Origin of the sequence: Natronobiforma cellulositropha, from assembly GCF_025629245.1 — an archaeon.
Taxonomy (GTDB): Archaea; Halobacteriota; Halobacteria; order Halobacteriales; family Natrialbaceae; genus Natronobiforma; species Natronobiforma cellulositropha.
This window is the reverse complement of record NZ_JANZXN010000025.1, coordinates 1-40,941: the sequence shown is the minus strand read 5'-3', so window position 1 is coordinate 40,941 and position 40,941 is coordinate 1. Positions and strand designations below refer to the sequence as shown.

Annotated in this window: 37 protein-coding genes; 19 read left to right on the top strand and 18 right to left on the bottom strand. The window is 65.7% G+C overall.

From position 1 onward, the window contains the following. Nucleotides 1–1,081 precede the first annotated feature (1,081 nt). Nucleotides 1,082–2,854, top strand: coding sequence for an asparagine synthase-related protein (locus tag N0B15_RS12005; RefSeq protein ID WP_263019952.1), 1,773 nt, complete (start codon nucleotides 1,082–1,084; stop codon nucleotides 2,852–2,854). A gap of 55 nt (nucleotides 2,855–2,909) precedes the next feature. After that, on the top strand, nucleotides 2,910–3,995 hold the full coding sequence (locus tag N0B15_RS12000; RefSeq protein ID WP_263019951.1) for a thiamine ABC transporter substrate-binding protein: 1,086 nt from the start codon (nucleotides 2,910–2,912) through the stop codon (nucleotides 3,993–3,995). Between the two features lie 66 nt (nucleotides 3,996–4,061). Here N0B15_RS12000 and N0B15_RS11995 read toward each other — a convergent pair whose 3' ends face one another. Continuing rightward, nucleotides 4,062–4,385, bottom strand: a complete 324-nt coding sequence (locus N0B15_RS11995) for a thiamine-binding protein (RefSeq protein WP_263019950.1) — start codon at nucleotides 4,383–4,385, stop codon at nucleotides 4,062–4,064. A gap of 138 nt (nucleotides 4,386–4,523) precedes the next feature. Between N0B15_RS11995 and N0B15_RS11990 the strand changes: the two genes are divergently transcribed. Together N0B15_RS11990 and N0B15_RS11985 are read left to right on the top strand one after the other, a co-directional pair. Beyond that, nucleotides 4,524–6,368 (top strand): ABC transporter permease, encoded by a 1,845-nt coding sequence (locus N0B15_RS11990; RefSeq protein WP_263019949.1) that lies wholly within the window; start codon nucleotides 4,524–4,526, stop codon nucleotides 6,366–6,368. Continuing rightward, nucleotides 6,358–7,443, top strand: a complete 1,086-nt coding sequence (locus N0B15_RS11985; protein ID WP_263019948.1) for an ABC transporter ATP-binding protein — start codon at nucleotides 6,358–6,360, stop codon at nucleotides 7,441–7,443. The genes N0B15_RS11990 and N0B15_RS11985 overlap by 11 nt, the downstream gene beginning before the upstream one ends. 80 nt (nucleotides 7,444–7,523) lie before the next feature. Here the strand turns inward: N0B15_RS11985 and N0B15_RS11980 are convergent, their stop codons facing one another. From N0B15_RS11980 to N0B15_RS11970, 3 genes are all read right to left on the bottom strand, one after another. Next, entirely contained in the window at nucleotides 7,524–8,387 is an 864-nt protein-coding gene (locus N0B15_RS11980) for a DUF6159 family protein (RefSeq protein WP_263019947.1), read from the bottom strand. Between the two features lie 72 nt (nucleotides 8,388–8,459). Next, entirely contained in the window at nucleotides 8,460–9,497 is a 1,038-nt protein-coding gene (locus N0B15_RS11975; protein ID WP_263019946.1) for a DUF7972 family membrane protein, read from the bottom strand. Nucleotides 9,498–9,554: 57 nt separating this feature from the next. After that, nucleotides 9,555–10,637, bottom strand: a complete 1,083-nt coding sequence (locus tag N0B15_RS11970; RefSeq protein WP_263019945.1) for a DUF7972 family membrane protein — start codon at nucleotides 10,635–10,637, stop codon at nucleotides 9,555–9,557. A 120-nt stretch (nucleotides 10,638–10,757) separates the two neighbouring features. Between N0B15_RS11970 and N0B15_RS11965 the strand changes: the two genes are divergently transcribed. Beyond that, nucleotides 10,758–11,273 carry an FxLYD domain-containing protein gene (locus N0B15_RS11965; protein ID WP_263019944.1) on the top strand — a complete coding sequence of 172 codons (516 nt, stop codon included), beginning with the start codon at nucleotides 10,758–10,760 and terminating at the stop codon, nucleotides 11,271–11,273. 29 nt (nucleotides 11,274–11,302) lie between these two features. On the opposite strand, the gene N0B15_RS11960 is transcribed toward N0B15_RS11965, so the two are convergent. Then, the gene (locus N0B15_RS11960) at nucleotides 11,303–11,854 is read right to left on the bottom strand and encodes an HPP family protein (RefSeq protein WP_263019943.1); all 552 of its coding nucleotides are present in this window, start codon (nucleotides 11,852–11,854) and stop codon (nucleotides 11,303–11,305) included. A 54-nt stretch (nucleotides 11,855–11,908) separates the two neighbouring features. Further along, complete coding sequence (locus tag N0B15_RS11955; protein WP_263019942.1) at nucleotides 11,909–12,730, bottom strand: PspA/IM30 family protein; 822 nt, start codon at nucleotides 12,728–12,730, stop codon at nucleotides 11,909–11,911. Between the two features lie 250 nt (nucleotides 12,731–12,980). Between N0B15_RS11955 and N0B15_RS11950 the strand changes: the two genes are divergently transcribed. Continuing rightward, nucleotides 12,981–13,355: a hypothetical protein gene (locus tag N0B15_RS11950; protein ID WP_263019941.1), complete on the top strand. Its 375-nt coding sequence runs from the start codon at nucleotides 12,981–12,983 to the stop codon at nucleotides 13,353–13,355. 4 nt (nucleotides 13,356–13,359) lie between these two features. On the opposite strand, the gene N0B15_RS11945 is transcribed toward N0B15_RS11950, so the two are convergent. After that, entirely contained in the window at nucleotides 13,360–13,758 is a 399-nt protein-coding gene (locus N0B15_RS11945) for a cyclophilin-like family protein (protein ID WP_263019940.1), read from the bottom strand. 212 nt (nucleotides 13,759–13,970) lie between these two features. Here N0B15_RS11945 and pyrG point away from each other — a divergent pair, with 212 nt between their 5' ends. The 10 genes from pyrG (at nucleotide 13,971) to N0B15_RS11895 (ending at nucleotide 24,244) form a co-directional block, all read left to right on the top strand. Next, entirely contained in the window at nucleotides 13,971–15,623 is a 1,653-nt protein-coding gene (gene pyrG / locus N0B15_RS11940; protein ID WP_263019939.1) for a glutamine hydrolyzing CTP synthase, read from the top strand. A gap of 155 nt (nucleotides 15,624–15,778) precedes the next feature. Further along, the gene (locus N0B15_RS11935; RefSeq protein ID WP_263019938.1) at nucleotides 15,779–17,572 is read left to right on the top strand and encodes a family 43 glycosylhydrolase; all 1,794 of its coding nucleotides are present in this window, start codon (nucleotides 15,779–15,781) and stop codon (nucleotides 17,570–17,572) included. A 276-nt stretch (nucleotides 17,573–17,848) separates the two neighbouring features. Next, nucleotides 17,849–18,715, top strand: a complete 867-nt coding sequence (locus N0B15_RS11930) for a DUF726 domain-containing protein (RefSeq protein WP_263019937.1) — start codon at nucleotides 17,849–17,851, stop codon at nucleotides 18,713–18,715. Between the two features lie 259 nt (nucleotides 18,716–18,974). Next, a complete protein-coding gene (guaA, locus tag N0B15_RS11925) occupies nucleotides 18,975–19,892 on the top strand; it encodes a glutamine-hydrolyzing GMP synthase (RefSeq protein WP_263019936.1) in 918 nt (305 codons plus the stop codon). A gap of 4 nt (nucleotides 19,893–19,896) precedes the next feature. Then, nucleotides 19,897–20,253, top strand: coding sequence for a DUF7126 family protein (locus N0B15_RS11920; protein WP_263019935.1), 357 nt, complete (start codon nucleotides 19,897–19,899; stop codon nucleotides 20,251–20,253). A 446-nt stretch (nucleotides 20,254–20,699) separates the two neighbouring features. Further along, nucleotides 20,700–21,101, top strand: a complete 402-nt coding sequence (locus N0B15_RS11915) for a hypothetical protein (protein WP_317618603.1) — start codon at nucleotides 20,700–20,702, stop codon at nucleotides 21,099–21,101. Nucleotides 21,102–21,269: 168 nt separating this feature from the next. Then, complete coding sequence (locus N0B15_RS11910; RefSeq protein WP_263019934.1) at nucleotides 21,270–22,133, top strand: class I SAM-dependent methyltransferase; 864 nt, start codon at nucleotides 21,270–21,272, stop codon at nucleotides 22,131–22,133. 63 nt (nucleotides 22,134–22,196) lie between these two features. After that, nucleotides 22,197–23,237, top strand: a complete 1,041-nt coding sequence (locus N0B15_RS11905) for a zinc-binding dehydrogenase (protein WP_263019933.1) — start codon at nucleotides 22,197–22,199, stop codon at nucleotides 23,235–23,237. Nucleotides 23,238–23,291: 54 nt separating this feature from the next. Continuing rightward, nucleotides 23,292–23,609, top strand: coding sequence for a DUF7977 family protein (locus N0B15_RS11900; RefSeq protein WP_263019932.1), 318 nt, complete (start codon nucleotides 23,292–23,294; stop codon nucleotides 23,607–23,609). A gap of 221 nt (nucleotides 23,610–23,830) precedes the next feature. Further along, complete coding sequence (locus tag N0B15_RS11895) at nucleotides 23,831–24,244, top strand: DoxX family protein (RefSeq protein WP_263019931.1); 414 nt, start codon at nucleotides 23,831–23,833, stop codon at nucleotides 24,242–24,244. Between the two features lie 26 nt (nucleotides 24,245–24,270). Here the strand turns inward: N0B15_RS11895 and N0B15_RS11890 are convergent, their stop codons facing one another. From N0B15_RS11890 to N0B15_RS11880, 3 genes are all read right to left on the bottom strand, one after another. Next, nucleotides 24,271–24,579, bottom strand: coding sequence for a DUF7853 family protein (locus tag N0B15_RS11890; protein ID WP_263019930.1), 309 nt, complete (start codon nucleotides 24,577–24,579; stop codon nucleotides 24,271–24,273). 157 nt (nucleotides 24,580–24,736) lie between these two features. Then, entirely contained in the window at nucleotides 24,737–25,300 is a 564-nt protein-coding gene (locus N0B15_RS11885) for an NUDIX hydrolase (RefSeq protein WP_263019929.1), read from the bottom strand. A gap of 66 nt (nucleotides 25,301–25,366) precedes the next feature. Continuing rightward, nucleotides 25,367–25,780 (bottom strand): Lrp/AsnC family transcriptional regulator, encoded by a 414-nt coding sequence (locus tag N0B15_RS11880; RefSeq protein ID WP_263019928.1) that lies wholly within the window; start codon nucleotides 25,778–25,780, stop codon nucleotides 25,367–25,369. A 102-nt stretch (nucleotides 25,781–25,882) separates the two neighbouring features. Here N0B15_RS11880 and carA point away from each other — a divergent pair, with 102 nt between their 5' ends. Beyond that, complete coding sequence (gene carA, locus N0B15_RS11875; protein ID WP_263019927.1) at nucleotides 25,883–26,956, top strand: glutamine-hydrolyzing carbamoyl-phosphate synthase small subunit; 1,074 nt, start codon at nucleotides 25,883–25,885, stop codon at nucleotides 26,954–26,956. An 82-nt stretch (nucleotides 26,957–27,038) separates the two neighbouring features. Here the strand turns inward: carA and N0B15_RS11870 are convergent, their stop codons facing one another. The 5 genes from N0B15_RS11870 to purH form a co-directional block, all read right to left on the bottom strand. Then, complete coding sequence (locus N0B15_RS11870; protein ID WP_263019926.1) at nucleotides 27,039–27,854, bottom strand: DUF4097 domain-containing protein; 816 nt, start codon at nucleotides 27,852–27,854, stop codon at nucleotides 27,039–27,041. 104 nt (nucleotides 27,855–27,958) lie between these two features. After that, nucleotides 27,959–28,696, bottom strand: a complete 738-nt coding sequence (locus N0B15_RS11865) for an SIMPL domain-containing protein (RefSeq protein WP_263019925.1) — start codon at nucleotides 28,694–28,696, stop codon at nucleotides 27,959–27,961. A 90-nt stretch (nucleotides 28,697–28,786) separates the two neighbouring features. Next, a complete protein-coding gene (locus tag N0B15_RS11860) occupies nucleotides 28,787–30,646 on the bottom strand; it encodes an ABC transporter ATP-binding protein (RefSeq protein ID WP_425494235.1) in 1,860 nt (619 codons plus the stop codon). Nucleotides 30,647–30,820: 174 nt separating this feature from the next. Beyond that, a complete protein-coding gene (locus tag N0B15_RS11855) occupies nucleotides 30,821–32,551 on the bottom strand; it encodes a gamma-glutamyltransferase family protein (RefSeq protein WP_263019923.1) in 1,731 nt (576 codons plus the stop codon). A 387-nt stretch (nucleotides 32,552–32,938) separates the two neighbouring features. Next, on the bottom strand, nucleotides 32,939–34,564 hold the full coding sequence (gene purH / locus N0B15_RS11850) for a bifunctional phosphoribosylaminoimidazolecarboxamide formyltransferase/IMP cyclohydrolase (protein ID WP_263019922.1): 1,626 nt from the start codon (nucleotides 34,562–34,564) through the stop codon (nucleotides 32,939–32,941). Nucleotides 34,565–34,731: 167 nt separating this feature from the next. Between purH and purB the strand changes: the two genes are divergently transcribed. After that, on the top strand, nucleotides 34,732–36,126 hold the full coding sequence (purB, locus tag N0B15_RS11845; RefSeq protein WP_263019921.1) for an adenylosuccinate lyase: 1,395 nt from the start codon (nucleotides 34,732–34,734) through the stop codon (nucleotides 36,124–36,126). Nucleotides 36,127–36,172: 46 nt separating this feature from the next. Then, nucleotides 36,173–37,267, top strand: a complete 1,095-nt coding sequence (locus N0B15_RS11840; RefSeq protein ID WP_263019920.1) for an archaeosine biosynthesis radical SAM protein RaSEA — start codon at nucleotides 36,173–36,175, stop codon at nucleotides 37,265–37,267. A gap of 56 nt (nucleotides 37,268–37,323) precedes the next feature. Here the strand turns inward: N0B15_RS11840 and N0B15_RS11835 are convergent, their stop codons facing one another. The 3 genes from N0B15_RS11835 to N0B15_RS11825 all read right to left on the bottom strand — a co-directional run bounded on the left by N0B15_RS11835 (nucleotide 37,324) and on the right by N0B15_RS11825 (nucleotide 40,769). Beyond that, nucleotides 37,324–38,280, bottom strand: coding sequence for a DUF7958 family protein (locus N0B15_RS11835; protein ID WP_263019919.1), 957 nt, complete (start codon nucleotides 38,278–38,280; stop codon nucleotides 37,324–37,326). A 5-nt stretch (nucleotides 38,281–38,285) separates the two neighbouring features. Further along, nucleotides 38,286–39,698: an eCIS core domain-containing protein gene (locus N0B15_RS11830; RefSeq protein ID WP_263019918.1), complete on the bottom strand. Its 1,413-nt coding sequence runs from the start codon at nucleotides 39,696–39,698 to the stop codon at nucleotides 38,286–38,288. A gap of 123 nt (nucleotides 39,699–39,821) precedes the next feature. Then, nucleotides 39,822–40,769, bottom strand: a complete 948-nt coding sequence (locus N0B15_RS11825) for a DUF7958 family protein (protein ID WP_464502973.1) — start codon at nucleotides 40,767–40,769, stop codon at nucleotides 39,822–39,824. Nucleotides 40,770–40,941 lie beyond the last annotated feature (172 nt).

Sequence of the window (40,941 nt, the reverse complement as noted above, 5' to 3'; positions counted from 1 at the left end):
CCGCTTCACTTCCTAGTAACCTCGACAAGTAGCAGCTCTTGCTAGAACCCTAGAACTTACTAGCCAGGGGCTCAGGAGGCCAATTTCGAACGTCTAAACAAGGCCCTCATCTATGTATTGACTATTCATTCATGGAGAAAAGAATTTAAGGTGGAAATCCTGATAGAAAAGTATCGGCTGGAAGAATTTTTTGGGGGCGGTGGCTGCGGGTTGAGTATCCAGCAGCGCTGGTGGGGGATCGAGGGCAGGATAAGATCGGAGGATAACCCGTTTCCGCGGAGTGACAACCTCAGACTTGAAAATCGGACTCCGCTTTTGGGCGATCAATCTTCGAGAAGGGTGGCAATTATATACTTCGACAACCAATTCAGATTCTATACTAATTGTGAAAATCCTGACTTATATGCTCCGTAACTATACCAAATGTTTATATAATTGCTATTGGTGTTTCACCTATGGTTATGAGCCATATAACCCGTCGCCACCTCCTCGCTGTGATCGGTATCACGCCCGCAGCAGGGTGTATAGATTCACTTCCAGTCGGTTCAACAGGAGTCCCTCTTGGGAGTATCCTTATTAGCAATGCAACTGACGAGCCACAGTCTGTAAGACTACAGTTACAACGAGCGGATGAGTCAGTCTATGACGATACTATCGAAGTCAGTGAAAATGAGTACGAAATAATCGACCCTACGTGGTCGTCAGAACCTTCGAGATACAGACTCGAGTGCACTACAGACGATGAGTCGAGAGAATTATCGCTTCCAGAGGATACGGAGGTAGAAAATTGTAATTACGTTGTAATCTATTTTGATTCGTATATTGATTTTGATATTCAAGTGTACGATACTCCACCGAATAACGAAATGGTGTGTTAGATACCTGATAGAACGCATGTGATAACCCTGCATTCGGCTCCGACGAATAACCAGACTGCACCGGGCTGTGGCCTCTCACCGTCTTCCAAAGGGCCGTCAGCCAGTGTCAACGGGTTCCTCGAGCGTACAGTCACTCCGGTGTGACGCCTCGAGCGGCCACCCCAACTCGTCGAACCTTTAGTTGCGGGCGCAGACGAGCGGGTATGGACGCGGTGGTGTGCGCGCCGGGGTGGACTCGAGCGGGCGACGTGGCGGTCCGGGGGCGGGCGTTCGACGGCGAGGTGCTGCTCGAGGGCGACTCGCTCGCCGCACGGTTCGAAGACGCGCTCGAGGGCGATCCAACCAGGCGTCTCGAGCGGGTCGCCGAGGTCGCGAGCGGACTCGAGGGGTTCTACGGGGCGGTGCTCACGCACGGGGCGACGGCGGTGTTGGTGGCCGACGGCGCGCGGTCGGTGCCGCTGTACTACGACGCGGCGGGGCGGGTGGTGAGCGACCGCGGCGGGGTGGTTCGCGAGGCGGTCGACGCCGAGTGTGACCCCCTGACCGAGCGTGAGTTCCTGCTCACCCGGTACGTGACCGGGCCGGAGACGGTCTGGGAGGGAGTGTACGCCACCCAGCCGGGTGAGGTGGTGCAAGTCGGCGAGGGCGGCCTCGAGCGCCGGACCTACCGCGAGTACTGGCCGTCGGGAGCGGGAGCCGCCGACCCGCTCGAGGCGCTCCGTGCAGGTCTCGAGTGTGCACTCGAGCGGCTCGAGTGTGTCGCCGAGGGGCGACCGGTCGTCGTCCCGCTCTCGGGGGGCTACGACTCGCGGCTGCTCGCCTCGGCACTCGTCGAGCGCGGACTCGAGGTGGTCGCGTTCACCTTCGGCCGGGCGGGCCACCCCGACGTGGAAGTGAGCCGCGAGGTGGCTGCCAGACTCGGGATTCGCTGGGAGTTCCTCGAGTACTCGGCGCGCGAGTGGGCGGAGTGGTACCACGGCGAGGCGTGTACCCGCTATCGCGCGTGGGCCTTCGGCGGGGACGCCCTGCCGTTTCTCGCGGAGTGGCCCGCGGTCCGGGGGCTGCTCGAGGGGGGACGGCTCCCTCGGGATGGCCTCTACTGTCCGGGCCACACCGTCGCGACGCCGAGCGAGCGCCTGCCGCGGTTCGTCGGCGAATCCGGAGACGGCCACGAGACGAACCTCGGCTGTGGCCCCGCCGTCGACGCCGACGTCGACCCCGGCGAGACGGCCACCATCGAGCCGTCGCTCGAGGCGCTCTGTGAGTACGTCCTCGACACTCACTACACGCTCTGGGAGTGGGAGGACGACCGCCTCCGCGAGCGCTTCGCCGCACGGATTCGGCGGGGACTGCTCGGCGGGCGCGAGCGGGAGGCAGTTTCGAGTCCCGAGCGTGCCGCCGCGGCGTACGAACGCTGGGAGTGGCGCGGCCGGATGGCGACGTTCACCAACGGCGACCTGCGCGTCTACGAGGACGCGGGTCTCGAGTGGTGGCTGCCGCTGTGGGATCCGGCGTACGTCCGCGCGTGGGAGCGCGTGCCGGTCGCGAGTCGGCGGGGAAAGGCCGCCCACGCGGCGCTGGCGCTCGAGTGCTACGAGCGGGCGGCCGACGTCCCGGCGAACCGTGTCTCGCTCACCGACCGCTCACTCGAGCCAGCCGACCGGCTGCTCGCGCTCCTGCGGTACACCCCCGAACGCCAGTTCACCGAGCACGGTGGCGAGTGGGAACCGCCGTTTCTCACGCCCCGCTCGCGCTGGGGCGACCGCGGCGAGCACCCGCTCGCGTGGGATGGCGTGGTCCACTCGGACGCGGACGGCCGCCTGCCGCCGTTTCGGACCCTCTACTCGCTGCGGACGCTCGCGGAGACGGGCCACCTCGACCTCGACGCCTCGGGGGGACTGCTCCGGAGTGGTCTCCGATTCGAGCGCTCGAGCGCAGCGGGGACGCGCCTCGTCTTCGACCACTCCCGGCGGTGACACGGCTCACGGCCGATCGCTACGCTTACCAATCACCCGGTACGACCACCGGGTAATGGACCGACGTACGTTTCTCGCGGTCGGGGGGACTGCCACGGCGACGGCACTGGCTGGCTGTTCGGTGACGAGTACGGGAACCGACGACGACTCGACGAGCACCGACGAGGAGACGCTCGTCGTCGCGACCTACAGCAACTTCGTCGACGCGCCGAGTGACAGCCCCGGCGTGTGGATGAAAGAGGAGTTCGAGGCCCGCCACGAGGGCGTCACGCTCGAGTGGAGCACGCCATCCCAGGAGGTGAACTACTTCATCGAGCGCCACAACGAGGGCGTCGGCATCGACGCCGAGGTCTACCTCGGACTCAGGCCACACGACCTGGTTCGGATCGACGAGAACACCGACGGCGGGTTGCTCACCGAAACCGACGAGAGCGCGCTGAGTCACATCGACGATGTCGGCGAGCAGTACTACTTCGACCCGCAGGGTCGGGTGATCCCGACCTACCTCAGCCACGCTGCGATGGTCTACGACGGGCGTGAAGTCGAGAGTCCGGGTTCGTTCGACGCGCTGGTGAGCGAGGAGTATACCGGCAAGTTCGCCCTCTCGAACCCACAGGAGGGAACCACCGGCTTGCTCTTCTTGCTCTGGACGATCCACGAGTTCGGCGAGGACGGCTACCTCGAGTTCTGGCGCGACCTCGTGGACAACGACGCGCGCATCCTCGACTCCTGGGGCGACGTCTACACCCAGTTCCAGAACGACGAGGTGCCGGTCGTCCTCTCGTACTCGAACGACCGCGTCTACGCCAAACGCGCCGAGAACGACCTGGACAAACACCAGGTCGGCTTCCTCGACGGTCAGGGCTACGCCAACATGCTCGGCATGGCCCGCTTCGCCGACGGCACGAACGACGACCTCGCCCACGCGTTCATGGACTTCGTCCTCGAGCCGGAGGTCCAGGCGGTGATCGCCGAACGGAACGTCACCGGCCCGGTCAACGAGCGGACGGAACTCCCCGAGGTCTACGCCGAGTACGCACAGGAACCCGACGAGATCGTCTTCTTCGACTACGACGAACTCCGCGGGAACCTCTCCGGATGGGTCGACGAGTGGGGGCGTGAGATCGCCGGTGGCCGCTGAGAGACGGGGGGTTCGGCAGGTCGCCGACTCACTCGAGCGACGACGGCAGGCGCACCCGGAGACGGCTCACTCGTCGCGCTCGCGCGTCCCCGTCGCCTCCCGGCCGAGTTCGCGCTCGACGGCGTCGACCTTCTCGCTCGCGGCGAACGACGCCCCGCGTTTCTCGTCTAACTGGACGAGCGTCTGGACGTTCTCGGCGTCGACCGCCTCGTGGGCGGCCGCACACGCCGCGAGTAACTCGTGGACGTCGTCGGCCTCGAGCGTCGTCGCCATCGGCGTCGTCTCGTACGAGACGTCGAACGCCTCGAGCGCGTCGATGGCGGCGGCAACGTCCGCCGTAATATCTCCCTCTGTGATCGGCGTCACTCGCAACAGCGCGAAGACGGTCATGGCCGGGCGTTCTCGCGAGCGGGCATTAGCGATTTCGCTCGAGCGCCGGGCGCGAGGGCTGTGCCGACCGGGAGAGACGCGTCACACGAGAGGGAACTGCTGGCCGAGGCGAGTACGCGCTCAGTGGAGAGTGGCGAGATGAGTCGGCCCGTCGGATCCCAGCGCGAAGGCGTGAAGGGGAACGCGGGTGACGCGACCGCGAACGGGCGCGCGAGGCGGGTTCGCGACGGACTCGAGCGGCGACTGCTCGGGCTCTCGGCGGTCGGGACGGCGCTGATCTTGCTGGTGTTGTTCTACTACCCGGTCTGGACGGTGTTTCGCGAGTCCGTCGTCGTCGACGGGACGGCCACCCTCTCGGTGTTTCTCGACCTGCTTCGGGACCCGTTTTACTTCGGTGACCTCGCGCGGGTGTTCGCGGGCGAGTCGCCGCTCGCTGTCGGGCGGGAGTTCCTCTTCGGCGAGCGTCGCCTCGGCATCGTCGGCTTCACCGCCTACCAGGCCGCACTCTCGACGCTGCTGAGCGTCGCACTCGGCTTACCCGCCGCCTACGTGCTCGCGCGCTACGAGTTCTACGGGCGGCGGACGCTGCGCTCGCTCACCATCCTCCCGTTCGTCCTCCCCTCGATCATGGTCGCCGTCGGCTTCGCCGCCACCTTCGGACGCACCGGCACGCTCAACGGCGCGCTCGGTGTGGTCGGTCTCGGCCCCGTCGACCTCATGTTCACACTCGAGGTCGTCCTCCTCGCTCACGCCTTCTACAACGCGCCGCTGGTCGCTCGCGTGACGGTCGCCGCCTGGGAGTCGGTCGACGCGAGCGCCGTCGAAACGGCCAGAAGTCTGGGAGCCAGCCCGTTCCGGGCGTTTCGCGACGTGATTGCCCCACAACTGTACCCGGCAGTCCTGATGGGCGCGGCGCTCACGTTCATCTTCACCTTCGGGACCTTCCCCATCGTCCTCGCCCTCGGCGGCTTTCAGCTTGCGACCGTCGAGGTGTTCGTCTACCAGCTGGTTCGCGACCTCAACTACGCCGAGGCCGCCGCCCTCGCCATCGTCGAACTGGTCATCACGCTCGGCGTCCTCTACGCCTACCTGCGCTACGAGGCGAGACACGCCGTCCGCTCGAGCGGGGCACGGCCGCTCCCGAGAAAACGACTCGTCCCGACGACGCGTTCGGTCCGCGACCTCCTCCCGCGTGCGGGCATCGCCGGCTACGCCGTGATCGCCGTCTTCGTCTTCGTCGCACCGATCGTGAGCATGGTCTACGCGAGCGTCGCGGGACCGAACGGGCCCACGCTCGCCCACTACGAGTTCCTCGTAGAGCGCCAGGCGACCGGCGCGGCGTTCCAGGTCCAGCCCTGGCCAGCGATCAGGAACTCGATCCTCTTCGCCGTCGGCGCGCTCGCCATCTCGCTGCCGATGGGCGTCGCCATCTCGGTGCTGACCACCCGCCGCTACCGCGGGCGGAAACTCGTCGACGTCGTCGCGATGGCCCCGCTCGCCGTCTCGGGGATCATCGTCGGCATCGGCCTGCTCCGGGGACCCGTCTTCGGCTTCGAGATCGGGAGCTACCGGCTGGCGGTCGGCGGCGCGCTCGCCATCGTCGCCGCCCACGCCGTCTCCTGTTACCCGTTCGTCGTCCGGACGGTGGCTCCGGGTCTCGAGCGGACCGACCAGTCGCTGCTCGAGTCGGCACGGGCGCTCGGTGCGTCGCGCACGCGGGCGCTGCTCGACGTGGAGCTACCGTTGATCTGGCCGGGCGTCGTCGCCGGGGCGGCGTTCGCCTTCGCCATCTCGATGGGTGAGTTCTCCTCGACGATCGTCCTCGCGACGGGCACCGACCAGTACACGATGCCGATCGCGATCGAACGCTTCATCGGGCGTCGCCTCGGACCGGCAACCGCAATGGGCGTGGTCTTGCTCGTGGTCACCAGTGTGAGTTTCGTCGTCATCGACCGCCTCGGCGGGGAGAGCTATGGGATCTGAGGGGGTCACGGGCGGCGGACGCGAGCCACCAGTCGCACTCGAACTCGAGGGCGTGAGCAAGCTCTACGCCGAGACGACCGCCGTCGACGACCTCTCGCTCTCGGTGCGAGAGGGCGAGTTCTTCACGCTCGTCGGTCCCTCCGGCTGTGGGAAGACGACCACGCTCCGGCTGATCGCGGGCTTCGAGTCGCCGACGGCGGGGACGGTTCGCTTCCGTGGCGTCGACGTCTCCGGGACGCCGCCGGAGGCGCGGGACGTCGGCGTCGTCTTCCAGAACTACGCGCTGTTTCCACACATGAGCGTCGGCGAGAACGTCGGCTACGGACTCAACTTCGCCGACCCACCCGGCGGCGTCTCCCGCGAGCGTCGCGTCGCCGAACTGCTCGAGTTAGTCGACCTCGCGGGGTTCGAAGAGCGCGACCCCGAGAAGCTCTCGGGCGGCCAGCGCCAGCGCGTCGCCATCGCCCGTGCGCTCGCGCCGGGACCGGACGTCCTCTTACTCGACGAGCCGATGAGCGCCCTCGACGCACAGCTTCGCGAACACCTCCGGGTGCAGGTGCGAGCCATCCAGCGAGAGCTCGGGATTACGACCGTCTACATCACTCACGACCAGGAGGAGGCGCTCGCCATCTCCGACCGGGTCGCGGTGATGCGCGCGGGCGCACCCGAACAGGTCGGGACGCCGACGGAGATCTACCGCGAGCCAGCCACCGCCTTCGTCGCGACGTTCGTCGGCGACAACAACGTCTTCGACGGCGAAGTGCACGCTGTGGGCGAGACCGTCGCCTCGGTCGCCGTCGGCGGCGAGACGCTCGAGGTCGCCACGGCTGGCCACGAGGTCACCGCCGGTGACCGCCTCACCTTCTGTGTCCGTCCCGAAAACCTGCGCGTCGACGCGACGACGAACGCCCTCGAGACGGCCGTCTCGAGCGCGGAGTTCTTAGGCGAGACGAGCCGCGTCCACCTCGCGTGGGGCGGGCGCGACCTCGTGATTCGGACGCCGGAGCCACGCGAGGGGAGGGTCGTCGTCGGCTTCGCGCCGGAGGACGCCCACGTGATCGACGTGGGTCGCTAGTCCTCCGACGAGCGTCGGCTGGTGAGTGAAACCGGGCAGCCGCACTCGGTTCCACTCATCCGCTCAGGCTTGCAGAAGCACTAGATACCGCGGCGAATGCCGCCGAGCGACTGCGTCTGGCTCGAGTCGTCCGCCTCGAACAGCGACTCGAAGTCGAACGAGCGGAACGCCTCGGGTTCGATCGACTCGGTCGCGTAGACGTAGAGGGCGGTCTTGGCGACGCCGGTGATGACGCCGCCGACGAGGACGGCGGCGACGACCGCGCCGATGGCGATGACGACCGCCGTGACGATCGAAGCCGCCGTCGGAATCACGACGCCGACGACGACTGCGAGGGCGATACCGGCGATGGCGATGAGTGCGGGAATGACGTTCAACCCGACGTTCGCCCCCGCCGTCTCGCCCCAGGTGTCTTTGAAGATGGAGGCGCTCCGGGTGAACATCGAGCGTGGCGAAGCGTCCTCGAAGACGATCACCGGGACGACGAAGAAGGTCGCGACCGTCCAGCCGACGCTGAAGACGACCGCAGCGATCTGTGCACCGACCCCGCCGCGGGACTCGAGCGACTGGATCACGATGCCGACGATGGCGCTCGCGAGCGCCCAGACGAGCAGTGCCTTCGTGTGGCCCAGCGCGGCCTCGAGACCCGCCCGAATGCTCGGCTGCTCGCCGTGGAAGACGGTCCGTACTGAGTGAACCAGCGCGGCGTTGAACAGCGCAGCGATGAACGTCGTCCCGAGGTAGACGACGAACAGGCCAGCGGCCTCGAGACCGCCGAGCGCGCTCGAGGCGAGCAACAGCGGTCCGAAAAGCGCGACGATGAAGACGATCGACGCGAGACCGCTGAGCAGTGGATACACGAGGAGCTTCGGGTGCGAACGCAGCACGCGAAGGCTCGCGAACGAGAGCAGGAATCCCATCTTGAGGCGACTGAACAGTCCCATGGCGGCGCGTTCGTCCGGCGACCGTATCAATGTATCTGACGTATTGAATGGACCTCATATTTTGGCTGGCCGTCACTCCCAGTCGATCTCTTCGCCGCGGCCGGACTCGCGGAGGATGAACGGCCCGATCGCGAGCGTCCGTTTGGCCATCGTCGCGATGCGCAAGACGAAGGCGATCAGGACGAGAAACGGCGAGACGGCGACCGTGGTGGCCGCGGCGACGGTCCAGACGAGCGTATCGATGCCGAGGACGGTTCCGGAGACCGCGCCGGTGTCGAAAAAGAGGATCATCGACGCGGCGACCACCAGCGCCGGGACGGCGATGTACATCATCGCGCGCGAGAGGTTGATGAGTTCCCACTGGAAGTAGAGCGTCTTGAAGTGTTCGCGCGCGAGACCGAACAGCTCGAGGCTCTCGAGTAACTCGTCGTAGGCGTCTCGCACCTCGTCGTCGAACTCGTCTGTGTGTGTCGTCTCGAGTCGGCGTGCGCGAAAGATCTTCCAGGAGTAGTTGTAGTCGAGGGCGGCTTTCAACACCTCGTAGGTGCCGAACTGGGCGTCGTCTAACTCCTCGCACACCGCGTCGGCGTGTGTCGTCAGGTTGTCGACGAAGTCGTCGACCCGCTCGCGAAACGCCTCGTCTCGACGCGCCTCGACGACGTCGCGAAAGTCGAGCGCCCGGTCGGCGGAGGCGGCGACGATTGCCTGGAGGAACGAGGCCGGTTCTGGCGGGCCGACCGGCGCGTCGATCACGTCCTCGACGTCCTGGCGGAACGCCATCGATCCCTCGAGACGCTCGCGCTGGTCGGAGACCGCGCCGAGTTCCTGCGAGAGGACGAGCTGGTTGATGGTGACGACGAGGGTGACGCCGGTGATGAGCGCCGTGACGAGCGCCTGAAAGAGGGTGTGGACGGGCTCTTTCTCGCCCATCAGCGCCCGAAGCGAGACGGGACTGAGCGCGCTGAGTGCGAGCAGGCCACCGAAGACGAACACCATGAGCGCGCCCGCGACGAGCCAGCGGTTCGCGTTGAGCAGGAACCAGTGTTTCAGGGCGGAACCCTCGCTACGCTCGCGCATCGTATCGCCCGGGCGAGAGCCGTCGTCACTCATCCTGACACAGGCCTACCACGAACCCGCAGAAATAGCCACGGCCAGCGAGCGGGTCGCTCACTCGATCTCGGAGCGCTGCTCGAACGGTCCCTCGTCCGGATCTTTCTGGGGGAGCATCGGCCCGACCGAGGCGGTCCGCCGGGTCACCGTCGCCGTCCGAAGGATGTACGAGACCAACAACGCGAGCGGCGAGACGACCACCGCGATGAGCGCGCTCACGACGACCGGGAGGTAGACGAGCGAGATCGCCGCCCCGCCGAAATCCGCGTACACCAGGCCGATCAGCATCGCCGCGAGGATCGCTGGCAGGCCGGTGTAGATGGTCAGCTGCGAGAACCGGGTGAGTTCCCGCTGGAGGTAGGTCGTCTTGAAGTGCTCGCGGGCGACGGCGAAGAACTCGAGCACCTCGATCAACTCGTCGAGCGCCTCGAGCGTGGCCTGGCCGAGAGTGTCTTCGTGACGGGTTCGGAACTGCCTGGCAGCGTAGAGTTGCCAGGCGTCGTCGTAGGCGAGCGTCGCGGAGACCGCTTCGAACGTGCCGAACTGTGTGCCCTCGAACGTCTCGTCGAGCGCGTCGGTTCGTTCCTCGACGCGGGTCGCGTACGCACGGATCCGGTCGCGAACCTCGGCAGTGGGCACGTTGGCGGATTCGTCGGGAGGTCCCTCAGCGTCGGCGTCGACGGCGTCACCGACCGCTGCCGCCCGCCGGTGAATCGTCTCGGCGAGCACCTCGAGCAGTCCCGTCGGTGCGGCCGGAGGCACGGAGTCCTCGGCGGCGGTACCGACGTCGTGGCGGAACTCGAGGACGCCACCGAGGCGCTCTCTGGCCTCGCCTGCGGAGGAGAACTCCCGCGAGAGGATCAGCTGGTTGATCGAGACGACGAGCGTCACGAGCGAGAACGTCCCGGCGATCATCCCGCCAGCGAGGCGCGTGATGGAGTCGTCGTTGACGAACGAGATGACGCCGAGGTGAGCGAGTGTGAGAAAGAGGAGGAACGTCGCGGCCGAGAGGCAGAGGGCCAGGAAGAGCCGGTCACCGTCGATCAGAAGCCACTCTCGAGCGCGCTCGAGCGCACCGGTCTCCGCATCGGAGCCCGTGGTAAAGGAGGTCTGCGTCTCGTCGGTATCCGAGGCGCGCATGTGTCGGCTGGCTACCACGCCGACGCCGAAAAACGCCCCCGTTGCAGACGGCCGCCAGCAGCGCACACAGGTCCCCTGCAGGGCCCACACTGAACCGTCTCGGCGGCGTACAGAGGCGGGATGTGGCGCACTCTGGCGACCGACTCGAGCGAGCCTACCCCCGGCGGCCGGTGCGCTCGCCGCACACTCCTCTGTGCGTTCGGTGCGGGTACGCTGACGGCGCTCGCAGGCTGTGGCGCGGTCGAGAACGACCCCGTCTACGAATCCGGACCGATCGACGGGGACGGGCCAGCGCGGAACGCATCGGAGACGGTGGCCGCGCGAGCGCTCGCCGAGACCGACGCGAACGAGGGGGCGTCTCCGCTCGGACGCCTCACGGTCGAGGAACACGCGTTCATCCTCGAGTCGGGCTACGAGGGAGCGACGGTCCAGGGCGTCGTCGGCGTCGACGAGCGCGTCGAGTACGCCGAAGTTCGCGTGCGCGTCTACGACGCAGACGGCGACCAGCGCGGGCGGTACCTCGATTCGACCGGCGACCTCGCTGGCGGGTCGCGCTGGCGCTTCAGCGTGATCCTCCTCGAGTCGCCAGCGGACCTCGAGCGCTACGACGTGGCGGTGCTCGGCGTGCCGGCGTAGACGAGGTAGTACTCGCGTTCCGGTGGTGCTCACTCGCGTGCGTCTTCGGGGACGAACCCGAACCGTCTCGCGAGCGGCGCGAGGAGGTACTCGTGAAAGCCGACGAGGATCGCGACCGCGACGACGATGACGACCGCGTCGGTGAGACCGCCCATGAGACCGAGGGCGATGATGAGCGTCGTCGCACACGCCGCCGGGTGGTTGGTCTTCGTCACCAGCATGGCGACCGTCGTGAGAACCATCGCGGCCGTCGAACTCGCGGTGAGGGCGACGATCTCCCACGAGAAGGCCGGGTCGGCGGCGGCGAACACCTCGTAGGCGGACGTGTCGTTCGCGAACAGCGCGTAGGCGAGCAGTCCGGCGACGACCGCGACGGCGTGGCCGCCCACCACGTGGTAGGGTCCCTCCTCGCGTGGCTGTTCGCCGGTCGCCAGTAAGTACGCCGACGGGCCGAGACTCGGAAAGAGAAAGGGCTGGCCCGTCACGACCGCGATCACACCGAGAACGGAGAAGTGAAGAAAGACGTTGAGACCGGCGCTGTACTCGTCGCGAACCGAATACTCACCGCCGAGTGGTATCATGAGACCCCAGACGTGGGGAGTCACCGCCCGAGCACAAAAACGCTCGTCCGAGTGTCAGCGCTCTTCTTCCTGCAGTTCCGCGAGTTCGGTCTCGACGTCCTCGTCTGCGACCTCCGCCTCGAGGTCGTCGAGGTCGACGTCCTCCTCGGCGTCTTCGACCGGTTCGCTCTCGCTCTCACCCTCGCCGAGTTCGGACTTGAGCGTCTCGAGTTCGGCGTCGACGCCGCTGTCGGCCGAGAGACTCTCGAGTTCGCGGTCGATGCTGTCCTTGTCGCTGAAGACGTCGTCGAACGCCCCGGTGTCGTGGAGTTCGTCGAGGGCGGCCGCACGCGCCTCCATGTCCTCGGTGCGTTCTTCGGCGCGTTCGATCGCCCGGCCGACGTCCTCGAACTCCTCGCCGGTGGCGGTCATCGCCTCCGAGACCGTCGAACTCGCCTCGGCGGCCTCGTAGCGCGCCTTCATCGTCTCCTTGCGCGTGCGGAACTCCTCGATGCGCGTCTGGAGGTCGTTCTTCTGCTCGATGAGCCGATCCTGCTGGCTCTGGAGGTCAGAAATTTGGCGCTCGAGTTCCTCGATCTGGTTCATCTTCGCCTTCTTCTTCTCGAGTGCGCGCCGGGCGAGGTCTTCGCGGTCCTGCTGGACGGCGGTGCGCGCCTGCCCGTTGTGCTTCTCGACGTTCTCTTCGAGGCGGCGCTTTTGCATCTCGAGGCGTTTCTTCTGCGTCGTCAGATCGGCGATGCCGCGTTTGACCTGCTGTAGTTGATCGCGCATCTGCTCGTAAGAGTAATCGAGCGTCTGCGTCGGATCCTCGGTGCGGTCGAGGATCGCGTTGATCTTCGACCGGATGACGTAGGAGGTCCGAGAGAGGATACCCATACCTACTACGTGTCGCTCACGCCCCTTAAAAACATCACTTCCTCAACAGACAGCGTAGTCGGTGGTCGGTTGCGAGCGCCGGGGCGGTAGGCGATCCTCGACAGCGTCGAGGTCGTCTACACACAGGAGGAGCGAGGAGACCGAATGCGAAAGCGATCCGGCGCTCGACCGACGCAAACGATGGCCGACCGGGAGTGATACTTTCGATTCGGGCGATATACTTTTATTACAGTACCAATATAGCTATTGTATGTCGAAGAGCATCGATAGAATTACCAGCCAGAACGTGCCGGGCGAGAGGGCGCTCGAGCGGGTGCGCATCGCCGCCGTCGAGGAGCGGGACCACAGCGTCGACCTCGTCCTCGAGGTGCCGAGCTGTGAGCGAGTCACCCGTTCGGTGCAGAAACCGCCCGTCTGGGGGAGCAACTGCGCGCTCGCGACGCTGCTCGAGGCGTTCGACCTCGAACGCGAGAACCTGCAGGGACTGCTCGGCAAGCGCGTCCCCTGTACGCTCACGGCCGGGGAGGGTCTCGAGTCACTGGAACTCGACATCGCGTCTCTCGCCGAGGCGCACACGACGACCGCGGTGACGCCGCGGGGTTTCGGCGACCTCGAGTTGTCCTGATCGGTCACGTATCCCCATCATCTCGCGGGGTATCCGCACGCTCGAGTGTGAGCCTCCCCGCACCCTCGAGGCTCGCGAGTGCGGTGGTGTCCTCGACGAGCGCGACGAGGTTGACCGGCGAGGCCGCACGCGGTTCGTCGCCGTGGCTCGCGGGTGTCGGTCCCCAGAACAGACACAGTGCGTTCCCAGCGGGCCAGTAGGCGAGCGCGCCCACGGGGACCTCCGTACGGGCGTTCTCGAGGCCCACGTCGACCGGCGTCGAGAAGTAGAGCTCGTCACCCCAGCGAGCGGCGTCACCCGAGAGCGGGAGAGCCGCCTCGAGTGCGGCACGCGTCTCGGGGGCGTCGTCGGTGAAGGTCGCCTCGAGTCGAACGTCGTCGACGGAGATGATGAGGTCGGCCATGGTCGAAGACTCGGGGAAATCGACATAAACGTCGGGATCGACGGCGAGGACTGTGCAAAGCAACGTGGGGCGCTCGAGACCGGACCGGGGGACACCGTGAGCGTGGATCGAAGACGCGCGCTCTCGAGCGTGAGAGAACCACACGCGTGCGAATCGGGACACGGGTGGGCCGCCTTCGAAATGGTTTTGACTACGACTCTCGCACACTCGGTATGCCGACGGAAACGAAGGCCCAGTACGACCCGTCGCTGGGCAATAAGTTCATATTCGTGACGGGCGGGGTAATGTCCGGACTCGGGAAGGGGATCACGGCCGCGAGCACCGGCCGTCTGCTGAAGAACGCCGGCTTCGAGGTCACGGCGGTGAAGATCGACCCCTACCTGAACGTCGACGCGGGGACGATGAACCCCTACCAGCACGGCGAGGTCTACGTGCTGAAAGACGGCGGCGAGGTCGACCTGGATCTGGGCAACTACGAGCGCTTCCTGGGCATCGACATGACCTCCGATCACAACATCACCACGGGAAAGACCTACCAGCAGGTGATCGAAGCCGAGCGCGCCGGTGACTACCTGGGCAAGACCGTCCAGATCATCCCTCACATCACCGACGACATCAAACGCCGGATCCGCGAGGCCGCCGCCGGCACCGACGTCTGTATCGTCGAAGTCGGCGGGACCGTGGGCGACATCGAGAGTATGCCCTACCTCGAGGCGCTACGTCAGTTCGCCCACGAAGAGCCCGAAGAGAACGTGCTGCTCGTCCACGTCACCCTCGTTCCACACTCGAAAAACGGCGAGCAGAAGACGAAGCCGACCCAGCACTCGGTCAAGGAGGTCCGCTCGATCGGACTCCAGCCGGACATCATCGTCGGCCGCTGTGACGAGGAACTCTACCCGGAGACGAAAGACAAGATCGCCCTCTTCTGTGATATCCCAACTGAAGCGGTCTTCTCGAACCCCGACGTCGAAGACGTCTACCACGTCCCGCTCGTCGTCGAAGAGGAGGGACTCGACCAGTACGTCTTAGAGCGCTTCGACATGGCCGGCGAGGCCCTCCCGGCCGGAGAGCGCGCCAACGAGTGGCGTGAGGTCGTCACGACCGAGAAAGACGGCAGCGTCGACGTGGCACTCGTCGGGAAGTACGATCTCGAGGACGCCTACATGTCGATCCACGAGTCGCTCAAACACGCGGGATTCGAACTCGGCGTCGACGTGAACGTCCAGTGGGTCGACGCCGACGAGATGGCCGACCACCACACCGAGCGCCTCGAGCAGGCCGACGGGATCGTCGTCCCCGGCGGCTTCGGCATGCGCGGAACCGACGGCAAGATCGAGGCGATCAAGTACGCCCGCGAGAACGACGTTCCCTTCCTGGGTCTCTGTCTGGGCTTCCAGATGGCCGTCGTCGAGTACGCTCGGAACGTCCTCGGACTCGAGGGCGCACACTCGGCGGAGATGGACGAAGAGACGCCACACCCGGTCATCGACATCCTCCCCGAGCAGTACGAGGTCGAGGACATGGGTGGGACGATGCGACTCGGCGAGCACATCACCGTGATCGAACCCGAGACGCTCGCCTACGACCTGTACGCCGACACCTCCTGTACGGAACGCCACCGCCACCGCTACGAGGTCAACCCCGAGTACTTCGAGCACTTCGCCGACGAACCGCTCGTCTTCTCGGGTACCGCGGGCAACCGGATGGAGATCCTCGAACTCGAGGGCCACCCGTTCTTCCTCGGGACGCAGTATCACCCCGAGTACACCTCCCGCCCCGGCAACCCGAGTCCGCCGTTCGTCGGCCTGCTCGAGGCCGTACTCGAGCGAACCCAGACGGTCGCGATGAGCGACACGCAGGTCTGAGCCGAAGTCGACACACGTTCTCCAGTCAGCGTCGGAGGGGGTCAGTCTCGAACACGGCGACCTCGGTCACATTCGATACAGTAAATTGTAACATGAATTAATACGGTAGAGCCAGTAACGCCGTGTAGGCATGCCACTTCGTATCAGAGGTCACCATGGGAACTGACGACGAACGGCGGACGGCGGACGTACCGGACCGGAGGGTACGCGAGGCGGTCGGCAGACGAGACCTGCTGCGGGCGATCGGTGCGGGTGCCATCGGCTCGGCGCTCCTCTCCGGGTCGGTCGGGACGGCATCGGCGACGAACGACGAGGAGACGCACTTCGAGAACCCGCTGTACGGTCCCGACTTCGCCGACCCGACGGTCCACCGCGACGACGATGGAACCTGGTGGGCGTACGCCTCGAACATGAGCTACAGCCACGCCAGCGAGCGGCTGGTACCGGTTCTCTCCTCACCGGACCTCGTCGACTGGACGTACGAAGGTGAGGCGTTCGACTCCCGCCCCGGCTGGCTCTACGGCTCGGTCTGGGCACCGGACATCCACTACTACGACGGCCAGTGGGTGCTGTTCTACGCACTCTGGCCACGGGACGACGACGACAGCCTCGTCCCGGGCGTCGGCGTCGCGACGGCCGACACACCGGACGGCCCGTTCACCGACCACGGAGAGGTCTTCTCGAACCCGGACCACCCTTACCCGGGCAACACCATCGACCCGTACTTCGTCGAGTACGACGGCCGGCCCTACCTCTTCTGGGCCAACTTCGCTGGCGTCTACTACGTCGAACTCACCGACGACCTGCAGGACTTCCTGCCCGAGACGTTCGGCCAGATCGTCGGGAACGCCTACGAGGGCCCGACCATCTTCTACCGCGACGGCTACTGGTACTTCTTCGGTGCGACCGGCTGGTGCTGTGACGGGTTCGAGAGCACCTACGAAGTCGAAGTCGGGCGCGCCGAGGACCTGTTCGGGCCGTACTACGACCGGGATGGAACACCGATGCTCGAGCGCGACGAGTGGAACGCGGGCGTCACCCACCTCGGAGACAGCGAGCGCTTCGTCGGGCCGGGTCACGGCGACGTGACCGTCGACGACGACGGCACGTACTGGTTCCTCTATCACGCCTACGACACCGAGGGACCGGAGTTCGCCGACGAGTACGGCTGGCCGCCCGCACGACAGCTGTTCGTGGACCGACTCTACTGGACGGCCGACGGCTGGCCGGTGATCGGCGGCGACGAGACGCCGAGTCTGCGCTCACCCGTTCCGAACCTGGGCCAGCGTCCCGCCCCCGTCAGCGACGGCACCTACCACATCGTAAACGGCTACAGTGAGCACTATCTCGGAACCGACGGCTCGGACGAAGGTGCGAGCGCGGTCGTCACGACGGCCGACACCGACTCACCGATCGAGTGGCAGGTGACGCGGCTGGACGGCGGGGAGTACCACATCGCGAACCTCGAGAGCGGACTGGCACTCGAGGTCGCCGAAGCCAGCACCAGCGACGGCGCGGACATCCAGCAGTGGCCCTGGCACAGTCACCCGACCCAGCGGTGGTTCCTCTTCGAGGAGGGTGACGGGGCGTACCGCCTCGAGAACGCCTGTAGCGCCAGCATCGCCGAGGTTGCAGAGGTCTCAACCGAGAGCGGGGCGAACGTCAGGCAGTGGACGGACAACGGGGGTGACCACCAGCGCTGGCACGTCGTCCCCGTCGACGCGGAGACCGACGGCATCGAACTCAACGGGTACACCGCGCGTGACCTCGACGGTGACGGCCGCTACCGCGACGTCACCGGCAACGGCCAGGTGGGGTTCAACGACGTCGTGACGTTCTTCGAGCACCTGGACGAGCCTGCAGTCCAGAACAACGTCTCGGCGTTCGACTTCGGCGACACCGGCGATATTGGCTTCACCGACGTCATCGCGCTGTTCGAAGGGATCTGAGCACGTCTGCGCGATCCCGGCTCGAGGCGATGATCGCCTCGTCCCATTTCACCATCTGGCACGGATGTGGGGATTCGACGAACCCTGAGTGTTAAATACATTCACAGTAGTGTAGAGACCATGTCTCGACATCGGATCTCGTCGCGTGAGCTCGTCGATCGGCGGGCTGTCCTCCGTAGCCTCGGTGCGGGTGGTCTCGCCGCTACCGGAGCTGGAACGGCGAGTTCGGTCGCTGCACAGACCGACGAACCAGTCGTTCTGGACCTCCGTGAGTCTGTGGACCCGGCACTTCCTGTCGTCGACGAACTGCTGATCTTCGTACACGGGTGGTTCGGCAGCAGCGCCGGGCCAGACCAGGCAGCAGCGCTGGCCGATTCCCTCGCAGCCGGTGGCTACGAAGCCGACAGGACGGTCGCTCTCGTGTGGGACGCCAGCAACCCCGACGCCAACGCAGTACTCGAGGATGGGGCGGCTGCCGGCGCCGAGCTCGCACCGCTCATCCAGGCAGTCACTGACGAGGGTGGCGGGTCGATTCGGCTCGTCGGCCACTCGTTGGGCGGCCGGGTTGCTCTCGATTCACTCGCCGCCCTGGACGAGGGGTACGTCGTCGACACCGTCTCACCGCTTGGCATCCCCGCCGATGGCTCGACCGTCACCGAAGGTGGCCGCTGGTACGACGCCATCGCAGCGCACGCTCGCGAGGTTCGGAACTACTACTCCGAGAACGACGACGTTATTCGAGGAGACTTCGGTGGCACAGACGATACCGCACTCGGTGCCGAAGGTGCTCTGGACCCATCGGCGACGCCGCACACGTACACGGACGTCGACGTTACCGACGCCGTCTCGAACCACGGCGCCTACACGAGCAGCCCGGTTCTCGGACAGGATCTCGCCGAGGCGATGGTCCAGCGAGACGACGACGACTCGATCGAACTGAACGGCTACGAGCCCCAGCCCTACGACGGCAGCGAGCGATACTACGACGTGACCGGTAACGGCCAGGTTGGCTTCAACGACGTCGTGACGTTCTTCGAGCACCTGGACGAACCAGCAGTCCAGAACAACGTCTCGGCGTTCGACTTCAGTGCAGACGGCTCAGTCGGCTTCGCCGACGTCGTGAGCCTCTTCGAACACCTCTGATACGGATCCTGGTACCGTTTCAGCCGGTGATCGCTTCCCGGTCGAGCGACCACCGGCTGACGAATCACAAGAGACCGTACGAGGCGGCCGGACATCTGGCAGGCGAGACGCTCGAGTCACGGATTCGCAACCGTTTTGCCCCGTCCTCACAGAGAGGGCGTATGTCGATCGAATACGATTCTTGCGGTCCCGGTCATCTCCGTCAGCAGGAGGCACGCTCACTGTTCCAGCCCGATCACCGTGCGGAGGTGTCCGCCTGATGGTCGAGACCGAGACGTTCGTCACCGACGCCGTCGCCGAAATCGGCGACGAGATCGGCGACGCAGACGCCGTGATCGCCCTCTCCGGCGGGGTCGACTCGTCGGTGGCAGCGGCGCTCGCCTACGAGGCCATCGGCGACCGACTGACCCCCGTCTACGTCGACACCGGCCTGATGCGCAAGGGCGAGACCGCCCAGATCGAGGAGACCTTCGCCTACATGGAGTCGCTCGTCGTCGTCGACGCGAAAGAGCGCTTCCTCGAGGCGCTCGCCGGCGTCACCGACCCCGAGGAGAAACGCGCGGTCATCGGCGAGCAGTTCATCCGCGAGTTCGAACGCGAGGCCCGCGAGGCGGGTGCCGACTACCTCGTCCAGGGGACGATCTACCCCGACCGCATCGAGAGCGAAGGGGGAATCAAGTCCCACCACAACGTCGGCGGTCTCCCCGACGTCGTCGACTTCGAGGGCATCGTCGAACCGGTTCGCGACCTCTACAAAGACGAGGTCCGCGAGGTCGCCCGCGCGCTCGGTCTCGACGAACTCGTCGCCGAACGCATGCCGTTCCCCGGTCCCGGTCTCGCCGTCCGCGTCATCGGCGAGGTCACCGAGGAGAAACTCGAGGTCGCTCGCGACGCCTGCCACGTCGTCGAGGACGAACTCGAGGAGTACGACCCCTGGCAGGCGCTCGCGGCGGTGGTCGGCAAGGCGACCGGCGTCAAGGGCGACAACCGCGTCCACGGCTGGATCGTCGCCGTCCGCTCGGTCGAGTCGAGAGACGGGATGACCGCCCGCGCACAGGAACTCGACTGGGAGACCCTCCAGCGGATCCAGAGCCGTATCACCGGGACGAACGAGAACGTCGCCCGCGTCGTCTACGACGTGACGCACAAACCGCCGGCGACGATCGAGTACGAGTGAGACCGTGAGCGACACCACCACCACAGGACCGACCCGCGCGGTCGTCGCCGGACCCGACGAGGACGCCATCGCCGACGCACTCGAGAGCGAGGGCCTGCGCGTCACGCGCGTCGACGGACCGCTCTCGAGACCGGTGCTCGAGGAAGCGGGCATCGTCGAGGCCGACCTCTACGTCCTGACCGACGTCGCCGAAGCGACGACGATTCCGATCGTCAAAGACCTGACCGACGAGTTGCGGACGGTCGTCTACGACCGCAACACGGTTCCGGAGTTCGTCAGGGGCCAACTCGACCTCGCGATCGACCCGCGACTCGTCGATGCGGAAATTGTTGCCGAAGAGTTGGCTGCAACCGGTTTCTGAACGGTCTCGCGACCGATTTCGCTCGGCTAAATCGGGCTAAAGTGGCCGATAATCCGGTATAAGAACGCTGTACCGTCTCCCCCGTTGAAGTAGTTACCTCGCCCAGTCGTCGATGGAGGTCGACGGCGGTCCGTCTCGAGGCACCCGGACCCGTGACTTCCACAGCACACCCACAACACACCCAACCCCACCACTGCCACATCGTCGATTCCGTTCCGACGCGGGCCCAGGCACACGGCTCGCGTCTACACCCTGCGTTCTCAGTCGCGGTATCGAGCGATTCGGCCCTTCCGAACGGCCACCCGGCGGTCCGTTTCGATCACCCCGGAACCACCTCGCCGTTCGGAAGCGATCACCATACTCGTACACGGTCGAGAGACAGTCACAGTTTGTATCAGAACCCCGACTAGAAAGCTTATGTACTGCCACGGTCGTTAGCGAGTCGTATGGCACGCGACACGCCGGTACAGAAGCGAACAGACTCACACAGGACCTCCTCGCGACTCCCGAACCTCCTCACGATCGAAGGACAGGGCTACCCCGTGAGCTACGAGATCACCGTCGGCGGCGAGATCGAAGCCGTCGGCGACCCGCGCGAGTGTGCGACGGTGTCGGGATCGGCAGTCGAAGGAGCCATCGACGCCGGCGTCACCCGGTTCCGGTTCTCGAGTGCGATGGCGAACGTGACCTTCGTCGACGAGACTCCCGATGGCGGTGCGCCGACCGTCCGCGTCGAGTACGACTCGCCGCTCGAGACGGACGAAGCCGGTCCCACGCTCGACGAGCACGGCCGCGAAGACCTCGATGCGTACTGCGCACGAATGGACGACCGTACGTCGGCGCGATAACGCCACCTCGCGACGAGAACGCACTCTCGGCCAATAGCGACCACCAGTACTCGAGAGTGAGACCGTTTCGATACTGACTCGAGCAGCACTCACACGCCACGCGAGCGTACGCTAACAGCCCACACACCACGCGAACGTCCAAGTGAGACGGTGGGACTGTCCACTAGTATGGGCGACGAACGACGGCCGCATCCACACCTCGATCCACGACGGTACTACGACGAGTACGGCCACGACGAGTGGGACCGCCTGGAGGCGACGCTCGGGGGCGTCCTCGAGTTTCGCGGCACGGTCGCCGAACTCGAGCGGTTCCTCCCGCCACCGCCGTCAGATGGCTCTCCGGTCCCCAGCGTCGTCGACGTCGGCGGTGGTGCGGGCCGCTACACCGTCTGGCTCGCAGCACGTGGCTACGACGTGACGCTCGTCGACAGCAGCGCCCGCCAGTGTGAGATCGCCCGCGAGAAGGTGCACGAACACGAGGTCGACGGCTGCGCCAGCGTCCACCGCGGTGACCTCCGCGCGCTCCCGGTCGCGAGCGAGGCGGCCGACGCGGTACTCTGTACCGGTGGTCCCCTCTCCCACGTCGTCGACGACGCCGAGCGGCGTCGGGCACTCGCCGAACTCGAGCGCGTCGCCAGGCCGGGAGCACCGGTCTTCGTCTCCGTGATGGGGCGGCTGGCGGTCGTCCAGAACCTACTCGAGGATCCGGCCTACTACCCCGTACTCGCCGAGATACTCGACTCCGGCACCTACAGCCGAGAGCTCGCCGCCGACTACTTCCAGGAGCCGACCTTCGTCGAGTGTCACTTCTTCCGCGCGGCGGAACTCGAGGCGGCGCTGACGGACGCAGGCCTGACCGTCGAACGTCTGGTCGGTCTCGAGAGCGTTGGAGCGAACGTTGGCGAACGAATCCCGCGCGAGGAGCGCACCGACGCGGCGGTCGAGCTGGCCGAACGAGCGCTCGCGCCGCTGCGGACGGACCCCGCGGTCGTCGACTGGGCGAATCACATCCTGGCCGTCGGGCGCGCTTGAACGGACGCCCGCCCAACCTGTTTTCGCCCGTGGTGTTTTGTCGACACGGGTCGACGCTCGCGTATGCACGCGGTGACGATCACCGGCCACGGCGGGACGGAGTACGTCGAGTACGGCGAGTATCCGGTTCCCGAGGTGGGACCGACCGACGTCCGCTTCGCGGTGAAAGCGGGTGCGCTGAACCACCTCGACGTCTGGGTTCGACGCGGGTTACCGGGGCTCGACCTCGAGTTACCGCACGTCCCGGGGAGCGACGCGGCGGGCGTCGTCGAGGCGGTTGGCGAGGAGGTCACCCGCTTCGCGGTCGGCGACCGCGTGGCGGTCTCGGCGGGCGTCGCCTGCGGCACCTGCGAGTTCTGTCGCGACGGCGACGCGCCGCTGTGTGTCGACTTCCACATCATCGGCGAACACGTCAGGGGCGTCCACGCCGAAGAGGCGGTCGTCCCCGAGGACAACCTGATTCCGGTCCCCGACGGTGTCGAGTGGGCGGTCGCGGGATCGGCGACGCTCGTCTTCCAGACCGCCTGGCGGATGCTGATCGAGCGCGCCGAGGTTCGCCCGGGCGAGTCGGTGCTCGTCCTCGGGGCCAGCGGCGGTGTCGGCCACGCCGCGCTCCAGATCGCCGCTCACGCGGGCGCGGAGGTGTTCGCGACCGCGAGCAGCGCGAAGAAACTCGATTACGCGCGCGAGCACGGTGCCGATCACGTCTTCGACTACGAGACCGGGGGTGTCGCCGACTGGGTGCGCGAGGAGACCGACGGCCGGGGCGTCGACGTCGTCGTCGACCACGTCGGCGGCGAGACTTGGGACGAATCCGTACGCGCGCTCGCGAAGGGCGGCCGTCTCGTCACCTGCGGCGCGACGGCCGGCCGGCGGCCGGAGACGGACGTTCCCAGAGTCTTCTGGAACAGCCTCTCGATTCTCGGCTCGACGATGGCGACACCCGGGCAGGTCGACGACGTGATGGCGCTCGTCTGGGACGGCACGTTCGAACCCGCGATTCGCGAGGTGCTCCCGATGAGCGAGTCCGCACGCGCCCACCGCCTGCTCGAGGAGCGCGAGGGATTCGGCAAGGTCGTCCTCAGGCCGGATCGCGAGCTGTGAACACGGGGCAGTCGAACCGTGAGCGCTATGGCGTCACAGTCACAACCCCCGACAATGAGCGCGAACGACGGCGGCTACGTCCACGAGCCGGGGGCGTTCGATGCGGACGGGAACCGCGTCGAGACCGGTGACGACGAGTCCGAGGACGCCGACTGGCTCGAGAGTCCGACCAACCCCGAGAGCGTCGACCGGGAGTTCGGCTGGCGCGGCTGGGTACTCGTCGGCGTCATCCTCGTCGCGTTCGTCGGCTCACCGCTGGCGATTCTGCTGTGGCCACCGACGCTGAACTACTGGGTGGCGCTCCTGGTGTTACCGCTCGTTCCGGCCGTCCTGCTCGCGCTGACGGCGGTGTGGGCGACGATGCGACCGTAATCCGACGCCGCAGTACGGCCCGTCGGTGACTCGTCGCCCGAGCGTGCTACCTCTTCCCGAAGGCATCGGTGTCAGCCGGTGACGGCCGCGTCTACCGGTGTCGCTCGTGTCCGCGAGGCTATATGTACTGACGGCTTCGTAGCTGGTACTGTAATGCAAGCAGGTAACAGAATGTTATGGCAGTGTGACGATAGTGATGGCTCGAGCGAGGTGTCGGCCTGATGTTCGAGGCGACCGGTGTGGACGTTCTCTTCGCACTCGCGCGCGTGCTCTTCGGCGGCATCTTCGTCTTCCTCGGTGTGAATCACTTCCTCGATACCGATTCGATGACCGAGTACGCGGCGTACAAGGGACTGCCCGCACCGAAACTCGCGGTCCTCTCGAGCGGTGTGCTTCTGGTCTTCGGTGGACTCTCGATCGTTCTCGGCGTACTGCCGATGGTCGGCGCTGGCGCACTGGCGCTCTTTCTGTTCGTCTCGGCAGTGACGATGCACGACTTCTGGAACGCCGAGGGCGAGACGGCCCAGACCGAACTCACGAGTTTCCTCAAGAATATCTACGGTGGCGGTGGTGCGCTCGCGTTCGTCGTGCTCGCGAACACGACGTGGCCGTACGCGCTCAACGTCGGTCTCTGAGCGGTCTCAAAGGTGAGAACGGACGCTCAGATCGCCTCGAGCGCCGTCTCGAGTTCGGCCGTGACGGCCGCTGCGGGAGCGGTGTCCCGTTCGGGTGTGTCCTCGGCGTCGGCGTACGCCGAGAGTACCTCGTAGAGGTTGCGCGCCTGAAGATAGGTGAGCGTCTCGTCGTCCGCTTCGATCGTTTCGACGAGGGCGAGTAGCCACGTCGGTGGCGTATCGCGCTCGTCGATCTCCTCGTCGGCGCGCGTCGTGAGGACGTGATGGATCACCCATCGCTCCTCGTGGTCGAGGGTGACGGTGATCGTCTCGTGCTCCTGCGGTTGTGAACTCATAGTCGGTTCGTGATCGATTCTGTCGATCCTCGAGCGACTGTACGGATCGCAGTGACATAAGCTTGTTGTTTGCTAGCATATGACAAACACGTGTGTCTCGGATGCCACCAGCGTCGGCCGGCCGATAGCTGGACGGTCGAGTACACCGGCGAGAGACCTACTCGCGGACGTCACGGCGCATTGCGATCTCGAACCACGGACAGAGACGAAGCTGTCGGTACCACTCCGGGTGCGTGTAGAGGCGCTCGTAGGGGACCCACAACAGCCCGGCGACCTCCGACTCGTCCGGCTCGAGCGTCGTCTCGGCGAGCGTCAGCTGCAACACCGAACAGACCTCGTGTTCGACGCCCTCGTTCTCGAAGTAGCGTTTGTACTCGAAGCGGTCGGTCACGCGCAGATCGTCGTACTGTGACTCGGTGACGCCGAGTTCCTCCTCGAGTCGCTCGATCGTCGCCTCTTCCTGGCTCTGACCCTGCACGGGGTGTGAGGCGACGGTACCGTCCCAGTAGGTCCCCCAGAGGCGCTTCTCGGGGGCGCGCTGGGCGAGCAGGATGTTGTCCTCGCGGTCGAAGACGAGCGCCGTGAACGCCCGGTGGCGGATGCCCTCGCCGGTGTGTGCCTCGAGTCGGTTGACGGTCTCGAGTTCGGTGTCGTCGGCGTCGACAGCGATCACGTCCTGGGCGGCGTTGGGGTGGGTGCGGTCGGCGTCGGCTGCGTCCATACACCGTTCATCAGCGAGGTGAGTGAAACAAGTATCGGCGACGCGAGAGGCTCGTCGTCGGGAGTTTCAGCCGAGCTGTTCGTCGAGGATCAGCCGCGTCGTCGTACTCACGACTTCTTCCTGCTCGCGCGCCTGCGTGATGAGGTCGTTGACGCTGCGGGTGTCGGCGGCGTCGACGACGAGGACGATGTCCTGCTCGCCGGAGACCATCCAGACGAAGTCGACTTCCTCCCACTCGGCCATCCGCTCTGAGACCGCGTGCGTGTCGACGTCGACGGCGACACCGATCTCGACCATCGCCTTCACGTTCCCCGTGCGGGTGGTCACGGTGAAGCGCTCGATGACGTCGTCGGCGATCATCCGCTCGACGCGGTTTCGAACCGTTCCCTCGCTCGTGCCGACCTCGTCTGCGATCTCCGTGTACGGCGTCCGGGCGTCGCGTCGGAGTCGGTCCAAGATCTGCCGGTCCAGATCGTCCATAGAGAGACGACTCTTCGCGGGGTATTCACTTGACGATTACGAATTTCGTAACTCAGCTTCGAAGACAACACTTATGATGGTGGGTCCAATACGTATCTCGTAATGACAGCGGCCTACATTGCGTTGGAGGGTGGCCACGTTCTCGAGGGACGTGGTCGTGCTCCGGGGACGACCCGCGGGGAACTGGTTTTCACGACAGCCTACACCGGTTACGAAGAGAGTCTCACCGACCCTTCCTACGAGGAACAGGTGCTCACCTTCTCGTACCCGTTGATCGGTAACTACGGCGTCCGTGAAGAACGGTTCGAATCCGAGCGCGTCCACCCACGAGCGGTGCTCGCCCGCGAACTGACCGACGACGTCGCCTCGTGGCTCGAGGCAGAGGGCGTCCCCGCCGTCGATCACCTCGACACCCGCGAGGTCGTCACCGACATCCGCGACAGCGGCGCGATGAAGTGCGGCATCGCCGTCGGCGACGACGTCACGCCCGAGGACGCCATCGCCGAACTCGAGAACTGCATCGCCATGAGCGACCACACCGAGATCGGTGCACAGGTCAGCGTCGACACCACGACGACCTACGGCGCGGACAACGACGGCGAGACCGTCGCACTCGTCGACTGCGGCGTCAAAGGCTCGATCGTCACCTCGCTGCTCGAGCGCGACGCGACCGTCCACGTCCTGCCCCACGACGCGAGCGTGGCGGACGTCGAGGCACTCGGCCCGGACATCCTCTTCATCTCGAACGGTCCCGGCGACCCCGCGAACTACGAGGAGGCGGTCTCGCTCGTCGAGGCGTTCGTCGACGAGGTTCCCGTCGCCGGCATCTGCCTCGGCCAGCAGATCGTCGCCCGCGCGCTCGGCGGCGAGACCGAAAAGATGGCCTTCGGCCACCGCGGCGTCAACCAGCCAGTGATGGACTTAGAGAGCGGCCGGGTCGTCATGACCACGCAGAACCACGGCTACACGGTCTCTGACCCCGGTCTCCACCTCGAGATCTCGCAGGTCAACGTCAACGACAACACTCCCGAAGGACTCGTCGGCACCGACTACGACGTCATCACCCGCCAGTACCACCCCGAAGCCAACCCCGGTCCCCACGACACCCTCGACTTCTTCGACGACGTGCTCGCGATGGCCGCACCCGACGCGCGAGCCATCGTCGCCGACGACTGAGCGAACACGAACACGCGCAAGTGCGATTTTCCCCGCCACCGACCTGACAGCGACAGATACCGCTCGCCACGCCATCCTCCCGCTACTCGAGAGCGATGCTGACGTTCCCGTTTCGCGTCTCGACTGCGAGTCGGTGCGTTCCCGCGCCGACGGTCACGTCGAGCGCCGAGCGGGCGGTGTGGCTCTCGTCCGGCGTCTCGACCGAGAGCCGGCCGTTCCTGCTTCGGAGACGGATCGCCGTCTCGAGTGACCGGGAGATGCCGACATCGACGGTCCCGTTTCGCGTCTCGACGACGAGGTCGTGCGTGACGGAGGCGGCATCGACGTTCCCGTTTCGCGTCGAGACGGTCACCCCGCCGGTGACGTCGGCGAGGTCGACCGCCCCGTTTCTCGTCTCGACGGCAGCCGAGCCATCGACGCCCACGACGGAGACGCGACCGTTTCGCGAGACGACGTGAGTGTCACCCGTGACGGACCGAACGTCGACGGTGCCGTTTCGCGTGCCAGCGTACGCGACCCGGAGGTCGTCTGGAACGGCCAGTTCGAGGTCCACCCTGGGGCTCGACCCGAACCGGAATCCACCACGGCGGTCGTTCGGGTCGCCAGTCACCTCGAGCACCCCGTCGACGGTCTCGACGTCGAAGCCGACCGACTCGAGGGCGTCCTCGGTCGCGGCGACCTTCCGTCCGCGGATACCGACCGTCTCTCGAGGCTCGCCGACGACGCTGAGCAGGCCGGTTCGGGTCTCGACGCGGAGCGCCTCGAGCGAGGCGGCGTCGACCGTCTCCTCGATCGGGTCCTCGACCGCACGGCCAGCGACGACACACCCGGCGAGTGCAGTGAGCGCGGCCGTTGCCCCGCCAGCGAGGAGGTACCGCCGCAAGACGTCTCTGTGCATGCGTCGACCTTACGATGCCAGCGTATTAATCACCCCACAGTAGTTTCGACGGAAGACTGTTCTGTTGGGTGATGAGTGTTGGCCGTCGGAACGCTCGGGCGAGGTCAGTGATCGAACAGGTAGACGACCGTCACGGAGGCGCTGACGGTGACCGGTCCCGTCTCGAACTCGGTTTCGGGAGCGGCCGCGTCGTCCGTTGCGAGCGCGTAGTACTCGACGTTGAGCGGGCCGACGCTGACGTCACTCGTCGAGACCGCCCCCGTCGCGACGATGTCGACGCCGCGGTTGGCCGCGACGTGTTCGGCCTCGGCGTCGGCGTTCGCCAGCGCGTCGTCGAGTGCCTCCTCACGCAACGCCTCGCGGGTCGCCTCGCGCAGCGTGAAGTTCACCCGGCCGACGTCGTCCGCACCGGCGTCGACCGCCGCGTCGACGACCTCACCGACCCGGTCGACGTCGTCGACCTCGACGCTGAAGGCGTGGGTGCCCTCGAATCCGCCGCCCTGACGGCGCTGTCTGATCCGGAACGTCGCCGTCCGAACCCGCTCGTCGGGAATCTCGAGCGCGTCGAACGTCTCCCTGAGCGCCGCGGCCCCCTCGGCGAGGTCCGTCCGCACGCCGTCGGCCGAACTGCCGCTCGCCTCGACGCCGAGTCGGACGACCGCCATGTCCGGGTCCGTCTCTGCGGACCCGCTGGCGCTCACTTCGATCTCGCCGTACTCGTCCGTCTCGGCGCCGTTGCCGACCGGTGGAGACCCGCCGTCGTCGCCAGCGCTCGAGACACAGCCTGCGAGCGCGCCGATCGTTCCGGTGCCAGCCAGTGCGAGGAAGGTTCGTCGGTCCATGACCGATCGATCACCCGGAACGAACATTACCCCTCCCCAAGGTGAAACGGCTCTTTCACCCGGGCGACACTCGCCGCTCGAGACCGAGCGTCAGTCTTCGGCGTTCGACCGGCCGCGGACCGTCCGCTCGAGGAACGCCTCCGGGAGCTCCTCGACCTCGCCGACCTGCACCCGCCAGAGGTTCGCGTAGAGACCGTCGCGCTCGAGCAGCGCGTCGTGGGTGCCCGATTCGACCAGTTCGCCGTCTTCTAAGACGAGGATGCGGTCGGCGTTTCTGACCGTCGAGAGCCGGTGGGCGATGGCGAAGGTGGTCCGGTTGGCGATGAGGTCGCCGAGACTGCGCTGGATGAGCGCCTCCGTCTCGTTGTCGACGTGACTCGTCGCCTCGTCTAAGATCAGGATGTCCGGATCGCGCAGGATCGCGCGCGCGATGGAGATACGCTGGCGCTGGCCGCCGGAGAGTTTGACGCCGCGCTCGCCAACCATCGTCTCGTAGCCGTCGGGCAGTTCCTCGACGAACTCGTGAGCGCCCGCCTGCCGTGCGGCCGCGGCGATGGCCGCGTCGGTGACCTCGCCCGCCCCGTAGGCGATGTTCTCGCGGACGCTCCCGTAGAAGAGAAACGGCTCCTGGCTCACGTAGCCGATCGACCGGCGCAGCGACTCGAGGTCGAGGTCACGCACGTCGTGGCCGTCGACGGTGACCGCCCCCGAATCCACGTCGTAAAACCGGAGCAAGAGCGAGACGAGCGTCGTCTTCCCCGCCCCCGTTGGCCCGACGAGACCGACGTACTCGCCAGGTTCGGCCGCGAAACTCACGTCCCGAAGCACCGTCTCGGAGCCGTGGTCGTCGCTCTCGTAGCTGAACCAGACGTTCTCGAAGGCGACCCGACCCTCGACGCGCTCGAGCGTCTCCCCACCGGCGGGAGTCGCCAGCGTCTGCGGATCCTCGAGCAGCCCCAGGATGCGCTGGGCCGCCGCCTCGGCGTACTGGTAGCTGTTGAGAATCTCGCCGAACTGGCGCATCGGCCACATGAACCGCTGGGTGTAGGTGAGGAACATGACGAGGTAGCCCGCGGTCAACTCACCCGAGAACGGTCCCGGCGCGCCGTTGATCACCCACCAGCCACCGACCGCGAGCGTGACCAGGTAGCCGTAGCCCGTCAACAACTGCAGCGTCGGCCAGAACCTGATCCGGGTCGTGATGGCGTCCCAGTTCGCCTCGAAGTACTCCCGACTCGACTCCTCGACGCGACCCGCCTCGAACTCCTCGGTGGTGTAGGATTTGACGACCGCGATACCCCCGAGGTTGTTCTCGAGCCGCGAGTTCAACGCCCCGACGCTCGCGCGCACCCGGTAGTACTTCGGCTGGATGATCCGCACGAAGAGGAAACTCGCGACTCCCAGCAGGGGAACCGTCAGCATCGACACTAGCGCGAGTTGCCAGTTCGCGAGCAGCATGATCAGGCCGATCCCGCCGACCATCACGACGATGTTGATCCCCGTGTTGAGATTGGAGGTCAGGAAGTTCTCGAGCTGGTTCACGTCGTTGTTCAGGATCGACATGATCTCGCCGGTCTGCTTGTTGTCGAAGAACTCCATCTCGAGACCCTGCATCGCGTCGTAGGTCTCGACGCGCACCTCGTGTTGGAGGTGCTGGGCGAAGTTGTTCCACGCCCAGCTATTGACCCAGTTGAGCGCCGCCTCGAGCGTGTAGACGACGAAGACGATTCCGAGCAGCAGCGCGAACTGCTCGCCCGGCGTCGTCGGTAACCACGCCTCGGGCACCAGCGGCAGGCCGAACGGCCGCTCGTCGAAGAACAGTGAGTCGATCGCCACCGCGAGGATGAACGCCGGAATCAGGTCGAGTACGCGCGTCACCACGCTCGCGAGCGTCCCGAAGATCAACAGGGGCAGCCTCGAGCGGCCGTAGCCGAACAGAATCCGCACCATCGCGTGATCGACGTTCTCCCTGAACTCGTCGAACGACTCGTCGTCCTCGTCGCCGCCACGGCCGTGTCCCCAGCTCACACTGACCGAATAGTCAGTTAGGCCGTATAAGGGTTCGTGTCCGGGTACCTGGCGCCACCGGCCCGACCGCCCACGAACCACTCGACCAGCGACGACTCACTCGACATCCGTGACCGTTCCGTCGGCGACCTCGCTGCGCGATTCGGCACCGACCTCGAGCGTCCCGTCTGCACCGACAACGATCACGTTCGCCGTGCCGAACGAACCGCCGACCGACACGTCGTGGTCTCGCGCGTCGAGGTCGTCGACCACCTCCTCGGAGAACCCGTCCTCGAGATACAGCGTGTTCTCGACCTCGTAGGGATACTGCGTGGACGGGAAGTGCGTCACCTCGAAGCGGGGGTGGTCGATCGCCGCCTGCGCGTCGAGACCGTACTCGACGACGTTGAGAAACTGCTGGGTCTGGCCCTGTGGCTGGGTGTCGACACCCGTGTTCCCACCCAGAACGAACGGCTGGCCGTCGCGGGTGGCCAGGTACGGATTCGACGTGTGACGAACTTTGTAGCCGGGGGTGAGCCGGTTCGGGTCGTCGTCCTCCAGAGCGAGCATCCGCATCCGGTTGTTGAGGTGGATACCGGTGTCACCGATCACCTGAAACTGCGCCCCCAGACTCGTCGTCACCGCAGCCGCGTTTCCCGCCCCGTCGACGACGTGAAAGGTCGTGGTGTGGGCCGCCTCGGGCCGCCCGAGCCCCGACTCGAGCGGCCAGGCCATCGCCTCGTCCATCTCGATGCGTTCGCGCTGATCGGCCGCGTACCCCTCGTCCAACAGGTCGGCGACGGGAACCGCGACCCGGTCGGGATCACCCACGTGGTGATACCGGTCTGCGAACGCGAGTTTGATCGCCTCGGCGGTGACGTGGACGGCGTCGGCGTCGTCGGGGTCGAACCCCGAGAGGTCGTACTCCGCAAGTACGTTCAGCGCCAGCAACTGCGTAATTCCCTGGCTGTTCGGCGGATTCTGGTAGACGCGAACGTCGTCACCTGCATCGTACTCGATCGAGAGCGGGTCGACGATCTCGGCCTCGAACTCGTGGAAGTCGTCCAGGGTGAGGTAGCCGCCGTGCTCGGCCGAGAAGTCGACGATCGCCTCGGCGATCGGTCCCCGATAGACGTAGTCGCTGGCCGCCCGAATCGCCTCACTGCGCCCCTCCGCCCGCCGGTCGTCGTACGCCTCGACGAGCGCCTCGAAGGTGTCGGCCATGTCTGTCTGGAACACCTCCTCGCCCTCCGCGAGGAGGTCGCCATCCGGTGCGTAGATCGCCCGCGCATCGGGACGCTCGTCGATCCGCTCGCGCCGGTTTCGGAGCCACTCCGCCATCCCCGGACTGACGGGATACCCCTCCCGCGCCAGCGTGACCGCCGGGGCGAGCACGGCACCGAGGTCGAGGGTACCGTAGCGCTCGAGCCAGCGCATCCACCCGTCCCAGGCACCGGGGACGACCGACTGGTGCATCCCAGGGTCGCCCGCCCGTTCCTCGTAGTCCTCGACGGTCGCCTCCGAACCGACGGGTCCCACCCCGTCGACGCTGGTCACCGCCGCCTCGTCGGCGTCGTAGTACAGCGCCCAGGTACCCCCACCCAGCGCCGAGGAGAACCAGGGTTCGACGACGCTCAGCGCAGACGCGACGGCGACCGCCGCATCCGCGGCCGTCCCACCCGCCTCGAGCACCTCGACTCCCGCGTCGGTCGCGAGGTGGTGCTGGGAGACGACCGCCACACGCTCTCCCTCGTCCGCTCCGATCCGAGCCACACACCCGGCGAGACCCGCCACGACGGCCCCACCGCTCGCCCGGAGCACCCGCCGACGGCTGAGACTCGAGTCCATCGCCGACTCTAGAAACGCGCGGAGTAAATCGGTGTGGGGCGCGAGTGCAGGCCAACGCGAACCGGTTGCTCGAGCGTGGCCGGAAACACCGCGAGCAGTAGACACTCCTCGCTGCGCTCAACCGTGTCTGAAGCACCGAAAGACTTCACTCCGTTCGTCTTTCGAGCTTTCGGCACTCCGCACCGCTCAATCCTGGCCGGAAACACCGCGAGAGCACAGCTCTCGCGAGCAGTAGACACTCCTTCGCTTCGCTCTGTCGTGTCTAAAGCACCGAAAGACTTCACGTCGTTCGTCTTTCGAGCGTCCGGCACTCCGCACCGCTCAGTCGTGGCCGGAAACACCGCGAGAGCACAGCTCTCTCGAGCAGCAGACACACCCTCGCTGTGCTCAGTCGTGTCTAAAACACCGCATCCCGGTCAACGCCATCGCAATCCCGTGCTCGTCGGCGGCCTCGATCACTTCGTCGTCGCGGATCGACCCGCCGGGCTGGACGATGGTCTCGACGCCCGCCTCGGCACCCGCCTCGACCGCATCGGGGAACGGGAAGAAGGCGTCAGAGGCCATCACCGCACCCTCGGGACCCTTGCCCTCGGCGTGTTCCTCCGCTTTCATCGCCGCCAGACGGACCGCGTCGACGCGGCTGACCTGGCCCATGCCGACGCCGACCGTCTCCGTCCCCGTCGCGAAGACGATGCCGTTCGACTTGACGTGTTTGAGCGTCTTCCAGGCGAAGACCATCGTCTCGAGCTGTTCCTCGGTTGGCTCGACTTCGGTGACGACCTCTAAGTCCTCGACTGCGAGCGTCTCGAGGTCGCGTTCCTGGACGAGTCGGCCGCCGACGATCTGTTTCTCGGTGAAGCGCTCGCTCGGCTCGCCGAGCGGGCCGACGTCGAGGACGCGCAGGTTCTTCTTCTCGCAGAGGACGTCGAGCGCGTCGTCGCTGTAGCCCGGCGCGACGACGACCTCCTTGAACGAGTCGGTGATCGCTTCGGCGGTTTCGGCGTCGCACTCGCGGTTGAGCGCGACGATGCCGCCGAAGGCGCTCATCGGGTCCGTCCGGAGCGCGCGGTCGTAGGCCGCAGGCAGCGAGTCCGCGGTTGCACACCCCGCCGGGTTCGCGTGCTTGATCACCGCCGCCGCTGGCTCGTCGAACTCCTTGATGAGGTTGAGTGCCCCGTCGGCGTCGTTGTAGTTGTTGTACGAGAGCGCCTTCGCCCCCTCGTTCAGTTGCTCGGCGTGGACGATGGAGGCCTCCTCGCAGGTGTAGTCGGCGTAGACCGCCGCCGTCTGGTGGGGGTTCTCTCCGTAACGCAGTGTGTCGAGCCGGTCGCTCGAGGCGATCTTCCGTGCTGGAAGCCCACCCGCCTCGTCGGCGTCGTCGGCGTCGACGGTCACCGCCCCCGTCTCGGCGTCGACCTCGAGTGCGCCCTCGGCGGCCCACTTGACCGCACGCGGGTAGGCGCGGAACTCGCCCTCGTAGAGGACGCGCTCTTTGAGCGTCTCTCTCGTATCGCCCGCGTAGACCGGAATCGGCTCCTGGGTGACGATCGGTCCCATGTCGACTTCGTCTTCGACGACCGCACCCGACTCGTCGGTCGCGTCGGTGACGACGTGGACCGTACAGCCGGTGACCGAGACACCCGCTTCGAGCGCGTCGCCCCAGGCGTCCATGCCGGGGAAGGCGGGCAAGAGCGAGGGGTGGACGTTGAGCGTCGTCGGCGCGCTGTCCAGGAAGGTATCCGAGAGGATGCGCATGTAGCCGTCGAGACAGACGACGTCGAACTCGTAGTCGGCGAGCGCCTCGAGCACGCGCGCTTCGTGCTCACGGCGGCTCTCGTCCTCGGCAAGCGGGACGGTTTCGGTCGGAATCCCGCGTTCTGCCGCCGCCTCGAGAACGGGTGCGTCCTCGGTGTTCGTGAGGACGACGGCGAGTTGCGCCCCGCCCGGTGTGCGGTCTGCGATGTTCAACAGGTTTCGCCCCCGGTTGCCAGCCAGTCCGGCGATTCGCGTCATAGCTGAACGGGCAGTCGCGAGCGAGAAAGTGGTTGCGGTCTCCGACGGCCGAATGTGCACGTTCGTGTATCGGAGTGGCGACTGTATCGGCGGCGACTGGCACGTGTATGCACGCCCGTGGCACACGTTCCGACACGTTTTTGCGCCGCGGACGGCCACGTAGGGGCATGGCTGACGCGCTCTACGCCGTCTCACCGCTGGACGGTCGTTACGGAACCCGAACCGCACCGCTGTCGCCGTACGCCAGCGAAGCGGCGCTCATGCGCGCCCGCGTTCGCGTCGAGGTCGAGTACCTGATCGCCCTCGCCGACCTCGAGGCGACCGCCCTGGAACTCGAGCTCGACGAGCGAAACCACCTCCGCAAGCTCTACGGGAGCTTCGCCGAGGAGGACGCCCAACTCGTGAAGAAACTCGAGGTCGAAGGCCACGAGGAGTTCGAGGCGACGAACCACGACGTGAAAGCCGTCGAGTACTACATCCGGCACAACCTCCCGGAAGGGAGCGAGGCCTCCCCCTGGATCCACTTCGGGCTGACGAGCGAGGACGTGAACAACCTGGCTCACCGCCTGCTCGTACGCGACATGGTCACCGAGGTCATGCTCCCGACGCTCTACGGCGTCCAGGACACACTCGCCGAGATGGCCCGCGAGTACCGCGACGTCCCGATGCTCGCGCGAACCCACGGCCAGCCGGCGACGCCGACGACCTTCGGCAAGGAGATGGCGGTCTACGCCGCCCGTCTCGGCCGCGCCACTGGACGCATCAACGCGGCGAGCGAGCGCCTGCGTGGCAAACTCGGCGGTGCCTCCGGCACCTACGCCGCCCACGTCGCCGCCTACCCCGAGGTCGACTGGCGCGCCTTCGCCGAACGCTTCGTCGAGGGACTCGGTCTCGAGTTCGAGCCACTCACCACCCAGGTCAACCCCTGTGACGACCTCGCCGCGCTGTTCGACGCCTTCCGCGGGGCGAACAGCGTGCTGCTCGACCTCGATCTGGACATCTGGCTCTACGTCTCCGACCGCTATCTCGGCCAGGAGGCGGTCGCCGGTGAAACCGGCTCCTCGACGATGCCCCACAAGGTCAACCCCATCGACTTCGAGAACAGCGAGGGCAACCTCTCGAAGGCCAACGCCGACCTCGCCTTCCTCGGCGAGTACGTTACCACCTCCAGGCTCCAGCGCGACCTCTCGGACTCGACGGTCAAGCGTAACATCGGGTCGGCGTTCGCCCACTGCCTGATCGGCTACACCAAGACCCGCGACGGTCTCGAGAAGGTCGTCCCCAACGAGGAGGTCATGCGCGACGAACTGTACGTCACCCCCGAAGTCATCGGTGAGGCCGTCCAGACCATCCTCCGCCGGGAGGGCATGGAAGACGCCTACGAGCAGGTCAAAGCGCTCACCCGCGGCCAGTCGGTCGCCATCGAGGACTTCCGCAGCCTCTTCGACCAGCTCGAGGTCGACGACGAGACGCGAGCACAGCTTCGCGCGCTCGCCCCGGAGACCTACACCGGCGTCGCGAGCGAACTCGTCGACGCACTGGGTGCCGAGTTCGACGCCTGAGATCACAGACGAAGCCGCTTTACGCGCGGAGGCGTTTCTCTCGACAATGAGTACACCCACGCCCGAGGTCTACGAGCGCGGCAAGGGCATGGACGCCCACAACCAGGTGATGCGCGAGATTCGTTCGCGCAAGGAGGCGAGTTACGACCCCCACCAGCCCACCCGCGTCTGGCTCGACGAGGACAACACCCCAGACGGCGTCAGAGAGAGTCTAACGATTATTCTCAACACCGGCGGCTGTCGCTGGGCGCGCGCCGGTGGCTGCACCATGTGTGGCTACGTCGCCGAATCCGTCGACGGCGGGAGCGTCCCCCACGAGGCGCTCATGGACCAGATCGACGTCTGTCTCGCCCACGAGGCCGAGAACGCCTCGAGTCCCGCGCCGCTGATCAAAATCTACACCTCCGGGTCCTTTCTCGACGAACGCGAGGTCGGAGCCGAGTCACGCCGCGCCATCGCCGACACCTTCGCCGACAGAGAGCGCATCGTCTTAGAGTCGCTGCCCGACTTCGTCGACCGCGAGAAACTCGCGGAGTTCACCCGCCACGGGCTCCAGACCGACGTCGCCATCGGTCTCGAGACGGCCACCGACCGGGTGCGACGCGACTGCGTCAACAAGTACTTCGACTTCGCCGACTTCGAAGCCGCCTGCGCCGAAGCCGTCGCCGCGAGCGAGGCGGGCGACGCCGACGCGGGCGTCAAAGCCTACCTCCTGATGAAGCCGCCGTTTCTCACCGAAGCCGAGGCGCTCGAGGACATGGTCTCCTCGATCGAGCGCTGTGCGGGCGTCGAGGGCTGTCACACCGTCTCGATGAACCCCTGTAACGTCCAGCGCTACACCATGGTCGAGGAACTGTTCTTCCGCGGGGGCTACCGCCCGCCCTGGCTCTGGTCGGTCGCCGCCGCCCTCGAGCGCACCGCCGACACCGACACCATCGTCGTCTCCGACCCCGTCGGCCACGGCAGCGACCGCGGCGCACACAACTGCAAGGAGTGTGACGACCTGGTCCAGAAGGCGATCAAGGACTTCAACCTCCGCCAGGACCCCACCGTCTTCGAGCAGGTTAGCTGCGAGTGTGAGACGACCTGGGAGACCGTCCTCGAACTCGAGACCGGCTACACCGGGCCGCTGACGCGGTAGGACGCTCGAGCGTAGTAGCCAGGGCTGGCCAAGACCGTTCGAGAGTGAGACCGGTACTACTCGAGTCTCTCACTGAGCATAATCGGAAGGGGTGCGCTGTATCCAGGAATCGCCGCCTCGTGGTCCCAGTAGTCCGGATAGAAATCGAAGTGGTAGTACTTTCCGGTGAACTCGTCTTTGCCGGGGCCGAGAACGCGATACTGTGCTGGCGGCTCGAGTCCCATCCCAATGTAACAGTCACGGATCTGGCACACGAGGTTATTCGCGATGTACAGTCGGTAGAGTTCCGGTGTGAGATCTCCCGGTAAGAGTTCGAGACACGCATCTGGTTCACGGTCGAAGGGGTCGTCGCCCTCGATACGTCGGTCGTCGTTCCTTCCCGCGAAGTACCTCGTGTGAACTCCTGAAACTCCCTCGATGGTGAGCGCCGAGAGTGAAGCGTCGCCGAAAATTGCCGTCGCTCTCGAGAGAAAATCCTCGCGGTTGGCGTTGAGTAACTGCTCGAGTGCATCTCTATCGACGATATCTGACCCTGCTGCTGAGACTTCCCGCTGGATTTCTTCGAGACTCTGCTCGAGATAGACGTGTTGCTGGTAGATGAGGAACTCCTTGGTGTAGACATCTTCTGGCAGGTCGAGTGGTGGCGACACCTCTTCGCGAACGTGACTTGCCACTTGTTCACACAGCGTCCCGAAGTACTCCTCGAATGCACCCTGCTCGAGGTCGATGATCGCGAGTAAGACCGCAGCGATTCTGTCAGGATTGTCGGGCGCTGGAATCGTATCGTAGTCCCGCTCTCGGTATACGTAATATTGTGCGTACCGACGGGCGTAACCGACCTGTTCTCCTTCTTCTAACTCTCGTTCTGTTGGGTCGTCCGGGTAGCCGTTTTGATTATGTGAGTATATCTCTCCATCCACTTTGTGCATCTCAATATGATGCACTACATTATTATTGTCTGTAACTTCGAGACCAATGTCTTCTTCATCTTCTCCGACAATCGTAGCTTTCATACTGTTCAGAACTTTCGATCGTTGTCGCCTGTTTGCTCAGCATTCCCCTGCGCTTCCTCATCATCGTCACGCCCAGTCAAGAACTCCGTCGCTTTGCCGAACAGGTTCTTTCCGCCCTCGAGTGCTTTCGGGAGGCTCTTGACTCCGGCTTCGACAGGTTTTGCGACCAGCGCAGCTCCCATCAGTGCGACAGCCGAGGGTGCAGCGACTTCTGGATACTGCATCATCAACTCACCAACCGGACCGAGCGCCTCAACGGCGGCGTGTCCGTCTACCATCGCTCCCTGGACGTGATCACTCGTCGCAGCCGCTGTTGCGGCTGTTGCTGTCGTGGCCGTGAGCCCCGCACCGACACCGAGTGCCTTCTCCCCGGTGCTCGAGTGAACGGACTCTTCGACCGAACGCAGTCTATTCTGTGTATCAGTTACGCTGGTGGCAGTCTGTTCGATCTTCGTGGTGAGTTCCTGTCGAACAGACGTTAATCGCTCGTCGTTCTGTCTCGTCTGGTCCTGTGTGGTGTCGATTCGCTGAGACAGAGACTGCTCGAGTGCGTCCAACTTCGCAGCCAGAACGCCCTGATCCTCATCTGCTGTGAACTCGTCGCTCGACGCAGCCATCCGCTGAACCTGAACCTTCATCCCGAGCCGGTGAGCCACCACTGGCTCCTCTCCCTCGAGCGCCTTCCTCGCTACCTCGTCCGCTTCGCGCTCGAGTTCGGGATCGGGGTCGATCACTAACGAACTCCCCTCCTGTGGGAGCATACTAATCGCGCCACCGGTTTGCTGTCTCACGTGCGCGAGTTCGTGCGCCAGGAGGTACTTGCCGTCGGGGCTCTCCGGGTCGTACTCGCCGCGGTTGAACACCACGTGGTTGCCGGTCGTGAAGGCGCGGGCCTCGAGCGCGCTCGCGGCCTTCACGGCCTCCGGTCCAGTGTGTAGCTGGACATCCGAAAACGAGTCGCCCATCCGCGCTTCCATCTCTTCGCGGACGGATCCCTCGAGCGGCCGCCCCGGCTGGGAAATCACCCGCCGCACCACGTCGGGTGTCGCGGTCTCACCTGCCAGGTCGCTCTCGGTCTGCGCCTCCACCGAGCGCATGGCACTCGGCGTGTCGAGTTCGACACCCGCTTTCCAGGAGCTACGCACTCGAGCGACGCGTACCTGTTCGCCCATCGGCGTGTTACAGCCTTCGGGGAGTTCACCCCGTTCGCCCAACTCCTGGACGTTCTCGAGACCACGACGCAGGATCATCTGATCGAGGATGGCCGCCTGCTCGCGCGATGGTTGGCCCACTCGGTTCAGGTACTGGTACGGCCGCGCCCCGCGCTGGGTCTGGGCCTGCACTCGAGCGCGCCGTGTGCGTTCGTTTCGCTCGCTGTCGTCGTTCGAGCGGTCGCGCCGATCACGGTCGAAGCTCATCCATCCCACCTCGGCTGTTGCTGCATTGGTAATTGTCAGACCTTTCTGTTCGATCCTCTTAAGTGTTAGTATTCAGACACTCGAGCGGCTTGTCAGTGCAGGCTGGGGGAGCCACCACCAGTCTCAGAGCAGCCCGGTCTCACCCGGGTCGTAGTAGCGGGGGAACTGCTCGAGGGTGATGTACTGTTCGGCAGACTCGAAGTCACCGTAGCCGAGGACGCGAAACGCCTCCGGCGGCTCGACGCCCATGCGGACGAAGCAATCTCTGATCTGGCAGGTCAGTGTATGCACGACGAACGCACGGAACTCCGCGAGCGAGCGCGCCTCGAGTACCGGCAGTTCGATCAGGGTGTCCGCCTCGCGCTCGAGCGGGTCCGAAACCGACGTGAAGTGTTCGTCGCCATTGGCGTCGAGATACGCGATGTAGAGCGGAGAGACCACCTCGAGCGAGACGCCTTTCGAAAGCTCGCCGTCGGTCTCCTCGAGCAACGACTCGAGGTCGTCCGCGTAGGCCCGCCAGCTCTCGGCGTCGTAGCCCGAGAGGTCACCCGTCGGCGGCGCGTTCAGGTCGATGTCGTAGCGTTCGGTCAGTCGCCGCGCCGGGGACTCGAGCGGCGTCGCGATCTCGTCGAGCCCGAGGTAGACGTCCTTGCGGTACAACAGCGCCTCGTCGCTCATCGCCCCGGCGGGAATCTCGAGCGGGCGCTCGACGCTCCCATCCTGATAGCTCGCCAGTTGCTGGTGTATGTCCCCGAAGACCGAGCCGAACGACTCGAGCGACATCGAGGCGATCGCGAGACGGGTGGCGTCGATGCGCTCAGGGTGAATCGTCGGCGGGACGGTGGGGTAGCCGCGTTCGGTGTAGACGACGTACTGAGCGAAGCGGCGGGCCTGGCTATTGTGTTCGTTCTCCTCGGGGGCCCGATCCGCTGGCTTGTCGGCGTAGGAGTCACACTGGTGATAGGTTATGTTTCCATCGAATTCCATCTCGAAAACATGCTCTGCGCCATTGTTGTCGAGTAAGTTCACCCCAACTAAGCGTTCATTTTCACCAGTTATGACCGCCTTCATTTGAAGACCTCCCCACTTTTTCCGACACCTTCAGATTGACCACCGTGCTCTTCATCCTCGAGTCGGCTCTCACTCCGCAGGTTTTGAAGCTTCTCGAGTACTTCGGGCTTGAGCATACCGAGGATGGGTTTCGCGTCGTCCATTCGTTCGTTGATGTAGGTGGTAACGGCGG

Excerpts from the sequence above, each read along its gene's own strand:
- purH (WP_263019922.1), bottom strand. The coding sequence starts at position 34,564 with ATGACGCGAATCGCCGGACTGGCTGGCAACCGGGGGCGAAACCTGTTG.
- N0B15_RS11955 (WP_263019942.1), bottom strand. The coding sequence starts at position 12,730 with ATGGGTATCCTCTCTCGGACCTCCTACGTCATCCGGTCGAAGATCAAC.
- N0B15_RS11840 (WP_263019920.1), top strand. The coding sequence starts at position 36,173 with ATGAGTACACCCACGCCCGAGGTCTACGAGCGCGGCAAGGGCATGGAC.
- N0B15_RS11900 (WP_263019932.1), top strand. The coding sequence starts at position 23,292 with ATGAGCGCGAACGACGGCGGCTACGTCCACGAGCCGGGGGCGTTCGAT.
- N0B15_RS11865 (WP_263019925.1), bottom strand. The coding sequence starts at position 28,696 with ATGGACCGACGAACCTTCCTCGCACTGGCTGGCACCGGAACGATCGGC.
- carA (WP_263019927.1), top strand. The coding sequence starts at position 25,883 with ATGACAGCGGCCTACATTGCGTTGGAGGGTGGCCACGTTCTCGAGGGA.
- N0B15_RS11945 (WP_263019940.1), bottom strand. The coding sequence starts at position 13,758 with ATGGCCGACCTCATCATCTCCGTCGACGACGTTCGACTCGAGGCGACC.
- N0B15_RS11915 (WP_317618603.1), top strand. The coding sequence starts at position 20,700 with ATGGCACGCGACACGCCGGTACAGAAGCGAACAGACTCACACAGGACC.
- N0B15_RS11905 (WP_263019933.1), top strand. The coding sequence starts at position 22,197 with ATGCACGCGGTGACGATCACCGGCCACGGCGGGACGGAGTACGTCGAG.
- N0B15_RS11970 (WP_263019945.1), bottom strand. The coding sequence starts at position 10,637 with ATGCGCGCCTCGGATACCGACGAGACGCAGACCTCCTTTACCACGGGC.
- N0B15_RS11910 (WP_263019934.1), top strand. The coding sequence starts at position 21,270 with ATGGGCGACGAACGACGGCCGCATCCACACCTCGATCCACGACGGTAC.
- N0B15_RS11990 (WP_263019949.1), top strand. The coding sequence starts at position 4,524 with ATGAGTCGGCCCGTCGGATCCCAGCGCGAAGGCGTGAAGGGGAACGCG.
- N0B15_RS11870 (WP_263019926.1), bottom strand. The coding sequence starts at position 27,854 with ATGCACAGAGACGTCTTGCGGCGGTACCTCCTCGCTGGCGGGGCAACG.
- N0B15_RS11975 (WP_263019946.1), bottom strand. The coding sequence starts at position 9,497 with ATGAGTGACGACGGCTCTCGCCCGGGCGATACGATGCGCGAGCGTAGC.
- N0B15_RS11895 (WP_263019931.1), top strand. The coding sequence starts at position 23,831 with ATGTTCGAGGCGACCGGTGTGGACGTTCTCTTCGCACTCGCGCGCGTG.
- N0B15_RS11980 (WP_263019947.1), bottom strand. The coding sequence starts at position 8,387 with ATGGGACTGTTCAGTCGCCTCAAGATGGGATTCCTGCTCTCGTTCGCG.
- N0B15_RS11935 (WP_263019938.1), top strand. The coding sequence starts at position 15,779 with ATGGGAACTGACGACGAACGGCGGACGGCGGACGTACCGGACCGGAGG.
- N0B15_RS11960 (WP_263019943.1), bottom strand. The coding sequence starts at position 11,854 with ATGATACCACTCGGCGGTGAGTATTCGGTTCGCGACGAGTACAGCGCC.
- N0B15_RS11950 (WP_263019941.1), top strand. The coding sequence starts at position 12,981 with ATGTCGAAGAGCATCGATAGAATTACCAGCCAGAACGTGCCGGGCGAG.
- N0B15_RS11965 (WP_263019944.1), top strand. The coding sequence starts at position 10,758 with ATGTGGCGCACTCTGGCGACCGACTCGAGCGAGCCTACCCCCGGCGGC.
- N0B15_RS11995 (WP_263019950.1), bottom strand. The coding sequence starts at position 4,385 with ATGACCGTCTTCGCGCTGTTGCGAGTGACGCCGATCACAGAGGGAGAT.
- N0B15_RS11830 (WP_263019918.1), bottom strand. The coding sequence starts at position 39,698 with ATGAGCTTCGACCGTGATCGGCGCGACCGCTCGAACGACGACAGCGAG.
- N0B15_RS11825 (WP_464502973.1), bottom strand. The coding sequence starts at position 40,769 with ATGAAGGCGGTCATAACTGGTGAAAATGAACGCTTAGTTGGGGTGAAC.
- purB (WP_263019921.1), top strand. The coding sequence starts at position 34,732 with ATGGCTGACGCGCTCTACGCCGTCTCACCGCTGGACGGTCGTTACGGA.
- pyrG (WP_263019939.1), top strand. The coding sequence starts at position 13,971 with ATGCCGACGGAAACGAAGGCCCAGTACGACCCGTCGCTGGGCAATAAG.
- guaA (WP_263019936.1), top strand. The coding sequence starts at position 18,975 with ATGGTCGAGACCGAGACGTTCGTCACCGACGCCGTCGCCGAAATCGGC.
- N0B15_RS11835 (WP_263019919.1), bottom strand. The coding sequence starts at position 38,280 with ATGAAAGCTACGATTGTCGGAGAAGATGAAGAAGACATTGGTCTCGAA.
- N0B15_RS11855 (WP_263019923.1), bottom strand. The coding sequence starts at position 32,551 with ATGGACTCGAGTCTCAGCCGTCGGCGGGTGCTCCGGGCGAGCGGTGGG.
- N0B15_RS11885 (WP_263019929.1), bottom strand. The coding sequence starts at position 25,300 with ATGGACGCAGCCGACGCCGACCGCACCCACCCCAACGCCGCCCAGGAC.
- N0B15_RS11890 (WP_263019930.1), bottom strand. The coding sequence starts at position 24,579 with ATGAGTTCACAACCGCAGGAGCACGAGACGATCACCGTCACCCTCGAC.
- N0B15_RS11880 (WP_263019928.1), bottom strand. The coding sequence starts at position 25,780 with ATGGACGATCTGGACCGGCAGATCTTGGACCGACTCCGACGCGACGCC.
- N0B15_RS11985 (WP_263019948.1), top strand. The coding sequence starts at position 6,358 with ATGGGATCTGAGGGGGTCACGGGCGGCGGACGCGAGCCACCAGTCGCA.
- N0B15_RS11860 (WP_425494235.1), bottom strand. The coding sequence starts at position 30,646 with ATGGTGCGGATTCTGTTCGGCTACGGCCGCTCGAGGCTGCCCCTGTTG.
- N0B15_RS12000 (WP_263019951.1), top strand. The coding sequence starts at position 2,910 with ATGGACCGACGTACGTTTCTCGCGGTCGGGGGGACTGCCACGGCGACG.
- N0B15_RS12005 (WP_263019952.1), top strand. The coding sequence starts at position 1,082 with ATGGACGCGGTGGTGTGCGCGCCGGGGTGGACTCGAGCGGGCGACGTG.